Source organism: Streptomyces sp. NPDC002896 (genome assembly GCF_040295225.1).
GTDB lineage: Bacteria > Actinomycetota > Actinomycetes > Streptomycetales > Streptomycetaceae > Streptomyces.
In genome coordinates this window covers 114,141-171,649 of record NZ_JBEOVA010000018.1, presented here as the reverse complement: position 1 = coordinate 171,649, position 57,509 = coordinate 114,141, and the positions used below count along the sequence as shown (strand labels likewise).

51 protein-coding genes and 1 pseudogene (2 of these 52 cut by a window edge) are annotated in these 57,509 nt (G+C 69.8%); 40 read left to right on the top strand and 12 right to left on the bottom strand.

The genetic code is table 11. The annotated features are described in order from the left end of the window. Positions 1–613 carry the 5' portion of a glycoside hydrolase family 43 protein gene (locus ABT009_RS29945; protein WP_351301682.1) on the bottom strand. 1,013 nt of this gene lie to the left of the window's left edge, so the window shows 613 of its 1,626 coding nt (coding positions 1–613); it begins with the start codon at positions 611–613; its stop codon lies beyond the left edge, outside the window. Between the two features lie 138 nt (positions 614–751). Here ABT009_RS29945 and ABT009_RS29940 point away from each other — a divergent pair, with 138 nt between their 5' ends. The 3 genes from ABT009_RS29940 (at position 752) to ABT009_RS29930 (ending at position 4,028) form a co-directional block, all read left to right on the top strand. Then, positions 752–2,110, top strand: coding sequence for an ABC transporter substrate-binding protein (locus ABT009_RS29940; protein ID WP_351301679.1), 1,359 nt, complete (start codon positions 752–754; stop codon positions 2,108–2,110). A 59-nt stretch (positions 2,111–2,169) separates the two neighbouring features. Then, on the top strand, positions 2,170–3,129 hold the full coding sequence (locus ABT009_RS29935) for a carbohydrate ABC transporter permease (protein ID WP_351301676.1): 960 nt from the start codon (positions 2,170–2,172) through the stop codon (positions 3,127–3,129). 86 nt (positions 3,130–3,215) lie between these two features. Further along, positions 3,216–4,028, top strand: a complete 813-nt coding sequence (locus tag ABT009_RS29930; protein ID WP_351301706.1) for a carbohydrate ABC transporter permease — start codon at positions 3,216–3,218, stop codon at positions 4,026–4,028. 70 nt (positions 4,029–4,098) lie between these two features. On the opposite strand, the gene ABT009_RS29925 is transcribed toward ABT009_RS29930, so the two are convergent. The 3 genes from ABT009_RS29925 to ABT009_RS29915 all read right to left on the bottom strand — a co-directional run bounded on the left by ABT009_RS29925 (position 4,099) and on the right by ABT009_RS29915 (position 6,352). Then, a complete protein-coding gene (locus ABT009_RS29925) occupies positions 4,099–5,100 on the bottom strand; it encodes an ABC transporter substrate-binding protein (RefSeq protein WP_351301673.1) in 1,002 nt (333 codons plus the stop codon). A 154-nt stretch (positions 5,101–5,254) separates the two neighbouring features. Next, the gene (locus ABT009_RS29920; RefSeq protein WP_351301703.1) at positions 5,255–5,392 is read right to left on the bottom strand and encodes a substrate-binding domain-containing protein; all 138 of its coding nucleotides are present in this window, start codon (positions 5,390–5,392) and stop codon (positions 5,255–5,257) included. A 36-nt stretch (positions 5,393–5,428) separates the two neighbouring features. Next, complete coding sequence (locus ABT009_RS29915) at positions 5,429–6,352, bottom strand: helix-turn-helix transcriptional regulator (protein ID WP_351301671.1); 924 nt, start codon at positions 6,350–6,352, stop codon at positions 5,429–5,431. Positions 6,353–6,464: 112 nt separating this feature from the next. Between ABT009_RS29915 and ABT009_RS29910 the strand changes: the two genes are divergently transcribed. From ABT009_RS29910 to ABT009_RS29890, 5 genes are all read left to right on the top strand, one after another. After that, on the top strand, positions 6,465–6,602 hold the full coding sequence (locus ABT009_RS29910) for a carboxymuconolactone decarboxylase family protein (protein WP_502989985.1): 138 nt from the start codon (positions 6,465–6,467) through the stop codon (positions 6,600–6,602). Between the two features lie 84 nt (positions 6,603–6,686). Next, positions 6,687–7,100, top strand: coding sequence for a (R)-mandelonitrile lyase (locus ABT009_RS29905; RefSeq protein ID WP_351301668.1), 414 nt, complete (start codon positions 6,687–6,689; stop codon positions 7,098–7,100). A 51-nt stretch (positions 7,101–7,151) separates the two neighbouring features. Continuing rightward, positions 7,152–8,120, top strand: coding sequence for an aldo/keto reductase (locus ABT009_RS29900; protein ID WP_351301665.1), 969 nt, complete (start codon positions 7,152–7,154; stop codon positions 8,118–8,120). A 24-nt stretch (positions 8,121–8,144) separates the two neighbouring features. Further along, entirely contained in the window at positions 8,145–9,179 is a 1,035-nt protein-coding gene (locus ABT009_RS29895; protein ID WP_351301662.1) for a zinc-dependent alcohol dehydrogenase family protein, read from the top strand. Positions 9,180–9,205: 26 nt separating this feature from the next. Next, complete coding sequence (locus tag ABT009_RS29890) at positions 9,206–10,093, top strand: aldo/keto reductase (protein ID WP_351301660.1); 888 nt, start codon at positions 9,206–9,208, stop codon at positions 10,091–10,093. Here ABT009_RS29890 and ABT009_RS29885 read toward each other — a convergent pair. Further along, positions 10,076–10,975 carry a helix-turn-helix domain-containing protein gene (locus ABT009_RS29885; protein ID WP_351301657.1) on the bottom strand — a complete coding sequence of 300 codons (900 nt, stop codon included), beginning with the start codon at positions 10,973–10,975 and terminating at the stop codon, positions 10,076–10,078. The genes ABT009_RS29890 and ABT009_RS29885 overlap by 18 nt on opposite strands. A 390-nt stretch (positions 10,976–11,365) precedes the next feature. Between ABT009_RS29885 and ABT009_RS29880 the strand changes: the two genes are divergently transcribed. From ABT009_RS29880 to ABT009_RS29855, 6 genes are all read left to right on the top strand, one after another. Next, on the top strand, positions 11,366–11,752 hold the full coding sequence (locus ABT009_RS29880; protein ID WP_351301654.1) for a DUF2255 family protein: 387 nt from the start codon (positions 11,366–11,368) through the stop codon (positions 11,750–11,752). Positions 11,753–11,783: 31 nt separating this feature from the next. Further along, positions 11,784–12,830: an NAD(P)-dependent alcohol dehydrogenase gene (locus tag ABT009_RS29875; RefSeq protein WP_351301652.1), complete on the top strand. Its 1,047-nt coding sequence runs from the start codon at positions 11,784–11,786 to the stop codon at positions 12,828–12,830. 124 nt (positions 12,831–12,954) lie between these two features. Then, positions 12,955–14,004, top strand: a complete 1,050-nt coding sequence (locus ABT009_RS29870; protein WP_351301649.1) for an NAD(P)-dependent alcohol dehydrogenase — start codon at positions 12,955–12,957, stop codon at positions 14,002–14,004. Then, complete coding sequence (locus ABT009_RS29865; protein ID WP_351301647.1) at positions 14,001–14,666, top strand: SDR family NAD(P)-dependent oxidoreductase; 666 nt, start codon at positions 14,001–14,003, stop codon at positions 14,664–14,666. Before ABT009_RS29870 ends, ABT009_RS29865 begins: the two co-directional genes overlap by 4 nt. Before the next feature lie 19 nt (positions 14,667–14,685). Beyond that, positions 14,686–16,272: a Na+/H+ antiporter gene (locus tag ABT009_RS29860; protein WP_351301644.1), complete on the top strand. Its 1,587-nt coding sequence runs from the start codon at positions 14,686–14,688 to the stop codon at positions 16,270–16,272. 23 nt (positions 16,273–16,295) lie between these two features. Then, on the top strand, positions 16,296–16,679 hold the full coding sequence (locus ABT009_RS29855; protein WP_351301641.1) for a nuclear transport factor 2 family protein: 384 nt from the start codon (positions 16,296–16,298) through the stop codon (positions 16,677–16,679). Between the two features lie 7 nt (positions 16,680–16,686). On the opposite strand, the gene ABT009_RS29850 is transcribed toward ABT009_RS29855, so the two are convergent. Then, the gene (locus ABT009_RS29850) at positions 16,687–17,127 is read right to left on the bottom strand and encodes a TetR-like C-terminal domain-containing protein (RefSeq protein ID WP_351301638.1); all 441 of its coding nucleotides are present in this window, start codon (positions 17,125–17,127) and stop codon (positions 16,687–16,689) included. Positions 17,128–17,298: 171 nt separating this feature from the next. After that, positions 17,299–18,192, bottom strand: a complete 894-nt coding sequence (locus ABT009_RS29845; RefSeq protein ID WP_351301635.1) for a Gfo/Idh/MocA family protein — start codon at positions 18,190–18,192, stop codon at positions 17,299–17,301. Positions 18,193–18,436: 244 nt separating this feature from the next. Here ABT009_RS29845 and ABT009_RS29840 point away from each other — a divergent pair, with 244 nt between their 5' ends. Both ABT009_RS29840 and ABT009_RS29835 read left to right on the top strand, forming a co-directional pair. Next, complete coding sequence (locus tag ABT009_RS29840; protein WP_351301633.1) at positions 18,437–18,865, top strand: hypothetical protein; 429 nt, start codon at positions 18,437–18,439, stop codon at positions 18,863–18,865. A gap of 39 nt (positions 18,866–18,904) precedes the next feature. Next, a complete protein-coding gene (locus ABT009_RS29835; protein WP_351301630.1) occupies positions 18,905–19,720 on the top strand; it encodes a DUF427 domain-containing protein in 816 nt (271 codons plus the stop codon). 185 nt (positions 19,721–19,905) lie between these two features. Here the strand turns inward: ABT009_RS29835 and ABT009_RS29830 are convergent, their stop codons facing one another. Further along, a complete protein-coding gene (locus ABT009_RS29830; RefSeq protein ID WP_351301627.1) occupies positions 19,906–21,078 on the bottom strand; it encodes an LLM class flavin-dependent oxidoreductase in 1,173 nt (390 codons plus the stop codon). A gap of 641 nt (positions 21,079–21,719) precedes the next feature. Here ABT009_RS29830 and ABT009_RS29825 point away from each other — a divergent pair. The 6 genes from ABT009_RS29825 to ABT009_RS29800 all read left to right on the top strand — a co-directional run bounded on the left by ABT009_RS29825 (position 21,720) and on the right by ABT009_RS29800 (position 28,891). Then, on the top strand, positions 21,720–22,754 hold the full coding sequence (locus ABT009_RS29825) for an aldo/keto reductase (protein ID WP_351301625.1): 1,035 nt from the start codon (positions 21,720–21,722) through the stop codon (positions 22,752–22,754). Between the two features lie 488 nt (positions 22,755–23,242). Beyond that, complete coding sequence (locus ABT009_RS29820) at positions 23,243–24,196, top strand: ABC transporter permease (RefSeq protein WP_351301622.1); 954 nt, start codon at positions 23,243–23,245, stop codon at positions 24,194–24,196. Further along, the gene (locus ABT009_RS29815; protein ID WP_351301619.1) at positions 24,193–25,095 is read left to right on the top strand and encodes an ABC transporter permease; all 903 of its coding nucleotides are present in this window, start codon (positions 24,193–24,195) and stop codon (positions 25,093–25,095) included. The genes ABT009_RS29820 and ABT009_RS29815 overlap by 4 nt, the downstream gene beginning before the upstream one ends. A 122-nt stretch (positions 25,096–25,217) precedes the next feature. Continuing rightward, the gene (locus ABT009_RS29810) at positions 25,218–26,801 is read left to right on the top strand and encodes an ABC transporter substrate-binding protein (RefSeq protein WP_351301616.1); all 1,584 of its coding nucleotides are present in this window, start codon (positions 25,218–25,220) and stop codon (positions 26,799–26,801) included. A gap of 61 nt (positions 26,802–26,862) precedes the next feature. Beyond that, on the top strand, positions 26,863–27,912 hold the full coding sequence (locus ABT009_RS29805) for an ABC transporter ATP-binding protein (RefSeq protein ID WP_351301613.1): 1,050 nt from the start codon (positions 26,863–26,865) through the stop codon (positions 27,910–27,912). After that, positions 27,902–28,891, top strand: a complete 990-nt coding sequence (locus ABT009_RS29800) for an ABC transporter ATP-binding protein (RefSeq protein ID WP_351301611.1) — start codon at positions 27,902–27,904, stop codon at positions 28,889–28,891. Before ABT009_RS29805 ends, ABT009_RS29800 begins: the two co-directional genes overlap by 11 nt. Before the next feature lie 21 nt (positions 28,892–28,912). On the opposite strand, the gene ABT009_RS29795 is transcribed toward ABT009_RS29800, so the two are convergent. Beyond that, positions 28,913–29,554, bottom strand: coding sequence for a TetR/AcrR family transcriptional regulator (locus tag ABT009_RS29795; protein WP_351301608.1), 642 nt, complete (start codon positions 29,552–29,554; stop codon positions 28,913–28,915). Positions 29,555–29,641: 87 nt separating this feature from the next. Between ABT009_RS29795 and ABT009_RS29790 the strand changes: the two genes are divergently transcribed. From ABT009_RS29790 to ABT009_RS29780, 3 genes are read left to right on the top strand one after another with little or no spacing between them, the layout of a single operon-like run. Further along, positions 29,642–31,042, top strand: a complete 1,401-nt coding sequence (locus ABT009_RS29790; protein WP_351301605.1) for a hypothetical protein — start codon at positions 29,642–29,644, stop codon at positions 31,040–31,042. Positions 31,043–31,057: 15 nt separating this feature from the next. Continuing rightward, positions 31,058–32,566, top strand: coding sequence for an acyl-CoA reductase (locus ABT009_RS29785; protein WP_351301602.1), 1,509 nt, complete (start codon positions 31,058–31,060; stop codon positions 32,564–32,566). Positions 32,567–32,571: 5 nt separating this feature from the next. Then, positions 32,572–33,582 (top strand): aldo/keto reductase, encoded by a 1,011-nt coding sequence (locus ABT009_RS29780; RefSeq protein ID WP_351301701.1) that lies wholly within the window; start codon positions 32,572–32,574, stop codon positions 33,580–33,582. A gap of 814 nt (positions 33,583–34,396) precedes the next feature. Here the strand turns inward: ABT009_RS29780 and ABT009_RS29775 are convergent. Next, complete coding sequence (locus tag ABT009_RS29775) at positions 34,397–35,971, bottom strand: GMC oxidoreductase (RefSeq protein WP_351301599.1); 1,575 nt, start codon at positions 35,969–35,971, stop codon at positions 34,397–34,399. A 148-nt stretch (positions 35,972–36,119) separates the two neighbouring features. Here ABT009_RS29775 and ABT009_RS29770 point away from each other — a divergent pair, with 148 nt between their 5' ends. Beyond that, entirely contained in the window at positions 36,120–36,728 is a 609-nt protein-coding gene (locus ABT009_RS29770; protein ID WP_351301596.1) for a TetR/AcrR family transcriptional regulator, read from the top strand. A gap of 277 nt (positions 36,729–37,005) precedes the next feature. Here the strand turns inward: ABT009_RS29770 and ABT009_RS29765 are convergent, their stop codons facing one another. Further along, a complete protein-coding gene (locus tag ABT009_RS29765; protein WP_351301593.1) occupies positions 37,006–37,560 on the bottom strand; it encodes a cupin domain-containing protein in 555 nt (184 codons plus the stop codon). 262 nt (positions 37,561–37,822) lie between these two features. Here ABT009_RS29765 and ABT009_RS29760 point away from each other — a divergent pair, with 262 nt between their 5' ends. From ABT009_RS29760 to ABT009_RS29695, 14 genes and pseudogenes are all read left to right on the top strand, one after another. Further along, on the top strand, positions 37,823–38,290 hold the full coding sequence (locus ABT009_RS29760) for an RrF2 family transcriptional regulator (protein ID WP_351301591.1): 468 nt from the start codon (positions 37,823–37,825) through the stop codon (positions 38,288–38,290). Continuing rightward, positions 38,287–39,222 carry a DsbA family protein gene (locus ABT009_RS29755; protein WP_351301588.1) on the top strand — a complete coding sequence of 312 codons (936 nt, stop codon included), beginning with the start codon at positions 38,287–38,289 and terminating at the stop codon, positions 39,220–39,222. Before ABT009_RS29760 ends, ABT009_RS29755 begins: the two co-directional genes overlap by 4 nt. Positions 39,223–39,930: 708 nt before the next feature. Continuing rightward, on the top strand, positions 39,931–41,553 hold the full coding sequence (locus tag ABT009_RS29750; RefSeq protein WP_351301585.1) for an ABC transporter substrate-binding protein: 1,623 nt from the start codon (positions 39,931–39,933) through the stop codon (positions 41,551–41,553). Further along, the gene (locus tag ABT009_RS29745; protein WP_351301582.1) at positions 41,550–42,662 is read left to right on the top strand and encodes an ABC transporter permease; all 1,113 of its coding nucleotides are present in this window, start codon (positions 41,550–41,552) and stop codon (positions 42,660–42,662) included. Before ABT009_RS29750 ends, ABT009_RS29745 begins: the two co-directional genes overlap by 4 nt. Then, positions 42,659–43,522, top strand: a pseudogene (locus tag ABT009_RS29740) (ABC transporter permease); the annotation flags it as partial. The gene ABT009_RS29745 and the pseudogene ABT009_RS29740, both read left to right, overlap by 4 nt. Before the next feature lie 178 nt (positions 43,523–43,700). Beyond that, complete coding sequence (locus ABT009_RS29735; protein ID WP_351301576.1) at positions 43,701–44,867, top strand: ABC transporter ATP-binding protein; 1,167 nt, start codon at positions 43,701–43,703, stop codon at positions 44,865–44,867. Next, complete coding sequence (locus ABT009_RS29730) at positions 44,864–45,973, top strand: ABC transporter ATP-binding protein (protein ID WP_351301573.1); 1,110 nt, start codon at positions 44,864–44,866, stop codon at positions 45,971–45,973. Before ABT009_RS29735 ends, ABT009_RS29730 begins: the two co-directional genes overlap by 4 nt. A gap of 70 nt (positions 45,974–46,043) precedes the next feature. Next, complete coding sequence (locus ABT009_RS29725; protein ID WP_351301570.1) at positions 46,044–47,201, top strand: LLM class flavin-dependent oxidoreductase; 1,158 nt, start codon at positions 46,044–46,046, stop codon at positions 47,199–47,201. After that, positions 47,198–49,696: a molybdopterin-dependent oxidoreductase gene (locus tag ABT009_RS29720; RefSeq protein ID WP_351301567.1), complete on the top strand. Its 2,499-nt coding sequence runs from the start codon at positions 47,198–47,200 to the stop codon at positions 49,694–49,696. Before ABT009_RS29725 ends, ABT009_RS29720 begins: the two co-directional genes overlap by 4 nt. Then, a complete protein-coding gene (locus tag ABT009_RS29715) occupies positions 49,693–51,072 on the top strand; it encodes an acyl-CoA dehydrogenase family protein (RefSeq protein ID WP_351301564.1) in 1,380 nt (459 codons plus the stop codon). Before ABT009_RS29720 ends, ABT009_RS29715 begins: the two co-directional genes overlap by 4 nt. Positions 51,073–51,074: 2 nt before the next feature. Beyond that, the gene (locus tag ABT009_RS29710) at positions 51,075–52,214 is read left to right on the top strand and encodes an LLM class flavin-dependent oxidoreductase (protein WP_351301561.1); all 1,140 of its coding nucleotides are present in this window, start codon (positions 51,075–51,077) and stop codon (positions 52,212–52,214) included. After that, complete coding sequence (locus tag ABT009_RS29705) at positions 52,211–52,999, top strand: alpha/beta hydrolase (RefSeq protein ID WP_351301558.1); 789 nt, start codon at positions 52,211–52,213, stop codon at positions 52,997–52,999. The genes ABT009_RS29710 and ABT009_RS29705 overlap by 4 nt, the downstream gene beginning before the upstream one ends. A gap of 96 nt (positions 53,000–53,095) precedes the next feature. Beyond that, positions 53,096–53,626, top strand: coding sequence for a flavin reductase family protein (locus tag ABT009_RS29700; RefSeq protein ID WP_351301555.1), 531 nt, complete (start codon positions 53,096–53,098; stop codon positions 53,624–53,626). A gap of 160 nt (positions 53,627–53,786) precedes the next feature. Then, positions 53,787–57,161, top strand: a complete 3,375-nt coding sequence (locus tag ABT009_RS29695; RefSeq protein ID WP_351301698.1) for a pyruvate carboxylase — start codon at positions 53,787–53,789, stop codon at positions 57,159–57,161. A gap of 145 nt (positions 57,162–57,306) precedes the next feature. On the opposite strand, the gene ABT009_RS29690 is transcribed toward ABT009_RS29695, so the two are convergent. Next, on the bottom strand, positions 57,307–57,509 hold the 3' portion of the coding sequence (locus tag ABT009_RS29690; protein WP_351301552.1) for a DUF779 domain-containing protein. The gene runs 202 nt beyond the window's last position; the window shows 203 of its 405 coding nt (coding positions 203–405); its start codon lies off the right edge, out of view; the stop codon is at positions 57,307–57,309.

The following is a 57,509-nucleotide window of genomic DNA, read 5'->3' as shown; positions in this document are numbered from 1 at the left end:
CTGTGCCCCCCTCCGCTGCGATCAGGTAGTACACGCCGTCGCGTTTGTAGATGTGCGGTGCCTCCACCCACGCGCCCCGCATGGCGCCATGCCACAGGACATGGGTCGGGCCCACCAACGTCAGGCTGGCCAGGTCCAGTTGGCGCATCCAGAGCTGACCGGGGGCGCCCGCGACCGAAGGAACCGTGTCCCGGCATCCTGTGAACCAGCAGCGCCCGTCGTCGTCGAAGAAGAGCGACGGGTCGATTCCTTCCGCCTCCAGCGGGACCGGATCCGACCACGGGCCGGCTGGGTCATTCGCCGTGGCGACGAAAGTGACGCTCCCCCCGCGTTGCTTCGCAATGGTGGACACCACGTAGAAGGTGCCGTTGTGGTGGCGAATGGTGGGCGCCCAGATGCCGTCCGAGGTGTCAAAGCCTCGCAGGGAAAGCTGTTGCGGCCGATTCAGCACGTGAGTCAACTGGCGCCAGTGCACCAGGTCGCGGCTATGGAAGACAGGAATGCCGGGGTAGTACGCGAACGACGAGGTGACCAGGTAGAAGTCCTCTCCGACCCGGCAGACCGACGGATCCGGGTAGCTGCCGGCCAGGACGGGGTTCGTGAAGGTGGGCACGGGAGGCACTCCGGGGGTGGTGGTCGGGGTTGCAGGTGAAGGGGCTTGACACATGACAACGTTAACATCAGGTTAGTCCTCGACGCACTGACGACCGGCGCCGTGCCGGTACGCACCACACGTCGAAGGAGACGTGACATGACCGCTTCGCCCCTCCGCCCCTCTCGATCACGCTGGAACCGGCAGCTTCGCTCCGCCGGGAGGGTGCCGGCCATCGGCGCTTTGACAGCCGTCCTCGCGGCATCGCTCCTCGCCTGCTCGTCATCGGACACATCTGCGGGCGGCGGCAAGGTCACGCTGGAGTTCTGGACCTACACGCTCAAGGGCGGAGATCCGGCGGCAAAGGCCATCGTGGACAGGTACCACCAGGAGCACCCCGACGTCACCATCAAGCTCTCGGAGGTGGGGGGCACAGCCGAGACCTCCTCCAAGCTGCTAGCTGCGGACAAGGCCGACGACGCGCCGGACGTCGTACAGCTCGAATACCGGGCGCTGCCTTCCCTGGTGGTGGCCGGAGCCGTCAAGGACATCACCAAGGACGTCTCGGGCGCCAAGAACGATGTCGATCCGAACATCTGGGCCCTGACGACTTTCAACAAGCAGGTCTACGGTGTCCCGCAGGACATCGGGCCGATGATGTTCACCTACCGCAAGGACCTGTTCGACAAGTACGGCGTCAAAGTCCCCACCACCTGGGCCGAGTACGCAAACGCTGCTGAGCAGATCCACAAGAAGGACCCGAACGCCTACATTGCCAGCTTCTCCGCTTCCCAGTTCGAGTTCTTCGCCGCGCAAGCAGCCCAGGCCGGTGCGCAATGGTGGAGCAACGATGGGAAGTCGTGGAAAGTCGGCATCGACAGCGAAGAGTCGCTCAAGACTGCGGACTTCTGGCAGGATCTCGTCGACCGGGACCTCGTGAAGGTCGAGCCGCTGCTCACTCCCGAGTGGAACGCCCAGGTCAACGACGGGAAGATCCTCAGTTGGGCTGCGGCAGCGTGGGCGCCGAGCGTGATTTATTCGGTCGCGCCGGAAACGGTAGGAAAGTGGGAATCGGCGCCCCTGCCGCAGTGGACTCCAGGCGAAGCCGCAGTGCCCTTCCAGGGAGGATCCGCCTACCTCGTTCCAGCGAAGTCCAAGCATGCGAAGGAAGCCGCGGAATTCGCTGCATGGCTGGGTGCGTCCGCGGAAGGGTCCAAGCTCCTGCTCGACCTTGACATCTACCCCGGAGGCGACGCCGGCCGAAAGGCGACCCTGACCCACGAGCCCCCCAAACTGATGCCTCAGCAGAAGGACTTCTACCAGGTCGCCGACAAGGTCATCAAGGACACCACCATCCCGGTCACATGGGGCCCCAATGTGAACGTCGCCCAGAGTGCCTTCAGTGATGCGCTGAACACTGCCGCGCTCAAGAAGACCTCATTCCGCAGCGTCTACAAAGCGACGCAGCAGGCCGTGGTCGCCGACCTCAAGAAGTCGGGCTACACCGTCACGGGATAGAAGGCGGGCCAGGAACACCCCGCCCATTCCCGGCTCGTCGAACGAATCCAGGACGTCTCATGCCAGCCAATGCCGTCTCGACATCCGTGCCCGTCAGTGATCCGCCGATCAGGCACCGCACCCGGAACCGAACGTCCCTCACACCGTGGCTGTTTGCCGCACCTGCCCTCGGCCTCTTCGCTCTGTTCCTGGTCGTTCCGATCGGCTACGCGATCTACCTCAGCTTCCGCGGCTACCGCATCGAGGGCGGTGGGGGCTTCGGCCGGCGGGTCGAGACCTTCATCGGATTCGACAACTACCAGGCCGTGTTCACCGATCATGAGTACCTGGCCGGTCTCGGGCGTGTACTCGTGTACGGCGTCATCGCCATCCCCAGCGTCCTGGGCCTCGCGCTGATGTTTGCGCTCCTGCTCGACACCCCGCGGGTCAGGGCACGCAGCTTCGCCCGCACGGCGATTTTCCTCCCCTACGCCGTCCCGGGTGTGATCGCCAGTCTCCTCTGGGGCTTCTTTTACCTCCCCAGCACCAGCCCACTCAACTACATCGCCGAACGACTTCACACCGGTCCGCTCGACTTCTTCAGCTACCCCGCTCTCTACTTCTCCCTGGCGAACATCGCCCTGTGGTCCGGAGTCGGGTTCAACATGGTCATCATCTATACCTCGCTGCGGGCGATCCCGACCTCCATCTACGAGGCGGCCAGAATCGACGGCGCCAGCGAACTGCAGATCGCGGTGAGAATCAAGATTCCGCTTGTGGCCCCGGCCCTTGTCCTCACCGGGCTGTTCTCCGTCATCGGGACCCTCCAGCTGTACAGCGAGCCGGCGACCCTGCGGCCGATCACCACGACCGTTTCCTCCACCTGGGTGCCCCTGATGAAGATCTACCAGGAGGCCTTCATGAACGACAACCTCGGTGGGGCCGCTGCCGCCTCCGTCGTCCTGGCTCTGGGAATTCTCGTTGTCTCGTTGCTCCTGCTGCGCTTCTTCCAACACCGAGCCTTCGGAGACAATTCGTGACCGCGACCGTTGACGCCCTCCGCCACTCCGAGCGCACAGGGGACCGTCAGTTCCGCAAGAGCAGGCCGAGGACCCGGCAGCCTCGCCTGGCACTGACCGTCCTTGTGCTGGGCGCCCTGTACTGTCTGACTCCCGTGGCCTGGGTCGTCATCGCCGCATCGAAGACGCCCCGCGAACTGTTCACCACATTCTCGTTCGCTCCGGGAACAGGGCTTTTCGACAATCTCGCCAACCTCAGCCGCTACGGCGGAGGCCAGTTCTGGCAGTGGTCGCTCAATTCGGTTCTCTACGCCGGCGTCGGAGCCATAGCGTCAACCATGGTCTCCGCCATGGCCGGGTACGCTCTCGCGAAGTTCCAATTCCGCGGCCGCGAAGCGCTCTTCTCGGTAATTCTCGCCGGTGTGCTCGTTCCCGGGATCGTCCTGGCAGTCCCGCAGTACCTCCTCATGGCCAGGATCGGGCTTGCGGGCACCTACTGGTCGGTGCTGCTTCCCGTCATCATCAACCCGTTCGGCATCTTCCTGTGCCGCGTCTTCGCAGCCGCCTCGATCCCGGAGAGCACACTCGAAGCGGCACGGCTGGACGGAGCCAGCGAACTGCGCATCTTCGGTTCCATCGTCTTGCCCATGATGACGCAAGGGCTCGTGACCGTCTTCCTGCTGCAGTTCGTGAGCATCTGGAACAACTTCCTGCTGCCGTTCGTCATGCTCTCCGACCAGGACAAATACCCGATCACCCTCGGCTTGTACACGTTCTTGTCAAAGGGTGCCGGTGACACCGACCTTTACCCGCTCGTCATCATGGGCTCCGCCGTCGCCATCATCCCGCTCGTCGTCCTCGTCCTTGTCCTGCAACGATTCTGGCGAGCTGACCTTCTTGCCGGCGGACTGAAAGGGTGACCGGCATGAATCTCGCAGCAGGCGGCCTCGGCGACGGTCGCGCGGCGATTTTCTGCCGTCGCTGTTCAGGTCACATGTCGAGGGTGTTCGGGTCGGGGCCCTGGACGGGTCCGATGTAGTTCTCGAAGATCCCCTTGAGGCGCTCGACGCGGGCACGGTCGTGCATGAACTCCCAGAAGCCCCACGGCGAGGTGTTGTCGTACCAGCGGACGTGCCGGAAGCCGTCGGGCACGGGTACGTCCTCCCGGGCGGGCCACTGGAACACACGTGCCTGCTGCTGGGCGGAGAGCCACCAGCTCAGATAGAGGCGTCCGGCGGCCTTGTGGCGGGAGGCCTTGAACAGCGCTCCGGTCTGGTACCAGGACTGGAAGAAGGTGCGCTCGGGAATGCGGAAGCGCACCGGATTGCCGGGCTGGTCCACCAGCGTGCTGTAGGAGGTGAAGGAGACGGCCTTCTCGCCTGCCCCCACCATCACCACCGGTGTCTGGGTGCCGCGAACCCACAGCACGTCCTGGGTGAGGAGCTGCTCCAGCCAGCTCCAGCCGAACTGCGCCACCAACTGGTCGAACTGGTACAGCACCGCGTCGTCGTCATGCGGGTACGTCAGGACGATCCGGCCCTTCCAGCGGGGGTCGAGGTAGTCCCCGGCCTCGATCGGCGCCTCCTCGTCCGGGACCACCCGCGAGTCGTACACATTGGAGAACGCGAACACGAACATCGGGACGTAGAAGCCGTCCGGGTCCACGAAACGCTCCGGCACGTGCTCCAGGCCCATCGGACGGAACCGCTCCAGGACGCCCTGCTGCTTCCAGTACGTGTAGTCGTGCAGCGACTGCAGATGCACCACGTCCGGAGTGAGACGGTCGTGGAGCAACTCGAAGTCCACGACCGTGTCGTGGTACTTGCTCAGCTGCACGACGGCACTGATGTCGATATCGGGGAACTCCTTCTGGAACGCCTGGGTATACATCAGCGACTGCGACTTGGCGTCACCCCCGGCCCAGACCACAAGCTGCCCGCCCTCGGCACGGGCCTCCTCGTACAGCTTCTGCAGGTTCTGCTGCTCGTCCATCACGAATTCCAGCCGTCTTCGGAATCGGGGTGCAAGCACCTTCGCGTCTCCGTCCAGGTTGGACGCCAGGTCCCGATCCCGCATCTCAGGCGGGCGGTATTGCGGCCTTCCACTGTGGAGGTCAACGTCCAGCGAATAGATCGGCCTTGTCGGCCTACTCCGCAGGTCGGGCCGTGGTCCGGCGCGGCACGAGCGTGGGGGAGAGCCTGACCTGGACCGACGGCCGGCGACGGTCGGCGATCCGCTCCAGGAGGAGACGGGCGGCATTTCTGCCGATCAGGCCGACCGGCACTGGGATAGGCGGCAGCCGCACCAGTTGATGGGTTGGTCAGGACGACGGCGAGGCGGCGTCGTCCTGGGCAGGGGTCCCTTGCATGCCTGCGTGGGCCCAGTCGTGCTCATGCGCGGCCATGTCGAGCAGGACCAGGGCGTCGTGCTCGGGAGTGCCCGGCTCGGCGTAGTACACCACCAGCCGGTGGCCGGGGGTGCCCTCCAGGTCCATGGATTGGTAGCCGAGGGTGAGGTCACCCACGTCGGGGTGGTGGAAAGTCTTGCGGCCGTAGGAGTTGCCCCTGACGTCGTAGCGCTCCCACAGGCGGGCGAACTCCGGGCTCTTGAGCAGGAGTTCACCGGCGAGCTGAGCTAGGTCTGGCGCGTCGGGATCGGTGCCGGCCAGGGCCCGCAGCCGGGCCACGCAGCCGCGGACCTGGTTGTCCCAGTCGTGGAACAGCTCGCGGGCGGTGGGATGGAGGAAGACGTAGCGGGCGATGTTGCGCTGCTTGGTCGGCCAGTCCTCGATACCGGCGAGCAGCCGCAGGCCGCCCGGGTTGTACGCCAGTACGTCGGTGGTGCGGCTGACGACGCGGGCCGGGCTCGGCCGCAGGGCCTCCAGCAGCAGCTTCACACCGGGCCGGACCGTACGGGAAGGTGCGTTCGGCGGCTCGGGCGCGCTGCGGGCGGCGAGGGCAGCCAGGCTGCGCAGGTGCTCGTGCTCGTCCTCCTCCAGCTTGAGCGCGCGGGCCAGGGAGTCGACGACGGACGGGCTGGGGCGGGTCTCCTTGCCGCGCTCCAGGCGGGTGTAGTAGTCGATGCTGATCCCGGCCAGGGTGGCCAGTTCCTCGCGGCGCAGCCCGGGCGTGCGCCGCACCCCGGAGCCGACCGCGAGCCCGGCCTCGGCGGGGGTCACCCGAGCGCGCCGGGCGCGGAGGAAGCGCCCGAGCTCGGTACCGCCGCTGGTCTCCTCACGTGTCATGCATTCCAGTGTGGATGCGCCGTGACCTGCGCGGGAGGCGTCTGGGGGGCCCTGTCATTCCCCCGAACGGCACTCCCCGGCACAACGCGGCCTGCCACCCTGACTGCTCACGGTGGAGGGTTGGAGTCGACGGAACCCCGAGCAGCTGGGCTCCCACCTCCGGCGCGCGCTCGACAACGGGATGACCAGGGACGAGCTGGTCGAGGCCCTCACCCCATGGCGTTCTACGCCGGATGGCCCACCGCCATGAGCGCCGTCACCCAGCTCAAGGACATCGCCGAGGCGCAGACCCGCGCCACCGACTGACCGATCGACCGCAGCAAGGAACAGCACCGTGGAAATCCTCAAGAGGCAGCCCACCAGCAAGGCGCCGGCCGACTGGTTCACCGGTGACGTGTGGTGGGACGTCGTCTACGCCGGTCAGGAGCCGTCCCGCGCCCGACTCAATCTCGTACGGTTCGCGCCCTGTGCCCGCACAGACTGGCACTCCCACACCCTCGGCCAGACCCTGCACATCGTCTCCGGGATCGCCCTGATCGGCGGCCGTGACGGCACGGTCATCGAGGCCCGGCCCGGCGACACGATCTACACCCCGCCGGGGGAGGAGCACTGGCACGGCGCCGCCCCCGACGCCTTCATGGAGCACCTCGCCCTGTGGGAGGGCCGCGGCGACGGCAGCCCGGAGACGGCCTGGCTGGAGAAGGTCACCGACGAGCAGTACACCGCCCCGCGCACCCGCGCTCACTGAACCCTCACCGGAAAGCACGGCTTCACCCCCCACACCGGAAGGCACGACTTCATGCGGACCACCACCCTCGGACCCGACGGCCCCGAGGTCGGCGTCATCGGCCTGGGCTGCATGGGCATGAGCTTCGGCTACGACCTGGCCACCCCTCGCGACGACGAGACCCTGATCTCGGTGATCCACCAGGCGCTCGACCTGGGGATGACCCTGCTGGACACCGCCGACGTCTACGGTCCGTTCACCAACGAGGAGTTGCTCGGCCGGGCCCTGGCCGGCGGGCACCGGGACCGGGCCGTGCTGGCGACCAAGGCCGGCGCCCTCACCTACGACGAACAGGGCAACCCCGTACGCGGCGACAACGGCCGCCCCGATCACATCCGCCGCTCCCTCGACGACAGCCTCAAGCGGCTGGGCACCGACCACGTCGACCTGTACTACCTCCACCGCGTCGACCCGGACGTGCCTGTCGAGGAAAGCGTCGGTGCCCTGGCTGAGGCCGTGGCCGCGGGTAAGGCGCGCGCGATCGGCCTGTCCGAGGTCACCGTCGAGCAGATCAAGCGGGCCCAGTCCGTTCACCCCGTCACGGCCGTGCAGTCGGAGCTCTCGCTGTGGACGCGGGACTGGATGCGGGAGGTGCTGCCGTACTGCCAGGAGCAGGGCATCGCCTTCGTGCCGTACTCGCCCCTCGGCAAGGGCTTCCTCACCGGCCGGTTCGCGTCTTTCGAAGACCTGCCGCAGGACGACTTCCGCCGTGGCCTGGCCCGCTTCCAGCAGGACGCGCTGCGGCAGAACCTCGCCCTCGCCGACAAGGTCAAGGAGATCGCCGAGCAGATCGGTGCCACCCCGGCCCAGGTGGCGCTGGCCTGGGTGCTGGCCCAGGGTGAGTACGTCGTCCCCATCCCCGGCACCAAGACGCCGAAGTACCTGCTGGACAACGCCGGTGCGGCCGACGTCGAGCTGAGGGCCGAGGACCTCGCCGCTCTGGACGCGCTGCCCACGCCCACTGGCGGCCGTTACTACTGATCACCCCCCACCGGAGGAAATCTCATGCGAGCAACGCTGATGTACGGCGCCGGTGACGTCCGCGTCGAGGACGTCCCCGACCCGAAGATCCAGCAGCCCGCCGACGCCGTCGTGCGCGTACTGCGATCCTGTATCTGCGGTAGCGACCTGTGGCCCTATGGCTCCATGCCGTCGGCGGAGCACGGTGAGCGCATGGGCCACGAGTTCCTCGGCATGGTGGAGGACATCGGCTCTGAGGTGTCCGGGCTGAAGCGCGGTGACCTGGTGGTGGCGCCGTTCGTCTGGTCCGACAACACCTGCGACTTCTGCCGTGAGGGCCTGCACACCTCCTGCCGCCACGGCGGGCTGTGGGCGGCGAACGGCATCGACGGCGGCCAGGGCGAGGCGGTGCGCGTGCCGCAGGCCCAGGGGACCCTGGTCAAGCTGCCCGTCACCGAAGATTCCGCCCTGCTGCCCTCGCTGCTGACCCTGTCGGACGTGCTCTGCACGGGCCACCACTGTGCGGTGACCGCCGGTGTCAACGCCCGCACGACCGTCACGGTCGTCGGGGACGGCGCGGTCGGCCTGTCCGCCGTGCTGGCCGCCAAGCGACTCGGCGCCGAGCGGATCATCCTGATGGGCCGGCACAAGGACCGCACCGACCTGGGCCGCGACTTCGGCGCCACCGATGTCGTCCCCGAGCGCGGCGAGGAAGGCATCGAGCGTGTACGGGAGTTGACCGGCGGTGACGGTACCCACACGGTGCTGGAGTGCGTCGGGACCTTGCCCGCGCTGCAGATGTCGATCGGCGCGGTGCGCGCGGGCGGCACGATCAGCCGGGTCGGTGCGCCGCAGTACGGCGAAGTCCCGCTCGGTTTCCCGGAGTTCATGAACAACATCACCCTCACCGGCGGGGTCGCCCCGGCCCGCGCCTACATCGAGGAACTCCTGCCCGACGTCTTGGAGGGCCGGATCGAGCCGGGCCGCGTCTTCGACCGCACCGTCGGCCTGGACGACGTTCCGGCCGGTTACCGCGCCATGGCCGACCGCGAGGCGCTGAAGGTCCTCGTCCAGCCGTGAATCGAGTTGTCCCACAAGGAATTTCCATGAGCGGAACGAGCACTGTGCTGAAGCTGAACAACAGTGTCGAGATGCCTGCCCTGGGTCTCGGCGTCTACCAGAGCCCTCCGGAGGAGACCGCCGCCGCGGTCGAGACCGCTCTCCGGGACGGCTACCGCCTGATCGACACCGCTGCCGCGTACCGCAACGAGGAGCAGGTCGGCGAGGGCCTCAAGCGTTCCGGCGTGGACCGCGATGAGGTCTTCGTCACGACCAAGCTGTGGCTGAGCGACTACGGCTACGACTCCGCCCTGCGCGCTTTCGACGCGAGCTTGGACAGGCTGGGCCTGGAGTATCTCGACCTCTACCTTCTTCATCAGCCGGTGCCGCTGGAGCCCGAGCCCTGGGTGGCCGCTTACAAGGCCGCCGAGAAGCTGCTGGCCGACGGCCGGGTCCGGGCGATCGGCGTCTCCAACCACACTCCCGGACTGCTGCGCACCCTGATGGACCGCACGGACGTCGTCCCGGCGGTCAACCAGGTCGAGCTGCACCCGTACTTCATCCAGCGGGAGCTGCGCGAGCTGCACGACCGGCTCGGCATCGTCACCCAGTCCTGGTCGCCGATCGGCGGCATCACCCAGTACTGGCCGCACGCCCCCAACGGAGGCCGAAGCGTCCTTCAGGAGCCGGCCGTCACCGAACTTGCCGCGAAATACGGCAAGACGGCGGCCCAGGTCGTCCTGCGCTGGCACCTCCAGCACGGACTGTGCGCGATCCCGAAGTCGGTCAAGGCGCACCGCATCGCGGAGAACTTCGCTGTCTTCGACTTCGCGCTGACCCCCGAGGAGGTGGCCGCCGTCGACGCCCTGGACACGGGGCTGCGCAGCGGACCGGACCCGGAGACCATCCGGTTGGATTCATTCGGGCGTCGCTGACGGTTGCCCCTGTCGGGCATCGGCGGCTGCCATGTCGAGCAGGACGAGTTTGTCGTGGTCGGGGGTGCCGGGCTCGGCGAAGTACGCCACGAACCGTTGCCCCGGGGTGCCTTCGAGTTGCATGGACTGGTAGCCGGGGGTGAGGTCGCCGACCTCCGGGTGGTGGAAGGTCTTGTGGCCGTGGGTGTGCCACCGCACGTCGTAGCGCTCCCACAGGTCGGTGAACTCCGGGCTCTTCTTCAGTAGCTCGTCGACGAGTTGGGCCAGGTCGGGGGCGTCCGGTTCGATGCCGGCGAGGGCGCGCAGACGGCCGACGCAGGCACGGATCTGCTCGTCCCAGTCGTCGAACAGCTCGGTCGCTGCGGGGTGGAGGAAGACGTAGCGCACCACGTTGCGCTTCTTCGCCGGCCAGTCCGCCATCCCGGCGAACAGCCGAAGGCCGCTCGGGTTGCAGGCGAGGATGTCCATGGTGCGGCTGATCACGTACGCAGGGAGGGGGCGCAGGCTCGCCAGCAGCAGTTCGACTCCGGGTCGTACGGTCCGGTCGGGCGGGGAGGCCGGCTCCGGAGCGGAGCTGCCTGCGGCCCGGGCGGCGAGGTCGCGCAGGTGCTCGTGTTCGGCCGGGTGCAGTTGCAGGGCCTTGGCGAGGGCGTCGACGACGGAGGGGCTGGGGTTGGTCTCCTTGCCGCGCTCCAGGCGGACGTAGTAGTCGACGCTGACCCCGGCCAGCGTGGCGAGCTCCTCCCGGCGTAGCCCAGGGGTGCGCCGCAGCCCGGGGCCGGTCGGCAGCCCGGCCTGCTCGGGGGTCACCTGCGCGCGGTGTGCGCGCAGAAAGGTCCCCAGTCCGCTGCCGCCGTTGCCGTTCTGCCGCTCGCGTGCCATGCGCCCAGTGTGGCAGGCCGGGCGTGATGGGGCCATGAGCTGCGCTGATGCGCGGTGAGGGGCCCTGTCACACCCCCGAATGCCACTCCCCGGCATAACGCGGCCTGCCACTTCGCTCGCCGAGCCCGCAGGCTGGATCCCAGGTCGACAGAGCCGTCCGTGGCAGCCGAGCCGCCTCGTTCCACCGAACCATTTTCCGTACGCAGGAGATCTCCCCGTGTCCTCCTTCCTCACCTCAGCCCGGCACGGCGCCGTTGCGGCCGCGCACAGGGCGCCTGCTGATCGCCGCGCTGCTGGTCCTCGCGACCACGGTCACGAGCCTGCTGCTGAGGCCCGCTCCCGGGCCACCACGCCCGCGTCCTCGAAAGACCCCGAGAAAGAGACCCAACCATGACCACCACGAACGCCTGGGCGGACGACGAACTCGACAGGATCGAACACGCGGAGGAGCTGCGGATCGCGTCCGTGCGGCGCAGCGGCGAGCTGGGCAGCCGGCGGACGATCTGGGTGGTCCGCGTCGGCGACGGCATCTACGTCCGTTCCGTGAACGGCCCCGGCTCCGACTGGTACCGCGGCACCCGGGCCCGCCAGGAGGGCCGTATCCAGGCCGGCGGTGTGATGAAGGACGTGACGATCGTCGACGCCGACGAGGAGATCAACGACGCCGTCGACGCCGCCTACCGCGCCAAGTACGGCCACTACGCCGACCACATCATCAAGGCCATCACCAGCCCCGAGGCGAGCTCCACGACGATGCGCCTGTTGCCTCGGGCCTGAGAACCAAGCAATCCCACGTACTGGAGACACTGTGCACACCGTCAACGCCTACGCCGCCACGTCCGCGACCGAACCGCTCAGCCCGACGACGATCGAGCGACGCGAGGTCGGCCCGCGCGACGTCCTGATCGAGATCAAGTACTGCGGCATCTGCCACTCCGACATCCACCACGCGCGCAGCGAGTGGGGCGAGCAGACCTACCCGGTGGTGCCCGGCCACGAGATCGCCGGCATCGTCACCGCGGTGGGCTCCGAGGTCACCAAGTTCGACGTCGGCGACCGGGCCGGCGTCGGCTGCCTGGTCGACTCCTGCCGCGAGTGCGTCAACTGCCGTGCGGGCCGGGAGCAGTACTGCGTCCAGGGCGGTGGCACCCTGACCTTCGGTTCCGTCGACAAGGATGGCCGGCTGACCCAGGGCGGCTACTCCACCCACATCACCGTGGACCAGGACTTCGTCCTGAAGCTGCCCCGGAACGTCGACCTCGCCCAGGTCGCGCCGCTGCTGTGCGCGGGCATCACGACGTACTCGCCGCTGCGGCACTGGGGCGCAGGCCCGGGCAAGAAGGTCGCCGTCATCGGCCTTGGCGGGCTCGGCCACATGGCGGTCAAGTTCGCCCATGCGATGGGGGCCGAGGTCACCGTGCTGTCGCAGTCGCTGAAGAAGATGGACGACGGCCTGCGCCTGGGCGCCGACCACTACTACGCGACCAGCGACCCCGAGACCTTCGAGAAGCTGGCCGGCACCTTCGACCTGATCGTCAACACGGTCAGCGCCAAGCTCGACCTCGACGCCTACCTCGGTCTGCTGGCCGTGGACGGCGCCCTGGTCAACGTCGGCGCCCCGGCCGAGCCGCTGTCGCTGCACGTGTTCTCCCTGCTGATGAAGGGACGATCCTTCGCCGGTTCGCTGATCGGCGGCCTTCCGGAGACCCAGGAGATGCTGGACTTCTGCGACGAGCACGGCATCGGCGCCGAGGTCGAGGTCATTCCGGCAGAGAAGATCAATGAGGCGTACGACCGAGTCCTGGCCTCCGACGTGCGGTACCGCTTCGTGATCGACACGACGACGCTGGCCTGACCCACGGCCACGTCCTGAGAGCACCCCCGTGCGCGGGCGGTTCCTCCCGGAACGCCCCCGCACGGGGTTCCGCGGCCCGATTGTCGCCCTACCGACCGACAGCCTCACGAACCGGAGACGGAACATGCTGACCGCAAGCGCCTACGCCGCCACGTCCCCCACCGAGCCCCTCGCCCCGACCACGGTCGAGCGTCGTGACCTCGGCCCTCGTGACGTGCTCATCGACATCAAGTACTGCGGGATCTGCCACACCGACATCCACTGGGTGCGCGGCGACTGGGGCGAGAAAGACTACCCGGTCGTCCCGGGCCACGAGATCGCGGGTGTGGTCGCGGAGGTCGGCCCGGAGGTGACGACGTACGCCGTCGGCGACCGGGTCGGCGTCGGCTGCATGGTCAACTCCTGCGGGGAGTGCGGTCCGTGCCGCCAGGGCGAGGAACAGTACTGCACCAACGGCACGATCCTCACGTACGGCTCGATCGACCGGGACGGCACCCTCACCCAGGGCGGCTACGCCACCCACGTCGTCGTCGACCAGGACTTCGTCCTGCGCATCCCCGAGGGCATCGGCCTGGACGAGGCGGCCCCGCTGCTGTGCGCCGGCGTCACGACGTACTCGCCGCTGAAGCGCTGGGGCGCAGGACCCGGCAAGAAGGTCGGTGTCATCGGCCTCGGCGGGCTGGGGCATGTGGCCGTCAAGATCGCGAAGGCGATGGGCGCCGAAGTCACCGTGCTCTCGCGCTCCCTCGCCAAGAAGGACGACGGGCTCCGCCTGGGCGCCGACCACTACTACGCGACCAGCGACCCGGCGACCTTCGAACAGCTGGCGGGCACCTTCGACCTGATCGTCAACACGGTCAGCGCCGAACTCGACGTCGACGCCTACCTGAACCTGCTCACGGTGAACGGCACCCTCGCCATCGTCGGCGCCACCCCGAAGTTCTCCCTCAACCGCTCCAGCCTGGTACGCAACCAGCGCGCCTTCGCCGGCTCCCAGATCGGCGGCATCCGCACCACCCAGGAGATGCTCGACTTCTGCGCCGCACACGGTGTGGGCGCCGAAGTGGAGATCACCCCGGCCGGGAAGATCAACGAGGCGTACGACCGCGTCCTCGCCTCCGACGTGCGCTACCGCTTCGTGATCGACACCTCCACCCTCGGGACCACATCATGACCACGATCGCCGTCATCGGAGCCGGACCAGGTCTCGGCGCCGCGGTCGCCCGCCGATTCGGCCGCGAGGGCCACGACGTCGCGCTGATCGCCCGTGACCAGGCCCGGCTGGACACCCTGGCCGCCGACCTCGCGGGTGACGGCGTCACGGCGCGTGGCTTCACCGCCGACGTACGCGACCCGAAAGCGCTGCAGGCCGCCCTGGACGCGGCGCACGCGACCCTGGGCCCGATCGAGATCCTTCAGTACAGCCCGGTCCCGCACCGGGGCTTCATGCGGCCGGTCCTGGAGACCACCGCAGCGGACCTCGCCGGCCCCGTCGAGTTCTCCGTCTACGGCCCGGTCGCCGCCGTACAGCAGGCACTGCCCGACATGCGGGCGCTCGGCCGCGGCACGGTCCTGTTCGTCAACGGCGGCACCGCCGTGGTCCCGCACCCCGACCGTGCGGGCACCTCGATCGCCTTCGCCGCCGAGAGCGCCTACGCCCGGCTGCTGCACGATGCCCTCGCGGACGAGGGCATCCACGTCGCGCAGCTGATCATCCCCGGCGCGATCATCCCCGGCCACCACCGCAAGGACCCGGCCGTCCTGGCGGACACCCTGTGGGGCATCCACCGGGACCGGTACGGCTTCCGGCACTTCGCCGACGACCTCGACTCCTGAACGGCCCGGGAGACACACCATGCTCGGTCTCGAACTCGTCGTGGTCCTCGGCGTGGCGGTGCTCCTGGGCAACGCCCTCGGTGACCGCTTCCGGATCGCCCCGCCCGTCGTGTTGCTCGTCTTCGGCGCGCTGCTCGGCTTTGTGCCCGCGCTGCGCGAGGTGGAGCTGCCGCCGGAGGCCGTCCTGCTCATCTTCCTGCCGGTGCTGCTGTACTGGGAGAGCCTGACCACCTCCTTGCGGGAGATCCGCCGGGACCTGCGCGGCATCATCCTGATGAGCACCCTGCTGGTCATCGGCACCGCCGGTGCGGTGGCGGTCGTGGCGCATGAGCTGGGCCTGGACTGGGGTCCGGCCTGGCTGCTGGGCGCGGCTGTGGCCCCCACCGACGCCACGGCCGTCGGCGTTCTCGCCAAGGCCCTGCCCCGCCGCAACGTCACCCTGCTGCGCGCCGAGAGCCTCATCAACGACGGCACCGCGCTGGTGGTCTACGGGTTGGCCGTCGGCATCACGGTCGGCGAGGAGCACTTCACCGTCCCGCACGTCACCTGGCTGTTCGCCGTCTCCTACGTCGGCGGAGCCGCGGCCGGAGCAGTGATCGCGTGGCTTGTGATCAGGGTGCGCCGCCTCTTCCACGACCCGCTGCTGGGCAACGTGGCCATGATCCTCACCCCGTTCACCGCCTACCTGCTCGCCGAGCTGATCCACGCCTCCGGCGTGCTCGCGGCCGTCGTGGCGGGGCTGATCATGAGCCAGGCCGGGCCACGCGTGGCAGGGGCCGCGATGCGCCGCCAGGCGGAGGAGTCCTGGTCGCTGGCCACCTTCCTGCTCAACGGCTCTCTGTTCGTCCTCGTCGGCCTGGAGGCGCAGGCGGCCGTCCGCAGCCTGCACGGCACCGACCTCACCCACGCCCTCATCGCCGTCGGGGCGGTCTCCGCCGTGGTCGTCGCGGCGCGCTTCGCCTTCAACTTCACCGTCCCGTACCTGATCCGCCTGCTCGACCGCCGCCCGCAGCAGCGCCTGCGCCGTATGAACTACCGCGCCCGGGTGGTCACTTCGATCGCGGGCTTCAGGGGCGCGGTCTCGCTGGCGGTGGCCCTGTCGGTGCCGACGACGCTCGACTCGGGCGCCCCGTTCCCCGACCGCGACACGATCGTCTTCGTCACGTCCGGGGTCATCGTCACCACGCTGGTCGTGCAGGGGCTGCTGCTGCCGGCCGTGGTGCGCTGGGCCAAACTGCCCCGCGACACCTCCGTCGAGGAGGAGCGCTTCCTCGCCGAGACGACCGCCATCGAGGAGGCCCTCAAGGCCCTCCCGGAAGTCGCCGGCGAACTGGGCACCGACCTGGCCGTCGCCGAACGCATGCGCCAGGAGTACGAGACCCACCTGCTCGTCGTCCATGCCGGCGGCGGCGAGACCGACGACGAGGACATCCTGCGCCACGACCGGCACTACACCGCCCTGCGCCTGGCCCTCCTCGCCCACAAACGCGCCACCGTGCTCCGCCTCCGCGACGAACACGAGATCGACGACACCGTGCTGCGTCAGGTCCAGCGGCAGCTCGACATCGAGGAAGTACGGCTGTCCCGACGCGAAGCCGCCGAATGACCACCACCACGGGAGGAGCCACCATGCACGCATCACCCGACGAGAGCGCTCGCGAGGAGGTCATCGCGGCTTACCGCGCTCACCTCCATGCGATGACCGACGGCGACACCGACGTTCTCGACGACCTCCTCGACGACAAGTTCACCCTCACCCACATCACCGGGTACGAGCAGCCGAAGGCCGAGTGGCTGTCCCAGATGAGAGCCGGCCGGTTCGTCTACCACGGCGTCGTCGAGAAGAACGTGACCATCGACGTCGAGGGCGACACGGCCCGCCTTGTCGGCCGCATCGTCACCGACGCGACGGTCTACGGCACGCACGCCGACTGGCGGCTGCAACTGACCATGGACTACGCCCGAGAGGGCGACACCTGGACCGCGCTGCGCTCAGTCGCGACGACCTGGTGATACGGGCCTACAGCCCGACCAACTCGGCCACCTGGCGCATCTGGAAGTCGAAGTAGGCATCCCGCGCCTCGACGACCTCGTCGAACTGGCCGAACACCTCGAAGCTGACGGCGCCGAACAGGTGGGTCCGGCCGAGGAAGCCGCGGGCCATCAGTGCCTCGGGCAGGTCGGGGAGGTGCTCCTCCCGGATGCGGGTGAAGTCGGCGCGCACGTCGTCCGGGAGTCCGGCCGGGCCGGTGTCGGACAGCGCGCCGCTACGGACGCCGTCGATGAGGATCTGCAACAGCGCCCGTGGGGTCCGGGTGGCGGCGGGGAGGGTGTCCGGCGGGGCGGTGTAGCCGGGGACAGGGCTGCCGAAGATCAGCGCGTACTCGGCCGGGTTGGCCAGGGCCCAGCTGGACGCTCGTCGACGATCGACGCGATCTCCCCTCTTCCGCAGGAGTCCCAACCATGTCCGTCCCTGTCACTCCGGCCCGGCAGCCGGTCGGAGGCGTCTCGGGGCCTCCAGTCTCGGACGGGGAGATCACTATGCGACCACCACACCGTGCGTACCATGCCTGACCTGCAGATATCCCTTGTCGATCGCGGCGGGCCACGTCTCCGGCGAGATTCGTCGCTGTCACCGCGTCCTGATGCCGGTGGTCAACTGTGCTTCGGCTGCAGCGAGTATCTCCGTCACTCGTAGTCCGAGAGCGGCGTCGCAGGGGTGTGGTCGGCCGGTGCGGGCTGCGGCGAGGAGGGCGTCAGCGGCTCGGGTGAGAGCGTGGACCGGTCCTTCGGAGGATGCGGGCAGGATGGTTGCGCCCGCCTTTCCGCGCAGCTCGACGGTGGCACCGGCAGCGGCGGGTGGGGCGGTGAGGCTGAGGGTCAGGGTGCTCGACGCCCCGCTGATGTGTTCGAGGACGAGGTGGACGGTGTCCTTCGGGCCGCGTGCGGTGGCCGCCACCTGCTTGACGTCGCCGAGAACCGGCAGCAGTACGGACAGGGCGTGAGGGCCGACGTCCCACAGGGCGCCCTTTTCCCGTCGCCATGGCGACGCCGCGAACGGGCTGTCGCTGGTGAACACCGAGCCGAGCCACTCAGCGCGTGCGGTGAACCAGCCGTCCACAGCGGCCTGTTCGGTGATCCAGTCTTCCGTGGCGGTCTGGAAACGGGTGGTGAAGAAGACGACCGAAGCGACGTCGGCCTGTCCGGCCGCCTCGACGACGGCCCGCCCCTCCTCAACGCTTGTAGCGAGGGGCTTGTCGAGCAGCAGATGACAGTGCGCCCGCGCGGCGCGCACCGCGAGTTGGGCCTGTACGGAGGGTGGCAGCGCGATGGCGACCGCGTCCACCTCGGCGAGCAGGGCGTCGACGTCCTCGTATGCGCGTGTGCCGTGACTGTCGGCCAGGGCCCTGGCCGCGTCCGCGCGCCTGCCCCACACCCCCACGAAGTCCAGCTCACGATGCCCGCTCAACGCGGGGGCATGGACCGCCTCGGCCCACGGTCCTGTACCGAGCAGTCCGATGCGCATGCCGCCGCCTCTTCTCGTTCACGATTCCGTGCGGCAACCGATGCCGGCCCGCCCGACCACTAGTGTGCAGTGAGACTTTCACACCCGGCCCCGACGGTGCATGACCACCCATCGTGCCGGGGACCCAAGTGCGTCGGTCGAGCCACGGTCGAAGCGGAAGCTGGGGTTCGTTTAGCGCAGCCGGCGCGACTCCGGACCGTAGCCGAGAATCGGGCCGCGGCCAGGAGACGAGCTCGGAGGCGCTGTGCAGACGGGCCGCCCTACTAACGGCCGCCGTAGCGCGCCGCCGCGGGCCGTGGTCGTCGAGGCGAGTTCGCAGGCGGCCGCCAGCCGCCGCGCTTCCGCCTCCCGCTGCGGCGCCCTCGGCGCCAGCCGGCCGGGCGCCCTCCAGGCGTTCACCGGCACCCTGCTGACAAACTGGACGGAGCGCCGGCTGCGGCTCGGGCGGTACCGCGCGGTGGCCGGCGGCTCGGTGACGGGCCGTTCCTCGGCGGTGTTCGTCCCCCCGAGCCTCAACACGGTCGTGGACCCGCTGCCGGCGTTCGCCGACCCGGACGGCTCCGACTTCGAACCCGTGTCAGTGTGGGAGCGGGCCGGCAGCAACGTCGACGAGTACCTCCGGGTGTTCGGTCGCCCCGAGCAGGTCGCCGCATGGCGGGAGAGCCGCGCCTAACTGAAGTCACCGCGTGAGCCAGCCGAAGGAGAACCGGTCATGACCACGATCCCCACCACCCGCGCCGTCAGGACCACCCCCGAAGGCCTCCTGTGGGATCCCAGTGAGCGCTGGGTGCGCGGCCGCAAGGGCGAGGTGACGGTCGTCGACAGTCGGCACCCCGTCCTCGTCTGGGAGCCCGGATCGCCCGTCCCGCTCTACGCCTTCCCGCGCGAGGAGGTCCGCGAGGACCTGCTCCGCCCGGCGAAGAACCCGCCGACGGGTACCCACACCGGGTCGCAGATCTTCTACGACCTCGAAGTCGACGGCGACCTGCTGGAGAACGCGGCCTGGACCTTCCCCTCCGAGGACCTGGCCGGCCACATCGCCTTCGAGTGGTTCCGGCGCGTCGGCCGGGGGCTCGACCACTGGTACGAGGAGGAGGAAGAGATCTTCATCCACCCCCGCGACCCGCACAAGCGGGTGGACGCCGTTCCCAGCAGCCGTCACGTCGTGGTCGAGATCGACGGCACGGTCGTCGCGGACACCCACCGCCCGGTCCTGCTCTTCGAGACCGGCCTGCCGACGCGGTACTACATCCCGCGCGAGGACGTCCGCCTCGACCTGCTCGAACCCACCGGCCACAGCACCGGCTGCCCGTACAAGGGAACCGCCGCGTACTGGTCGTGGCGGAGCGAGGCCGATGTTCCGCCGAACGTCGTCTGGAGCTACGCGGACCCGCTCCCCGCGGTGGGCGCCATCAAGGGACTCCTCGCCTTCTACAACGAGGCGGTCGACATCACCGTCGACGGCGAACGCCTGGAGCGGCCCGTCACCCCGTTCACTCAGACGCTCTCGGCGCAATCACCGACGTGACGCCGTGGCCTCCGACGTCGTTCGTTGCGACAGTCGCGGCCCCGGGGGAGGCCCCCAGTCCGTGATGGAGGCACGGCCCGGGGTACTACCTGCGCAGGTTCGCTGAACAAGCTGTGGAGGGCGCCGGAGGTGCCGCGGCTCCGACGGCCGGCCTGTCGGAGCCGCGTACGACGGTGCCATGCTCGTCACCCGGCCGGTTCGCGCAGCCTGGGAAGCAGTTGGTCGCCGATGCGACCGATCTCCTGCTTATAGGGGGTGTCGGACAGGACGAAGTGGGTGATGCCGAGCTTGCGGTAGTTGTGCAGCGCCGTGGCGACGTCGTCGGCGGAGCCGACGAGCCACGTGGTTCCCGCTCCGCCGCCGCCGAACCTGCCGGGGGTGGTGTAGAGGCAGGTGTCGAGCACCTCGCCGCGCTCGGCAAGATCGAAGAGGCGCTGCTGCCCGACTGCGGTCTTGCGGTTTCCCGTCCAGGTGGTCGTGCCGGCGCTTGCGGCCATCTTCGCGACCTTCGCCTCGGCGTCGCGCCATGCTTCCTCGGTGGTGTCGCGCACGAGTGTCGTGATCCGCAGCCCGAACTCAAGGGGCTTGTGCCTGCGGTCCACCTGCTCGCTCAACGTCTTGAGCCGGTCGATGCGTTGGGCGAGCCCGTCGAGTGGCTCACCCCAGAAGAGCTGAACATCGGCCTCTGCTGCCGACACCCGCTCTGCGGCTTCAGATGCGCCGCCGAAATAGAGCGTCGGATGCGGCCGCTCATCGGTGCCGTACGGGCGTGGCGCGACGGTGGACCCGGTGACCTGGAAATGCTCGCCCTTGAACGTGACGTCCTCTTCGGTCCAGAGGCGCCGCACGAGATGCAAGAACTCCTGTGTGCGGGCGTACCGTTGCGCTGGGTCGATACGTGTGTCGCCGTACGCGGCCAGGTTGTCCAGTCCGCTGACGATGTTGACGAGGACGCGTCCACGACTGAGTTGGTCGAGCGTCGCCGCCGCGCCGGCGAAATGAGCCGGCTGCCAATAGCCAGGACGAATCGCGATCAGGGGCTTGAACGTCGTGGTCCGGGCCGCCAGAGCCGTGGCTACGGTGAAGGTGTCCGGGCGTCCCCATCCGGTGCCGAGCAGGGCGCCGCCCCAGCCGTGGTCTTCTGCCGTACGGGCGAGGTCCGTCGAATACTCGATGGATCCCCAGCCAGAGGTCGTGTCGTCGCCACGGTGGCCCGGTTCGACGGTGTTGGGGATGTACCAGAGAAATTCCAGGCTCATCATGCTTCCGATCGCTGGTTGGCCGGTGTCGGCGGGATGCCGGTTTGTGTCGGTTATGGGGGAGTGAGGCGTGCGTGCGCGGGCGATGAATGTCGGCACGCGTGCCGTCGCGCCCGGGCTGCGGGCGTTACCGCACGACGAAGGCGTCAGAGGGCGGGAGAGACCGACCTTGCCGAGGCCTCGCGCTGCGGCATTGGCGTTTCTCCTGCCGCGGCCTCGAGTTCGAGGCTCTCCTGAAGGCGGTCGTCCCGGTCGATGGGTGAGAGCTTCGTCAGACAGGGGTTACGCGCGCTCGCGCAGCTCGGCAACGTGCGCGGTTCACTGCTCGATGAAGAGGGAGCCGGACTGACGTCCGTCGACTTACGTTTCGCTAGCCCGCCGGGTCACTGCCCAGTCGCGTGCTGCGTCCGGAACCAGTCCCTGACGGCATGGCGGTCGTCGACGATCAACGCACCCTGCCCGATCTGCGGCGACGTATCGAGTGCGGTTGGGAGATCAACAGCGTGCGCTGGACACGCGGACGAGGTCGACACAACGCTCCTTTGTCAGGAGCAGAACCTCCAGGACCTCACGCATGTGATCGAGTCTCTGCGTGATCGTTCAGAATGTCAATGAGCTCATTCCGCGTGCCCGGAACGCGACTTGACGGCTCTCGCCCCGGCCGCCCGGCGTCGCTCCCGCCCTTGACCTCTGATGACCTCTGACACACCCTCTGACGTTCTGAACGGAAACTGATTCAAATGGCTGCCTCCGGACCCTTCGAGACTTACCACGCGGCGGACGACCGCTACGAGAAGCTGGAGTACCGCCGTACCGGGAACTCGGGACTCGACCTGCCCGCGTTCTCCTTCGGTCTCTGGCAGAAGTTCGGGACCGACCATCCCTACGAGACCCAGCGTGAGATCGTGCTGCACGCCTTCGACCTCGGGATCACCCACTTCGACAACGCCAACCGCTACGGTCCGCCGCCCCGCGCCGCCGAGAAGTTCTTCGGCACGGTGCTGCGTAGGGACCTCGCGCCCTACCGGGACGAGCTGATCCTGTCGACCAAGGCCGGCAACCCGATCGGCTCCAGCCCCTACCTCAAGGGCGGCTCCCGCAAGTCGCTGCTGGCCTCGCTCGACCACAGCCTGCGAGACCTCGGCACCGATTACGTCGACATCTTCTACAGCCACAGCCCCGACCTCTCCACGCCGCTGGAGGAGACCGTCGGAGCGCTGGTCACCGCGGTCCAGTCCGGCAAGGCGCTGTACGCGGGCATCTCCAACTACACCACCGAGCGTGCCCACGAAGCGGCCGAGTTGCTCCGCCAGGCAGGGGTCCCGCTGCTGGTCCACCAGCCGAGGTACTCGATCTTCGATCGTCGCCCGGAACTCAACGGTCTGCTCAAGCTCGCCGCCGAAGACGGCTTCGGCCTCATCGTCTACAGCCCCCTCGCTCAGGGGCTGCTGACCAACAAGTACCTCGACGGCACGATCCCCCAGGGTGCCCGAGCCCAGAACAGCACCTTCCTGTCACCGGCCGACATCGATGACACCTACCGCGAACGAGCAACGGCGCTCAACGAGATCGCCCAGCAGCGCGGACAGTCACTGGCGCAGCTCGCGCTGCAATGGGTGCTGCGTCAGCCACAGGTGACCAGTGCGCTCATCGGCGCGAGCTCGACCTGGCAGTTGGACCACAACCTCAAGGCGTTGGACTTCCCGCCGTTCACCGAAGAGGAGCTTGCGCTCATCGACCAGCACGGCATCCACGGGACCGGCGTCCGAGTCTGAGACGGCGGCGCGGCCGGTTGCCGCTTGCAGCGGTATTGGCGCTATACGAGGAGGAGAGTAGGGTTCTCTTTTGTGGGGGTCGGCGTTTACGTCTGCCCTCGCGGGGATGACGTGCCAGGACGGGCCCGTATCCCGGCGGCTGCCGCGATCGTCGGTGACCCCACGAGCGTGGCAGCAGGCACCCCGGTAGTGGTGTTGCGCGCCCTGGATGGGCCGCTCACCGCTGCCGTGCTCACCGGCCGCCGCAGCTGCGGGGGTGCGGCAACCGGTCTCCGCCGGGGCGCGCCCACGGGGCGGCAGTCGGCATGCTCCGCCGGTGATCCCTTCCGGTCGCAACACCGCGTACTGCTCAGCACGGTCATGGATATGGCCGGACGTGCCGCCACCGCCCCGGGAGAGCGGTGCGCAGAACCAATGCCCTAGGAAGAGCGGAGGGGTGCGCAGGCACCCGGCCGCTCGGCCCGCTTCGCCTGAGGAAAGCGAGTCGCATGGTGCTTCCCGTTGTGAGACGTGTGGGTCGAAGCCTCCTGGTCGTACTGCTGGTCACGATGGGGGTGACGCTGCTGCTGAGCCTCGCTCCGGGCTCGGTGGCGGAGGTCGTTCTCGGGCCGGACGCGACGCCCGAGACCGTCAAGGCGATGGAAACCCAGCTCGGGCTCGACCAGCCGCTGTGGGCGCAGTACTGGGACTGGCTCACCGCGGCGGTCCAAGGCGACCTGGGGAACTCGCCGGTGACGGGGCAGCCCGTCAGCACTGCGATCGTGGAGAGGCTGCCGGTCACCCTGCAGTTGGCGGCGATGGCTCTGGTGCTCGCTCTCGCTGTCGCGGTGCTGTTGGCCGTCGCCTCGGCCGTGCGCCCCGGAAGCCCGGTGGACCGGCTGATCAACGCGGTGTCGTCGGTCTTCCTCTCGGTGCCCGCGTTCATCGCCGGCCCGGTGCTGATCTATGTCTTCGCCCTCCAGCTCGGCTGGTTCCCCGTGACGGGATGGGCGCCGGCCGGTGACGGCATCGGGGCCAACCTGCGCGGCGCCGTGCTGCCGACGGTGGCCATCGCCCTGACGGAGATCGCGGCGTTCCACCGGCTGCTGCGCACCGACCTGATCGGGACGCTGGGGGAGGACTTCGTCGGAGCGGCGCGGGCCAAAGGCATGAGCGGCAGGTACGTGATGTTCCGGCACGCCCTGCGCCCGTCCTCCTTCTCGCTGGTCACGCTCGCGGGCATCAACCTGGGACGGCTGATCGGCGGGACGGTCATCGTCGAGACGCTCTTCACTCTGCCCGGTCTCGGGCAGCTGCTGGCGTCCTCGATCACGTCCCGGGACGTGGTGACGGTGCAGGGAATCGTCGTGTTCATCGCGGTGGTCTACGTCGTGGTCAACATGCTGGTCGACCTGAGCTACGGGCTCATCGACCCGCGCGTCAGAAAGGCGGCCAAGGCATGACGCAGTCGGATGTGAAGTCCGCACCCGAGGCCGCCGCTTCCTGGGGCGACGGCGCACGCGAGCCGGTGGTACCGCGGGTCAGCGAGCCGCGCTCGGTGGTGGTGTACCTGTCGTACGGCTGGCTGTTCGCCGTGGTCGCGGTGGCGCTGCTGGCCGGCATGCTGCCCTTGGCGTCCTATGCGGTCCCGGTCGGCCCACCGCGGCAGGCCCCGCAGCTCGGCTCGTTGGACTTGCTCCTGGGCACCGACAGCCAGGGCCGGTCCATCCTGTCCCGGTGTGCGTACGGGGCGCAGGTCTCCCTCGTGGTGGGCGCCGCCGCCGGACTGGTCGGCGCGGGCATCGGAACCGCCCTGGGCATGCCTGCCGGCTATTTCGGCAAGCGCGCCGACTCCTTGGTGCGGCTGGTGGCCGACGCGATGCTCGCCTTCCCGCCGCTGATCCTCCTGCTGGCCCTCTCGTCGATTCTGACCCCGAGCGTGCGCACCCTGCTGGTGGGCCTGACGCTGCTGATCGTCCCCTCGTACATCCGTCTGGGCCGGGCCAACACCCTTGCATGGGCGGCCAGGGACTTCGTTTTGGCCGCGCGCAACATGGGCGCGGGGCACCGGCGCGTGCTGACCCGGGAGATCATGCCCAACGTCCTGCCCACGCTGGGCGCGTACCTCCCGGTCGTGATGGCCGCGCTGATCGTGGCCGAGGGCTCACTGAGCTTCCTCGGCCTGGGGATCCCACCGCCTCGCCCCAGCTGGGGCGGGATGATCGCCGAAGGCAAGGACTCCATCGCGGAATCGCCGCACATGGTGTTCGTCCCGTCCCTTGTCATCTTCCTGACCGTCTTCGCGCTGAACCAGGCCGGCGACCACCTGCGCCACCGGTTCGACCGCACGCTGCGCGGCTGACCGGCGGCCCCCCGGGGCCGCAGCCCGGCACGCGCTCCACGACAAACCCGCCCCTCCCTCTCCGTGATGCGGGAGAGCGAGAACCGTCAGGTCCCCATCCCACCGCTCAGGAAGGGTCGACGATGATCCGACGACATGGACGCTTCGCTCACCTCGCCGCGGCCTGCGGCACCACCCTGCTCCTCCTGTCGACGGCGTGCGGCGGAGGATCCGGCTCCGGCACCTCGTCAGGCTCCACCGCCTCCGCGGGCAAGCCCGTCTCCGGCGGCACCGCGCGCGTCCTGCAACTCAGCGAGCCACGAAGCCTGGACCCCGCCCTCATAGGCAACTCATGGGTGACAGGCGGCTTCGTGGGCAACGCCCTGTACGGCACGCTGATGATCAATGACACGCGGACCGGCAAGGTCCAGTACAAGATGGCCGAGGCCTTCACCACCGAGGACGGCGGAAAGACCTTCGAGCTGAAGCTGCGTGACGGGCTGAAATTCTCCGACGGGACTCCGCTGGACGCCGCGGCGGTGAAGTTCAACTGGGACCGCACCAAGGACCCGGCCATCGGGTCGTCCACCATCCAGGAGGCGTCGCTGATGGCCTCGACGAAGGTGGTGGACGCCACCACGCTCAAGGTCACCATGACCCAGCCGGTCCCGAGCTACGCGCAGGCGGTGCTCTCCACCACGCTGAACTGGATCGCATCCCCGAAGGCGCTGAAGGCGGGCCGGCAGGCGTTCGACGCCAAGCCGGTCGGCGCGGGCCCCTACACCCTCAAGAAGTGGACGCGGCAAGCCTCCATCGAACTGGCCAAGAACCCCGGCTACTACGACGCAGCCAAGCCCTACCTCGACGGCTTCACCATTCGCCCGGCCCTGGACACCAAGCAGCGGATCGACACCCTGATGAGCAGCGGCGCCGACGTGGCGATCGAGACGAACTGGAAGAACCTCGCCAAGTCGGCTGACGCGGGATACCCCACCGCCACCGCACCGCTCAACGGCGGCATGTATATGGCCATGAACACCCGCAGGGCGCCGTTCGACGACGTCCGGGCGCGCAAGGCCGTCGCCACGGCATTCGACTTCGAGACGATGAAGCAGGCCGTCTACAACGGCGAGGGCAAGGCCGCGGACACGCTCTTCGAGAAGACCTCGCCGTTCTACTCGGACATCAAGCTGACGCAGACGAACCGGGAAGCCGCGCAGAAGCTCTTCGACGAACTCGCGGCCGACGGAAAGCCGGTGTCCTTCACCTTCAAGACCTTCCCCTCCACGGAGAACAGGGCCATGGCGGAGAGCCTGCAGACCCAGCTGAGCCGGTTCAAGAACGTCGAGGTCAAGGTCAAGGTGATCGACTACGCGGACAACCTCGCCCTGCACGCCACGCACGACTTCGACATGCTGGTCAGCTCCGCCAACTTCATCGACCCGGAGACCCGGCTGTACAGCGCCTTCCACGGCGGCTCCCGCGCCAACATGTCCGGCATCGACGACGACGCGCTGAACGCCGCCCTGCAGAAGGGACGTACTGCCACCTCCACAGAGGAGCGGAAGGCCGCGTACAAGGCGGTGCAGGAGCGACTGGCCGAAGTCGCCCCGGGGGTCTTCATCGGCCGCTCCGCGCCGAGCGCCGTGACAGGCAAGAACGTCCACGGCATCGTCCTGTACGGCGAGGGCTCGCTGCTGCCCGAGGAGCTGTGGATCGCGAAGTAGCCATGCCCGCCCGGTGACTTCCGGACCCCCGTTCCACCATCCGCTCGGTAGAGGGAGCAGCATGTCGGACGAGAGGCCGCCACAGGCCGTGAGTACCCAGCCCCTGCTGCGGGTGAGCCATCTGCACACCCACATCGGCACCCCGCGGGGGACCGTGCGCGCGGTGGACGATGTGTCCCTGGACGTCGAACGGGCCCAGGCCCTGGGCGTGGTGGGGGAGTCCGGGTCCGGTAAGTCGGTCATGGCCCGGGCTCTCATGGGCCTGCTGCCGCCGCGGTCCGCAAGCTCGGGAGAGGTGTTCTTCCAGGGGCGCGACCTGCTGTCCCTCTCCCGCAAGGAGCGGTCGGAGGTGTGGGGGAAGCAGATCGCCATGGTCTTCCAGGACCCTGGCCGCTCCCTCAACCCGGTCGTGCGGGTCGAACGCCAGCTGACCGAGGGGATGCGCCGGCAGCTGGGCGTCGGCCGGTCCGAGGCCCGCGACCGGGCGGTCGGCCTCCTGCGGGAGGTCGGTGTGCCCGACCCGGAGCGGCGGCTGCGGAACTACCCGCACGAACTGTCCGGCGGCATGCGCCAGCGGGTGATGATCGCCATCGCCCTGGCCTGCGAACCCGACCTGCTGATAGCCGACGAGCCGACCACCGCACTCGATGTGACGGTCCAACGGCAGATCCTGGACCTGCTGCGCCGGGTGCAGCGGGAGCGGAGCATGTCCCTGATCCTGATCAGCCATGACCTCGCGGTCGTCGCCGGACGCACCGACCGGGTGGCCGTCATGTACGCAGGCCGGCTTGCCGAGACCGGCTCCACCCGCGAGGTCTTCGACGCACCCCGGCACCGGTACACCCGGGCGCTGCTGGAGGCCACCCCCACTCTCGACCACAAGCGGCACACCCCCCTGCGCCTGATCCCCGGCTCGCTCCCGGATCCGACGAAGCCACCGGAGGGCTGCCGCTTCGCGGCGCGCTGCACGTACGCCGCCGAGGAATGCCACGACCTCGCCCCGAACCTGGAACCGGTCGGCCCCGACCACCATGTCGCCTGCGCCAAGCCGGCGGAAGGACCCGCGGCACCCACGACGCTCGCTTCTGGAGGCGATCCCCTTGGCCGGTAGCGGCACCGCACACCTGCGCGGCGACAAGGCGCTGCTCAGCGTGGAGGACCTGGTCGTCGAGTACCCCGGCAAGGCGGGGACCGTGCAGGCGGTCTCCAAGGTCAGCTTCGATGTGCTGCCCGGGGAGACGCTCGGGATCGTGGGCGAGTCCGGGTGCGGCAAGTCCACGACCGGGCGGGCGGTACTGCGGCTTGACCGAGTGACCGCCGGGCGCATCAGGTTCGCGGGCGAGTGGATCGAGCAGGCCGACGAGCGCCGTATGCGCGCGCTGCGCCGCCAGATGCAGATGATCTTCCAGGACCCGGTGGCCTCGCTGAACCCGCGCCGCCCGGTCAAGGACATCGTCGTCGAGGGCCTGGCGATCGCGGGCATCCCGGCGGACGAGCAGGCCACGGCGTCGGCCACCGTCCTGACCCAGGTAGGCCTGGACGGCGAACGGTTCGCCGACATGCTGCCCCGGCAGCTCTCCGGCGGCCAGGCCCAACGCGTCGCGATCGCCCGCGCCCTTGCCCTGGGCCCACGTCTCCTGATCTGCGACGAACCGGTGTCCGCCCTGGACGTGTCGGTTCAAGCGCAGATCCTCAACCTCATCGAGGCGCTCAAAGCCGAGTACGACCTGACCGTCGTGTTCATCGCCCACGACCTCGGGGTCGTGCGCTCCATCAGCGACAACGTCATGGTCATGTACCTGGGCAAGGTCTGCGAGTTCGGCGACTCCGCCGAGATCTACGACAGCCCAGCCCACCCCTATACCCGGGCTCTGCTCGACTCGGTTCCGCTGACCGACCCCGACAAGGGCTTCGCCGGCCCCGCTCTCGAAGGCGACGTGCCCTCACCCCTGTCGCCTCCCCAAGGCTGCCGGTTCCGAACCCGCTGCCCACTGGCCCAGGACCGCTGCGCCACCGAAGAGCCACAGATCCACGAGGTCCGCCCCGGCCAGTACGCGGCATGCCACTTCCCTCTCCCGCCTACTGCCTAGCACGTGGCAGAGGCGGACCGCCTAACGCGGCAGCACGCCGCGCAGGAACAGCGCAACGGCGTGCTGCACGTGCCGCTCCTCCACCTCGGGCGCGCGGGTGACGCCGAACGCCGCCAGTCGGGCGGGAACCGCCGCGACGAGCGCAAGGAACTGCTCGGCGGCGATCTCGATGTCGTCCACGACGACGGCCCCCGAGTCCGCGTGCCGGCGCAGCAGATCCATGACCGCCCGCATCCGCGGCGACCAGGCCAACGTCTGCGCGCTCCGCGCGAACTCGGGAAAGCGCGCCGACTCCGTCATCGCCATCCGGCTGATACGCACGATGTCCGGGTCGACCGCACGGGCCAGCGTCGCCCGGGCGATCGCGGTCAGCCCTGCGGCCAGATCGTCGCCCTCGATCTCGGGCAGCGGCTCGTCACCGTGCCGGCGGGCCAGCGCCCACGACGTGACATCCGCGAACAGCGCCCGCTTGTCGGGATACCGGGCGTAGAGCGTGCGCTTGGTGACATCCGCAGCGCGCGCCACGGCCTCCATCGTCGTTGCGTCGAAGCCGCACTCGAGGAACGTCTCGAACGCGGCCTTCCGCAGCCGCTCCGCGAGCCGGGCCGCTTCGGCCTGGGACGGACGGCCGACGCGGGTGCGTGTCGTACGAGGTGCGCTCATCGGCAGGAGTATAGGGACCATTGACTTAAGTATACGGCAACGTATATTTATCGAGCGACGCCATCCCGCATACAGAGGGGGCAATCGATGGGCACCACCGAACAGCTCACGTCCCTGGATCCCGACAACGTGGCCGCATGGACGCAGCAGCCCTTCGACGTGCTGCTCTCCCTGCGCAAAGCCGACGTCGAGGAGGCCCAGCGCGAAGCGCTCGTCCGGCGCTTCGAAACGCTCCGCCCGGCCGTCGAAGCACTGGACAAACTGGCGGCCCGCCAGGGCGTCGACCGCATCGAGACGGTCCCCGACGTCGTGCCGCTCCTGTTCGACCATCGCGTCTACAAGAGCTATCCGCTGAGCCTCATCGAGAAGCGGCAGTTCACCCGCCTGACGAAGTGGCTGCGGCGACTGACCCTGCACGACATCACCAAGGTGCCCCTCGACGGCGTGAATTCAGTCGACGCGTGGCTCACCCGGCTGGACGAGCACGGAATGATCATCGGTCATTCCACCGGCACGACGGGCAAGTTGAGCTTCATTCCGCGGTCGCGCACGGAGTGGCCCGCGTGGAGCAACGCGTACTTCGAGGCCATGCATGCCGCGATCGGCATCGACATCCGGAAGGTGAAGATCCCCACCTTCTCGGCCGGTTACCGCTCAGGCCACCAGATGATGACGAAGATGGGCCGGCTCTTCGCCGAAGGTTCCGCCGGGGGCGAAGCAGGCCGTCACATGCTGTACGACTACCCGCTCTCGTCCGACCTGCTCTCCCTCGCCGGTCGGCTCCAGGCGGCGGAAGAGCGCGGCGAGCTCGCCACGCTCGAGATCGATACTCAGCTGCTCGAGGAGCGCAGGCAGCTCATCGAGGCGAGCCGCCACCGCGACGACGATCTCCAGCGTTGGTTCGCCAGCCTCGCCGAGGAGTTCCGCGGCAAGCGTGTACGCGTCGGCGGCACCTCCGCCGACCTGGTGCGGCTCGCGCTGAAGGGGCGCGAGAACGGAGTCGTCTGCGACTTCGCGCCCGATTCCCTCCTCATGGCCGGCGGCGGCATGAAGGGCTACAAGGACGCCCCCGACGACTGGCGGCGGCTGCTCACCGAGTTCTTCGGCATCGATCGCATCGCCAGCCTGTACGGCATGTCCGAGTGCATGGGCACAGCGCCGAAGTGCACCGAGGACTACTACCACTTCCTGCCGCACACCATCCCGATCGTGCTCGACGAGGACGCCGTGCCCTACCAGAGGAAGGGGGTGCAGACCGGGCGGCTGGCGCTGTTCGATCTGCTGGCCGAGACCTACTGGGGCGGATTCATCTCCGGCGACCGCGTGACCATCCACTGGGACGAGGACTGCGCCTGCGGCTGGAAGGGCCCGCGTATCAGCGACGACATCGTCCGGTTCGCCGAGATGGCTGGCGGCGACGACAAGATCACCTGCGCCGGGACCGCCAAGGCGTACAGCGACTTCATGGACTACGTCAGCGGGACCTGAGGAGCCGAGCCCACCGTGACCACAAAGACCAACGTGACCACTGAAGCAGCGGCGACCGCGGAAACAGACGCGGCGCCGGCTCTCGACATACCGATCGTCATTCGGGGACGCGTCATCGAACCCGGCGACGACGCCCTGGAGTTCGGAGGCCGGGCCGGCGCCCGGTTCCGGCAGGCGGACCCCCGCAAGTACGCCGGCGACCTCGTCCTCAGGGATCCCGGCGACCTGCGTGACCTGCAGGCGACACCGATCGACGAGATCATCGACTTCCTCGCCGAGTTGGGGCCGCGCCTGGACATCGACAAGAACCCGCTGATGCAGACGGCGTTCCGGCTCGCACTGGACGCCGGCGAGATGACCGCGCCCGTCCTGCGGCCGGTGTACGAGCAGTTCCCCGCCATGTTCCACCGCGACCGGCTCAGCGGCCAGGTCGACAGGATGGTGGGCAAGGCCTACCTCGACGGCTGGGTCGAACAGGGCCGCCCCGGCACCTCGACGATCCGCATCCGCGCCGTCGGCACCCGCCACCTGCACATCATCGCCGGGAACGTGCCGGTCACCGCCGGTCTGACGGTGATCCGCGCGGCACTGACGAAGGCGGACTGCCTGATCAAGACGCCCTCCAACGACCCGTTCACCGCACCGGCGATCCTGCGCACGATGGTCGAACTCGACCCGGACCACCCGGTCACCAAGCACTTCGCCGTCGCGTACTGGAAGGGCGGCGACGAGGAGATCGAGCGACAGGTCATCCGGCCCTCGCGGATCGAGAAGCTCACCGCGTGGGGCGGCATGGCCTCGATGACGCACATCCAGAAATACCTCGTCCCCGGCATCGAACTCATCGCCATGAACCCGAAGCTGTCGATCTCGATCGTCGGCCACGAGGCACTCGAAGACACCGCCGCCATGCGTCAAGCGGCTCTCGGCGTCGCACTCATGGCCGGACGCATGAACCAGACCGCGTGCTCCAGCACACGTGTCGTGTACGTCGAATGCGACGACGGTGAAGAGGACCTAGAGCGTCTGGAGGCCTTCGGTACGGCGGTACACCAGGCCTTCCTCGCCCTCCCCCCGCACGAGTCCACCGCGCCCAAGCGCCCCGATCCGGACCTCGAGGACGAGATGCGGGCCCTGGCGCTCGACGACGAGTTCTACCGGGTGATCGGGGACACGGCCAGTGCAGGCGTCGTGGTCTCCCGGACCGCGGACGAACCGGTGGAGTTCGCCGACCGCCTGGCCAATCGCGTGGTCAACCTCGTCCCGGTGCCGGACATCAGCCGCGTACCGCGCTGGGTCAGCGAGGAGACGCAGACGGTCGGCATCTACCCCGAAGCACTGCGCGAGCGACTGCGCGACGACCTTGCACTCCACGGCGTGCAACGCACGCTGCCGCTGGGCACGTCGTTCCACCAGCAGTCCCAGGCCGACCGCGAGCAGACGTTCGGCATGCCGCACGACGGCACCGAGCCCATGCGCCGCATGGTGCGCTGGGTCATCGACCAGTCCGCGGAGGCGGTGTGAGCGGCATGCGGATGCGGCGCCTCGGCCGCAGCGGCCTGTACGTCTCCGAACTCGCGCTTGGCGCGATGACGTTCGGCATGAAGGGGTGGGGGTGCGACGAGGCGACCGCTACCGCGCTCGTACACCGCTACCTCGACGCGGGCGGGAACTTCATCGACACCGCCGACGCCTACGGGACCTCCGAGGAGATCTGCGGAAGGGCCCTGCGCGGAAAGCGCGCGCAGGTCGTCCTCGGCACCAAGGTCGGCCTGCCGGTCGGCCGTGGACCGCATGACCGCGGGACAGGACGCAAGCACATCAGAGCGGCGTGCGAGTCCAGCCTGCGGCGGCTGAACACCGACCACATCGACGTGTACTGGGTGCACGTCGACGACACGGCGACCCCGTTGGAAGAGACGATCTCGGCACTGGGTGAACTCGTGCGCGCCGGAAAGGTACTCCATATCGGCGCGTCGAACCTGCGCTCCTACCGGCTGATGAAGGCGCTGGGAATCTGTGACCGGCTGGGCGTGGACCGGTTCGTCGCCTTCCAGGGGCAGTACAACCTCATCGTGCGAGGCCTGGAGCGCGAGCACTTCCAGCTTCTGGACGAAGAGGGCCTGGGCTTCGTCGGCTGGAGCCCGCTGGCAGCCGGGATGCTGACCGGCAAGGTCAAACCCGGCCGCCAGGCGGACACCCGGCTGGGACAGCGCGAGGTCGCCATCGACGCGTTGTTCAAGAACGACCGCGGATTCCGGGTGGCCGCCGTCGTGGAAAAGGCCGCGTCCGAAATCGGCTGCACACCCGCGCAGCTGGCGCTCGCGTGGCAGCGGACCAGGCCCGTTACCTCCGTCATCATCGGAGCCCGCACCATGGCGCAACTGGACGACAACCTGGCGTCACTGGACATCGACATTCCACCCGAGACCGCGGCCGGCCTCGAACGCGAGACCCGGCTCCCCGACGAGTATCCCGGGGCGTTCATCGACATCTTCCAGGGATGGCTCCGCGGCGACCGGCAATCGCTGACTGCCTGATCTGCCCAGGAGGGATCAGCCAGCGATCGCTCCAGATCAGCAGGCGACAAACGAACGTACTCGCAGTGGATTCCCATGGATGCGAACGCTAGCGACAGGGTCTGACAAGCCAGCCTGCACCGCACCCGAGCCCCGGGGATGCGCTTGAGCTGCCACTTCCGAGGGTGAAGCAGCCCTTGACCAGGCTCTGAATTCGCCTGCCGCACAACGGTGGTTCCGCGTCGCCCCGGCCGCCGGTGCGCGCAGGGTCAGGCCGGCACGGGGATACCAACCTGACCCTGCGCGCCAAGCCCGCATACCTCCCCCAGAGGGCGGGCCTGTCGACCCTCATGACGGGGTCAACTTCTACTGCGTCCTATGGGCCACGGGTGTCACCCGAGAACGCGGATGGCCTCGAAGTCAACACCCTTATGTGGAGCCGTCCTTAGGCCCGACACAATTCGGCCACGAACTGTACGCAAGGTTGCCTCCGCCACGAAAGCTCTTGCTGACCACGGCGTCTACTGGCGCAGCACGGCACGAGGATCGACCCGCGGGACCAGTTGTGCGGTCCGGAACCAGCCCCCGTCCGGCAAGTCTCCGGGCCGTCTCCCATGCTGAGGTGTCGCGCTCGAGGTCTTGGGCGAGCGGCGCATGAGGCCGCTTCCAGTGGGTGCCCCTGTCCCACGAGCAGGCGGTCGCCGCTCCGGGGCCAGCCCTTCGATGAGCCTGGCCCCCTACGCAGCGGCCCCACCTTCGCGCAGCTCGCCTCCAGGTCCGCGTCGGGCCGGCCCCTCTTGGAGCGTGGGTGCCAGGGCGACGGGTTCGGTGCCGGTCAGAAGACGACGTCCACGTCCTGGGCGATGATCTCGTCCATCGCCCGCTCGGCGACGGCTGCGATGGTCATGGACGGGTTGCACGCCGCGGTGTTCCCCGGCATCAAGGCCCCGTCGAGCACGTACAGCCCGCGGTGCCCGAGGACTCGGCCGGCAAGGTCGCAGACCGTGCCCATGGAGGCGCCTCCGAGCGGGTGCCAGGTGCTGGGTACGAGGGTTGTCGTGTCGAGTTCGGCGGCGGCTGCGCCGGCGATGCGCGTGACCCTCGTGTGGATACGCTCGGCCAACGCGGCGTCGGCGTTGGCCGGCCAGTGCAGCACGGCATCGTCCTTGACCGAGTCGTAGACGAAGTGGCCCCGTCCTTGGCTCACGCCGTAGCCGACCAGCATCGTGGTACGCAGGTTGGGCAGCGGCGGAAGCGAGGCCTGAATGACGGTGTTGGCCCGCGTCGGGTCGTTCCATTCCTTGCTGCCGTAGACGACCGGCCCGCCTTGCGGTGAGCCGAAGTCGTCCGCGAAGTTCGTCCAGGTGTAGATGCGGTCCCCGTTGGAACCCCAGTTCGTGCCCAGACCATCCGGCATGTCCGGGATGCCGCCACCGGCCGCCGCGCGCATCAGCAGCTTTGTGGTGTTGGCCGTCCCGGCGGCCATGACCAGTGCGTTGGCCGTGATGACCTTCTTCTCGAGCACCGTGCCGTCGGTGCTGATGCGGTCGACGAGGATCTGCCAGCGACCGTCCTTGGCCAGCGCGACGTCCGTGACGTTGTGCAGCGTCGCGACCGTGCAGCGGCCGGTGGCTTCCGCGCTCGCGATGTAGGTGACGTCGACCGAGTGCTTGCCACCATTGTTCACCCCCAGACTGCAGTCGCCGTTGGTGTAGGACGGCTTCATCTCGCCCTTCAGCTCCCGCAACGCGTAGGTCCAGTCGATCGGCATCGGAATCTTCGACACCGCGTAGCCGGCCTGTTCGGCGTTGCGGGCGAACACGCGCGACGCCTTGTAGGTCCTGCTGTTGATCAGCTCATCGGGTGCGGTCCCCAGTTGGAGCATGCCGGCGACGCGCGGGTAGTACACGTGGTCCATGCGGGAGTAGTCGAGCTGCTCCGGGAAGTTGGCGTTGAACACGCCCTCATCGGGCTGAAGAGTCATGCCTTGATAGATCAGGGAACCACCGCCGACTCCGGCGGCGCACATGATGTCCATCCCGATGCCGGGCACCCGCTCCAGCAGGCCGGTGTACCGCTCGAAGGGCAACGACACGATCCCGAACAGCGAGGGAGCCGAGCCTAGCCAGAAGATTCGCTTGTCCGGTGAGGTGGGGTGGGGAAACGTCTCCGCGTTGGGACCGGTGGGCCATCGGATCCCGCGCTCCAAGACGAGCACGGGCACCCCGGCCTGCGCGAGCCGCAGCGCCGTGACACCGCCGCCGAACCCGGAGCCGATGACGACGACTCGGTGCTCCTCCCTCGTCAACGGGACGCGGCTCGCCGCTGCCGAGGCCGGCGTCGGAAGGAGGGAGAGACCCGCGGCGGCGGTCGCCCCCTTGATGACGGTCCGTCGGCTCAGAGCAGTCATTCGTGGGTCCTCCGTGGCAAGAGGTGCTGGTGCGTTGCGGCGCGGTCGCAGCCGGGAGTTTACGGAGGTGAACCGAGACAAGGAACGATGTGCAGATCTCATTTACCGCCAGTAACATCCGCTTGATGGAGTCAGCGAGGACGTCGACTTGAGCCCCCACCGCACTGACGCTCGGCGCAATCGCGAGAAGATCCTGAGAGTTGCCGACGAGGCGTTCGCTCAGGGTTCCGAGGTCGTGTCCCTGGAGGAGATCGCACGTCGTGTGCGCCTCGGGCGGGCGACCGTCTACCGCCACTTTCCTGACCGGCGAGCACTCGGCCTCGCCGTCGCAACGCAACAACTCAGGATGCTGAGGCGAATCCTCAAGCAGGAGGAGACGGAGCGCCGCTCGTTCCGCGACTTGCTGGCCATGGTGCTGGCTTCGCAGGTCTCCAAGCGCCCACTGGTCCGCCTCTTCCGGGAGTTGCCGGTGCGCTACCAGGAGCGGTACGCCGATGAGCTGGTCGCGGTTCTCACCCCGGCGTTCCGGCGGGCCCAGGCCGACGGACAGCTCCGCGAGGACGTCGAACCCACAGATCTCCTGCTGGTCTTCGAGATGATCGAATCCGCAATCGCGGCAGGGACCGCACGAGCCCACCCCGGCGACCCCACGCAACGGATCATCACCGTCATCCTCGACGGCTTCGTCGCAGAGCCGGCCCCTCTGTCGCCGGGCTGTTGCACCACTGCCCCAGCAAGCAGGCCAACGCCCTCCTGATCCGTGTGCTGGAGGAACAGGGCCAGCGGGACCTGGTGTGCCATCCGCCCAGCAGGCGAGCGAGGTCCGTTTCTGGGAGACGCTGTCGAAGCCCGACGCAAGACGCCTATCCCCGGCCCCGGCGTACTGCGGCCCATTTGGGACATCGGAAACCGATCGTCCGCCGGCGGTCCCGCAGTCAACATCGCCGGACTGTGGGTTGAGGACATGCCCTGCCTGGAACCATGCTCGCCGATACCGGGCGACTGATCGGGCGCCCGTAATGGGGGGAGCGCTCTCAACCCCTGCCCGGCTCCTTGCCGAGGACATAGAGCTCGGGCAGGTTGACCACGATCGCTTCCTGGGTGCTGCGGGCGATCACCACCACGGCCTCCTCGTCGGAACTCGGGTTCTCCTCGCGGTGGGGGACGAACGGCGGGACGAAGATGTAGTCGCCGGGTGCCGTGCGGATCCGGACCTCCTCGGACGTGCCCGATGAGTCGTCGAGGAACACGAACTCCGGGTGGCCCTTCACGACGTGGATCGCCGTTTCGGAGGCTCCGTGGTGGTGGTTGGAGGACGCGGTGTCGGGGGCGACATGGGTCTGACCCATCCAGATGTGCTCGGAGCCCACATTCCGCCCGCTGATCGCGGCGAAGCGGCGCATGCCGCCGGTCTGGGCCGTGTCACCGTCGAGCCCGTCGGCGCGGATGTGATGCAAGCGGGCGTGCAGCGGCAGTTTGCTGTCGTCACCGGTGTGGTCGTGGCCGTTGTCCGGAAGGTGCGGGTGGAAGGCATCGTGCTGGGCGGGGGTGTCTTCACCGGACGGCGTGGGCGGGGTGTGCGGGGCCATGGGAGGGAGTCCTGCTCGTCGGGGCGGGCCGATGAGGCCGGGCCGGAATGGGGCGGGCGCCCGCCGGTGTTGGGCCGGGCAGAGGCTGCGGGAAGGCCGCAGCCGGGGCTCGGCAGCCGAGGGCGTGCGCAAGATCCTTGAGCTGACCGTAGAGAGCCCGGGAAATGGATGTCAAGATGTGTCCATTGCCGTCGGCCTCGCCGTTCCGCGGTCTGTGCAGGTCGGCCGACGCTGGAACCGACGCTTCGGGAAGACGGTGCACATGCAGATATCTGCCAGAGCGGACTACGCGGTGCGGGCGCTCGTCGAACTCGCCGCCGACAGTACGCGCCCGCTGACGTGCGAGAGCATCGCCTCGGCGCAGGACATTCCGTTCCGCTTCCTCAAATCCGTGTTCCGCGACCTGCGGTCGGCCGGTCTGGTGCGCAGCCAGCGCGGCTGCGAGGGGGGTTACTGGCTCGGGCGTGACGCCGGCACGATCACGGTCGCCGAGGTGATGACGGCCGTTGACGGCGAGTTCTTCACCGTGCGCGGCGAACGCCCCGAGGTCCTTGGCTATCCAGGTGCCGCGTCCGGCCTGCCGGGCCTGTGGCGCGGGGTCGAGTCCGCCGCACGGGCGCTGCTCGCGCGGACGACCATCGGCGATCTCGCGGAACAGGGAGCGAGCAAGGAGACCGAGGACGATGAGGCTGACAGGGCGCGCGACGCCGCTGCGGCCGTCACGGCATGAGTACGCGGGCTGCGGAAACGGGCGAGGCGGGGACGGGCTCCGCTGCCCGACCGCTCGTACACGTCACTGAGTTCACCGACCCTGCGTGCCCGTGGGCCTGGGGCTCCGAACCGGCCTTCCGGCTGCTGCGGCACGGCTTGGCACCTCACCTGCGGTGGCGGCGGGTGTTCGGCATCCTCTTCGACGAGGACGACGACCCCGCCCCCGACCCCGATGCCGAGGCACGCTGGTACGAGGGATTCATCAAGGGCGTCGCCGAGCACACGCACGCACCGTACGCCGCCCGTCTGCACTGGCTGAGCCGCACCAGCTGGCCCGCGTCGATCGCGGCCAAGGCCGCCGAGGCGCAGGGTGAGCGGGTGGCGGAGCGTGTACTGCGGCGGCTGCGGGAGACGACCTTCGTGCTGGGCACGCCGGCGGACACTCCGGCCGGTGTGGAGGAGGCCGTACGCGGCGTTCCTGGGCTCGACGTCCGGAAACTGCTCGACGACCGGACGACGGCCGACGCGCGTGCGGCGGTGCGGGATGACTGGGCGGAGACCCGCAGGCCCCTGGCCGAGGTGTGCGACCTGCAAGGGCCGGGACCGCACCCCGGGCGCGCCAAAGAGGTGGGCGACGGGCGCCGCTACGCCCTGCCGACGCTGCTGTTCGACGGCCCGGGCGGACGGGTCTGCGTACCGGGGTGGCGGCCTCTCCAGGAGTACCTCGACGCGGCCGCCGCGGCGGCCGGGAGACCGCTTCCCCCTCCCCGGCCTATGTCCCCTGACGCGGCGCTGAGCCACTGGCGCAGCCTCACCCAGCCCGAACTCCAGCTGCTGACCACGACCTTGGAGCCGCCGCGCGGTGCGACCGTGGTGGAGACGGCGAACGGGCTGTTGTGGCTGCACCCGGAGGAGGCCGAGACCCACCCCGCTACACGCCGGAAATGCTGACCTCGGGGCTATCGGCTTTGAGCCTCGCCCTGACGTCCGCACCTGCGTGAGTCGGTCGGCAGTCGCGACTTCAAACCCAGTCGGCGACGGGTAATTTGAACGAAAGCGCAGGTCGCCGGGGTCTCGGACAATGAGATACCTGAAGGTGTCCATTGACAGTGCGGGTGTGCAGCCGTGAGGATACGGACATGCTTTCGCTGCACCCTGGCGTGGTTTGCCGCTACGTGGATTATCTGCGCACCTCCAGCGCGCTCTGTCGCTGACCCGGTCGGTCGGCGCCCTTCGCACCTCCGGATCTCGGGATCCCGCCCAGCGCTGCCTCGTTGCACAGCGTCGCAGCCAGGGAAGGGCCTCGTGGTCTGAGGGACGCATCGCGGTTTGAAGACGCATCAGCGCTTTTGCATCAGATGATCTGTGCCTGGGCAGCGCCCCTCTGACGCGGAGTGTGGTGCGGTCCGTCCCCGCCGTCACTCAGGCGCTCCTCGCTGCTCTCCTCCGCCGATGGGCTGAGCCAGACCGTCCTGCCGGACTGCCCCGTCTGCCACCGCCGACCACTGTGGGAGCGGCTCTGAGGAGCAGCACCCTCATTCGCCCGGCTCCGCCTCCACTTGCCCCTCACCTCCTCCGCCCGCGCCCCACCGACAGGGCGTCCCAACGGCCCGTCCGAGTACCCGTCTCACGCGGCGCGGCCCAGAAAGGTGCGCTTCCATGCCGAAGTTCCGCTTGCCGTCCACCAAAGAACCGTCCGGCCGATCGCCGTTCGCGGGCGCCGACGCGGACAGTCCGCGCCACGACCGGCTTCCGGCCCTGAAGGCCCTGGACCGGCGTTCCTTCCTCGGGCTGTCGTTCGGGGCCGGAGCCGCCCTCGCCCTGACCGCCTGCGGTGGACAGTCCACCTCGACCGCCGGAAGCGGCGGAGGAACGCTCAAGTGGGGCTGGCAGCTGCCCACTTCATGGGACCCGGTCACCTCGTCGGCCGGATGGGACGTGCACGCCCTCTCCCTCGTCTACGCGGCGCTGACGAAGCTCGACCCCAAGGGCGTCGCCGTGCCCGCCCTGGCCAAGTCGTGGAAGTACAACGACGACGGCACCGTCGTGACCTTCACCCTCCGCCCGGGACTGACGTTCGGCGACGGCAGTCCCATTGACGCCACGGCGGTGAAGAAGAGCCTCGAGCGTGGCCGTGACTACGAGAAGTCCCTCGTGGCCGCCCAGCTGATCGGCGTCAAGAAGGTGACCGCGCTCGATGAGCACACCGTCGAACTGCGGCTGAAAGAACCCGACTTCCAGGTCCCCGCTCTTCTCGCCGGCAAGACCGGCATGATCGTCAACCCGAAGGTCTTCGAGAAGAACGCCGCGAGCCTGGCCACCAAGCCCGCCGGCGCCGGGCCGTACACCCTCGTCTCGTACGTCGAGAACTCCAAGGCCGTCCTGCGCCGCAACGCCGCCTACTGGGACACAGACCAGATCAAGACCGAGAACTTCGAGCTCTATCCGCTCCCGGAGCCCTCGACCGTCGTCGCGGCGCTGCAGTCCGGGCAGTACAACGTCGCACAGATACCCGGCAGCCAGGTCAAGGCCGCCAAGGCCGCCGGCCTGGAGGTCCAGGTCATCCCGTCGATGGTCGTGGCCGTCCTTGATGTGCACATCGGCAAGAAGCCCTTCACCGACCCGGACGTGGCCCTCGCCCTGAAGTATGCGATCGACCGCGAAGAGCTCCTGAAGACCGCTGCCTTCGGCTACGGCGAGGTCACCCGCCAGCCCTTCCCCAGCGGCTACGCGGGCCACGACGATGCGCTCGACAAGCTGTTCCCGTACGACCCGGAGAAGGCCAAGGAGCTGCTGGCCAAGGCCGGTTATGCGGACGGGCTGAAGATCACGCTGTCGGCCCAGAAGGCCGAAAGTGTACCGGAGCTGATCCAGGCTCAGCTGAAGAAGGTCGGCATCGCCGCCACCATCGAGACCATTCCCTCGGACCAGGCGACACAGATCGTCTACATCCAGCGCAGCAAGGCCCTGTACGTCGACCAGTTCGCCGGACGCGACTCCGCCACCCAGGCCTTCCAGGTGCTCTTCGGCAAGGAAGGGCTGATGAACCCGGGTCGCACCACCTCACCCGAGCTCGAGAAGGCTCTCGACGTCGTCCGCCACACGCCGCTCGAGTCGTCGGAGTACCCGAAGGTGCTGCAGAAGGCGACGGGCATCGCCGTGCGCACGATGCCGAACGTGTTCCTCTACACCGTGCCGCGGATCCTGGCCCGCAATCCCAAGGTCTCCGAGATCCCGGCCTACACCGTCGTCCAGCGGTTCGAGGGGGTCACCGTCTCATGAGCGCTCCCGCTCTGACCGACCCGGGCCGCGGACGCGCAGGCGACGGGGCGGGTCCGTCCTCCGCCGGGCCGGCAGCACGGCCGCACGCACTGGAGTGGCTGTCCCGGCGCCTCGCCTCGGCGCCCCGCCCGCTCGGCCGGGTCCTCGTCGTCACCGCCACGGTGTTCATCCTCGCCTCCCTGCTGACCTTCGCGCTGGGCGCCCTGTCCGACGCCAACCCGGCCGCCGCCGTCCTCGGTGACCTCGCCACACCGGCCGACATCGCGCGCATGGAAGCGCAGTTCGGCCTCGACCGCCCGCTGTACGTGCAGTACGTGACCTGGCTCGGGAGCGCCCTCAGCGGTGATCTCGGCGTGTCGTGGTTCACCAGCGTGCCCGTGGCGGACAGCATCGCCCAGGCCCTGCCCGTCGACCTGTCCATCGCCGGTCTCGCTCTGCTGCTCGCGGTGGTGATGGGCGGGAGCGCCGGTATCGCCGCGGCTCTTCACAGCGGCGGCCGCATCGACCGGGCCGTCACGCTCGTCTGCTCGGTGCTGTCGACTCTGCCGCCGTTCCTGATCGGCATCGTGCTCATCGTCGTCTTCGCCGTGCAGTTCGGTGCGCTGCCCACCGGCGGCTACGAACCGCTGAACGCCGGAGCCGGGCAGTGGCTGCGGTACGCGATCCTGCCCGCCTTCGCACTGAGCCTGGACGCAGCCGCCTCCATCGCCCGTCAGCTGCGTACCTCCCTGGTGGGGGCCCTGCGCGAGAACTACGTCATCGGCGCCGAGATGCGCGGATTCTCCGCTCGGCGGGTGCTGTTCGGGCATGTGCTGCGCAATGCCGCGGGACCCGCGCTGACGGTCCTCGGCATGAGCGTGCCGGTGATCCTCGGCGGCGCCGTCGTCACGGAGAAGATCTTCAACCTCCCCGGCATCGCGCAGCTGTCGCTCCAGGCAGCGGAGCGGCACGACATCCCCGTCGTCCAGGGCACCCTCCTCGTCACCGTGGCCGTCGTACTCGTCGCGAACATCGCGGTCAACGCGGGGCTCGCCGCGCTCAACCCGGCCGCCCGCAGGAACAGCGGCGGAGGCACCCGGACCGCGTCGGCCGAGGGAGGCGGCGCATGAGGGTTCTCCGTCTCACCTGGCGCCAGCGCTCGGCCCGTGTCGCGTTGGCCGTCCTGTCCGTCGTCGCGCTGCTCGCCGTCGCCGGCGGTGCCATCGCGCCGGACGATCCGCTGGCCCAGCATCCCGCGGACATGCTGCAAGGGCCCAGCGCAGCTCATCTGCTCGGCACGGACTATCTCGGCCGGGACGTCCTCAGCAGGCTGATCGCCGGTACCGGTCTGTCGATCGCCGGTGCACTGGAGGCGGTCGCCGCCGCAATGCTGCTGGGCGTCATCCCCGGCGTCGCGTCCGTGTGGCTGGGCCGGACCGTGGAGTGGAGCACACAGCGGGCGGCCGACACATTGATGATCATGCCGTTCACGGTCTTCGCGATCGCCGTGGTCGGGGCGCTGGGCAACGGCATGCACCAGGCGATGCTGGCACTCGGTGTGCTGTTCGCACCGCTGTACTTCCGCGTCACCCGGGCGGCCGCGCTCGGCCTCAAGCAGGCCCAGTACGTGGAGGCCGCCGAGCTGATGGGCGCCTCGCGCTGGTGGATCCTGCGCACCCATGTCTGGGGCAAGATCCTCCCGACGGTCGCGGTGACCACGGCCCAGACGGTCGGGCAGGCCCTGCTCGTCGTCTCGTCGCTGACCTTCCTCGGTCTCGGCGTCCAGCCGCCCGCGCCGACCTGGGGCGGGATGCTCGCCTCCGACCTCGGCTATCTGGCCCAGCAGCCCTGGGCGCCGCTCATCCCGGGTGTCGCGATCATGATCACTGTCGGGGCGCTCAACCTCCTCGCGGACGCGATTCGCGACAGCGGAGCTCCCGCGGTCGGTGAGCTGGGGAAGCCGCCGCGCGCCGAGGCCACCGCCCCAGCCGACGCTGTGGTGACCGACGACGACGCCGGGGAACCGCTCAAGCCCCGGGAAGCACAGGGCCGTTCCGCCGGCAGTGCGACGTCATCGGGAGATCTCGACCTGCCGTCGAACGACCACGGCGGCACGGCGGCGACCGTCGAGCGGACCCACATCGAACAGGCAGAGGAGGCCGAGCACCGTGTCACGACCGGCTGAAGCCACGAGGGAGCCACTGCGCGCAGAGAGCGCTCCCAGCAACAGCTCGCATGCCCGCCCGTCCGCCTCCCCGGCCCCCGTACTCACCGTCGAAGGGCTCGACGTCACCATCGGCCGGACCGTACGCGCCGTACGTGACGTGTCCTTCAGCCTGGCGCGCGGCGAAGCGGTCGGCCTGGTGGGGGAGTCGGGCAGTGGCAAGAGCCTCACCTGCCGCTCTGTGCTGGGCGTGCTGCCGCCCGGATGCCGGGTCTCTGCCGGACGGATCACGCTCTCCGCGGACGCAGACGGAGGCACGGACGCGGGTACCGCCACGGACGCGTCGGCCGAGTCCGCCGAACTGACCGCGCTCTCCCGCAGGGAGTGGAACGCGGTACGCGGCCGCCGCATCGGCGCGGTCTTCCAGGACCCCGCCTCGTACCTCAACCCGTCGCTCACCGTCGGCCGCCAGCTCGCCGAACAACTGCGCGTGGGACGCGGCCTGTCGCGGTCGGCGGCGCACGCCCGTGCCGTGGAATTGTTCGCCGCCGTGGGACTGCACCGCCCCGCGGAGCTCTACCACCAGTACCCGCACGAGCTGTCCGGCGGCATGCTGCAGCGCGTCCTCATCGCTATCGCCGTCTCCTGCGAACCGGAACTCCTCATCGCCGACGAGGCGACCACCGCGCTCGACGTCGTCATCCAGGCGGAGATCCTCGAACTGCTCCAGAACCTCCGCAAGGTACAGGGACTCGCTCTGCTGCTGGTCACGCACGACCTCGCCGTGGTCGCCGAGAGCTGCGACCGCGTCGTCGTGATGTATGCGGGAGAGATCGTCGAGGACGGCCCGACCGCCGAGGTCCTCGCCGCGCCCGCCCACCCGTACACCGAAGCGCTGCTGCGGGTGGCGTCCATCGGCGACTGGGGACGCCGCGAACTCGACATCATCCCCGGCCGACCGCCCGAGACGGGAGCGGACCTGCCGGGCTGCCGCTTCGCCGACCGCTGCGCCCACGCGACGAAGGAGTGCACCGCCGGGCCCGTCGCCCTGCGCACGCTCGAGGGCGGTCGCAGGGCCCGCTGCCTGCGCCCTGCCGGCCCGTCCGGCGAGACACCCTCCGCCGCCGCAGCCGACGCCGGCCTTCCCGTCCCGCAAGGAGCCGCCCTGTGAGCAGCATCCTGGCGCCCGACCGAAGCGCGCAGACCCCAGAGTCTGGCGAGCCGGCGGCCCTGCTGGAGATCACTGGGCTCGGTGTGTCCTACGGCCGCCGGGCTGTCGTACGAGGATCCGCCCGGCGTACGCGTGTGCTGGCCGACGTCGGCCTCACCGTCCGGGCGGGGGAGATCGTCGGCATCATCGGCGAGACCGGTTCCGGCAAGACCACGCTCGCACGCGCCACGGTCGGACTGGTCCGCCCCGACGCGGGCAGCATCCGCTTCGACGGCCGCGACCTGACTGCCCTGGACCGCCGTGAGCTGCGGGACTTCCGCCGTTCGGGACGGATCCAGTACATGTTCCAGGACCCGCTGCGGTCCCAGGACCCGGACCTGATGGTCCGCCAGATCGTTGCCGAGCCGCTCGCGGCCGTCGGTGCGCTGACCCGGCAGGAGCGAGCAGCGCGTGCCGACGAAGCCCTGACCCTTGTCGGCCTGGACGCTGCGGAGCTCGGGGAACGTATCCCCGGGCAGATCTCCGGCGGACAGCGGCAGCGCGTCTCGCTGGCGCGGGCGATCGTCACCCGGCCGCAACTGCTGCTCAGCGACGAACCCGTCAGCGCTCTGGACGCCTCCAACCGCAACCTCGTCCTGGGCCTCCTCGACCGCCTCCGCCGCGACCTGGGTCTCGCCGTCGTCGTGATCTCTCACGACCTCAGCTCGCTCGCCGGGATCGCCGACCGGGTGGCCGTCCTCTACCGCGGCCGGCTCGTCGAACAGGGCCCCATCAGCGAGGTGCTGGAGCACCCACGGCATCCGTACACGGCGCTGCTCACGGCCTCCGCCCCCAGCGTGCGCTCGGAACACCGGCTGCTGCCCGCACAGTTGCGAGTCCCGGCTGGGCGAGACCCGTGGCCGGACGACGTGGGCTGCGTCTTCGCGCCGCGCTGCCGGTTCGCCGACGACGCGTGCGGTACGGAGCCGCGTACGGCGGCCGTAGGCGCACCGGAAGTGTCGCGGGCCCCTGAGGCGCCCGCCGCAACGGCCGGTGCCCTGACCCTGGCCGCCGTGCACACGGTCGCCTGCCACCACGCCGACTCCTGGCGCGACCGCCTCGGCTGAGCCGCCCAACAGCACCCGGCGCGTCGGCGCCCCGCCCCCATCCCTTCGACCACCCCGGAGTCACGCCGCCATGACCATCGAGTTCATAGGCTTCGCCGCCACCCAGGAGACCAGCGAGAGCGGTCCGGCCACGCCCACCGCCACCCTCGCCGACGGCTCCCCGCAGCCGGGCGCGGGCCACGCCCCTGGCCCCGTCGTCCAGCCCGACTACGTACGCGAGGTCGCCCGCGTCCACGAGGCGTCCGGCTTCGACCGTGTCCTGGTCGCCCACTCCTCGGCGAGCCCCGACGGCTTCACCGTCGCCGACCAGGTCCTCACCCACACCCGGCGCCTGGGCGTCCTGCTCGCGCACCGCCCCGGCTTCGTCGCCCCGACGCTGGCCGCACGCAAGTTCGCCACCCTCGACGCCTTCCATCCCGGACGGGTCGCCCTGCACGTCATCACGGGCGGCGACGACGCCGACCAGGCGCGCGACGGCGACTTCACCGACAAACCGACCCGCTACCGCCGCACCGACGACTTCCTGGACGTGGTCCGCAAGGAGTGGACCGCCACCGAACCCTTCGACCACGGCGGCGAGTTCTACCAGGTCGAAGGCGGGTTCTCCGCCGTGCGCCCCGCCGCACCCATCCCTGTGTACTTCGGCGGCGCCTCCGCCGACGCCATCCGTGTAGGTGGCAAGCACGCCGACGTCTACGCCTTCTGGGGCGAGCCGCTGGCCGGCATCGCCCAGCGCATCCGCGAGGTGCGGGCCGCCGCCGCACCGTACGGCCGCGACCCGCGGTTCAGCGTCAGCCTGCGGCCCATTCCCGCCGCGACCGAGACCGAGGCATGGGAGCGCGCCCGGGAGATCCTGCGGCTGACCAAGGAGCGCTTCGGCGAGCTGCGCAAGTCCTTCAACATCGACCACAGCGAGCAGCGCGGCTCCCAGCGCCTCCTGGAGTACGCGGCAAAGGGCGAGGTGCACGACAAGCGCCTGTGGACCGAGATCGCCAAGACCACTGGTGCGGCGGGCAACTCCACTGCTCTGGTGGGCAGTTACGAGCAGGTCGCCGATTCTCTGCTGGACTATGTGGCCCTCGGCGTCACCACCCTGCTCATCCGCGGTTTCTCCCCGCTTGCCGACGCCCGGGACTACGGCACCCTCATCGACCTGGTCCGCTCCGGAGCCGTACGCGACGCGCGGACCGCCCCGGCCGCCCTGGAAGACCCCGTGGTGCCCGCATGACACCCCCCGTACCCATCGTTCGTGCGGACGCCCTGCCGCCCGTGACCTCGCATGTGCCCACCACCTCGCACTGGGGCGCGTACAGCGTGCGACCCGACACGGACGGACGGCTCGACATCCGGCCGCATCCCGCCGACCCCGCGCCCTCACCGCTGCTCGGCAACATCGACGGGGCGCTGCGCCACGCCACGCGCGTGCGCAGGCCCGCGGTGCGGCGCGGCTGGCTCGAGACCGGGCCCGGACCGAGCCGGGCACGCGGCCGCGAGCCGTTCGTCGAGGTCGGCTGGGACGAGGCGCTCGACCTCGTCGCGGCCGAGCTCGCCCGCGTACGCGACGAACACGGCCCCCAGGCGGTGTTCGGCGGCTCCTACGGCTGGGCGTCGGCCGGCCGCTTCCACCACGCGCAGAGCCAACTCCACCGCTTCCTCAGCCAGCTCGGTGGCTACACCGCGTCCCGAAACTCCTACAGCCTCGGCACCTCGCTCGTCCTGCTTCCCCACCTGCTGGGGCGGGCGGGCACCGAAGCGGTACTGCGCGCGGCCTCCAGCTGGCCGACGCTGGCGCAGCACACCGAGCTGATCGTCGCGTTCGGCGGCATCCCCGCGAAGAACGTGTACGTGACCCCTGGCGGCGTCACCCGGCACCGCACCCCCGGGCATCTCGCCGGCCTCGCTTCCGCGGGCACCCACATCGCGCTGATCAGCCCGCTGCGGGCCGACCTGCCCGAGGGGCTGGACAGCACGTGGTACCCGGTGGTTCCCGCCACTGACACCGCTCTCATGCTCGGCCTCGCACACACCCTGCTCACCGAGGGCCTGCACGACCGTGCCTTCCTCGACCGCTGCACCACCGGCTTCGACACGTTCGCCCGCTACCTCGACGGCCGCAAGGACGGCACGGCGAAGTGCGCCGACTGGGCCGCCCGCATCTGCGGTATCGACGCCGACGACATCCGCCGGCTCGCACGCCGCATGGCCGCATCGCGCACCCTGGTCACCGTCACCTGGTCACTGCAGCGCATCCAGCACGGGGAGCAGCCCGTCTGGGCGGGGCTGGCCCTCGCCGCGATGCTCGGCCAGATCGGGCTGCCGGGCGGCGGCTTCGGGCACGGCTACGGATCGATGGGCGACGTCGGCGACCACGGCCCCCAACTGCGACTGCCGTATCTGCCCCAAGGACCGAACCCCGTCGACGAGTTCATCCCCTGCGCCCGCATCGCCGACATGCTGCTACACCCGGGCGGGAGCTACGACTACGACGGCGAGCGTCGCACCTACCCCGACATCCGCCTCGTCCACTGGGCCGGCGGCAACCCGTTCCACCATCATCAGGACCTCGGACGGCTGCGCCGTGCCTTCGCGCGACCCGAGACGATCGTCGTCCACGAACCCCACTGGACGGCCACCGCCCGCCACGCCGACATCGTCCTGCCCACGACCACCACCCTCGAACGCGAGGACTTCGGCGGCGGCCGACGCGACACCCATCTGATCGCCATGCACCGCGCCGTCGACCCCGTGGGCGAGGCCCGTGACGACTACGCCATCCTCGCGGGAATCGCCGCCCGCCTTGGCTTCGGAGAACGCTTCACCGAAGGCCGTACGCCGCGCCAGTGGCTGGAGCACCTGTACGGTGAGTGGCGCGAGGAGCTGAGCAGCGCCACCAGTGCGGACGTTCCCGGCTTCGAGGAATTCTGGGCGGCCGGGGAGTACGAACTTCCATCCGGCCCAAGCGACTTCACTCTCTTCGAGGACTTCCGCGGGGACCCGGACGCCTTTCCGCTGGACACCCCGAGCGGCCGTATCGAGATCACCTCGGCCGCGATCGCGGCTCTCGGGCTCACCGACTGCCCGGGGCACCCCGCCTGGCTGGAGCCCGACGAATGGCCCGGCGCCTCCGCTGCCGAGCGCCACCCTCTGCTGCTCATCGCCAACCAGCCCGCCACCCGGCTGCACAGCCAGTACGACATGGGCGCGCACAGCATGGCCTCGAAGGTCGCCGGGCGCGAGCCGGTCGAACTCCACCCCGACGATGCCGCAGCCCGCGGCATCCGCGACGGCGACGTCGTACGCATCTTCAACGACCGCGGCGCCGTCCTCGCCGGAGCCCGGATCGGCGACGGGCTGCGCCCCGGCGTGCTGCGGTTGCCCACCGGTGCGTGGTTCGACCCGGCTCCCGACGGCGACGGTGATGTGCCGCTGTGCGTGCACGGCAATCCCAACGCCCTCACCGCCGACGTGCCCAGCTCCCGGCTCAGCCAGGGCTGCACGGGGCAGCACGCCCTCGTCCAGGCGGAGAAGTACGAGGGCCAGGCGCCGGCCGTGACGGTGCGGCGCCCGCCGCTTCTCCAGGATGGCGCGTCCGTGGCGCGCCACGCCCCTCGTCCCCAAGAGCCGCGCCAAGCAATCCCGATCAACCCGACCACCCCGATCAACCCGACCACCCCGATCACCGCGACCAACGCCGATCACCGCGACCGGCCGGAGACCTCGTGACACGTACTGGCCAGACCAAGGGCTTGACCACCACCGGCACCCTCGACGCGGGCGGAGCCCGTACCGACCGCCCCGACACGGATGAACCCCGCGCCGACCGCCCGGCCGCAGACGGCCCACGTACCGACCGCCCCGACACGGATGAACCCCGTGCCGACAGCCGGGACGCAGACGGCCCTCGTACCGTCCGCCCCGCCCCAGCGTTGCCGCCGCCCCGTCTCGACCGTCTCCCCGACGTCACCCGGGCCCTCGCCGCCCGCGCCGCCGAGCACGACCGCGACGCGTCTTTTCCCACCGAGGGCATCGCCCTGGTGCACAAGGCAGGGCTGCTCACCGCGACCGTCGCACCCCGGTACGGCGGCCCGGGCGAGGGCCTCGCCGACACCGTCCGCATCCTGCGCGCCCTCGGCGCCGGTGACCCGGCCGTCGCCCTGGTCACCGCCATGACGCTGTTCGTCCACGCCGGAGAGGCCCGGACCCCGAGCTGGCCGTCTGCCGCCTACACCGAGTTCCTCACCGAAGCCGCCAGCCGCCCGGCCCTCGTCAACGCACTGCGTGTCGAGCCCGAGCTCGGCAGCCCGGTGCGCGGCGGTCTGCCCGCGACCACGGCCCGCCGCGACGGGGATCACTGGGTGCTGACGGGCCGCAAGATCTACTCGACGGGCGCCGTCGGGCTGAGCCGCATGCTTGTTTACGCCCGCACGGACGAAGACCCGGTACGTGTCGGCTCGTTCGTCGTCCGCGGCGGCAGCCTGGGGCTGTCCATCGAGCCGACATGGGACCACGTCGGGCTACGCGCCAGCCGCAGCGACGACGTGCTGCTGGACGGGGTCCGCGTCCCCCTCGACGAGGTCGTCGGTCTCACCGAGGCCCGCACCGCGGCTCCCGGCGCCCGCCAGGACGTGGCATCCGGAGCGTGGAACGCTCTCGGGCTCACAGCCCTGTACCTCGGTGTCGCCGACGCAGCCCGCGACTGGCTCACCGGCTTCCTCCACGAACGCGTCCCCACCGGGCTCGGCGCGCCGCTGGCCACCCTGCCCCGGTTCCAGACCGCCGTCGGCGAGATCGAGAGCGCTCTCACCGGGGCCGGCGTCCTCGTCGAATCCCTCGCCGCGCGCGTCGACGCAGGCGACCAGGACGCCCTCGACCAGGCAGGCATCGCCAAGGTCCTCGGCACCCGCGCCGCCATCGGCGCCGTCGAACAGGCCCTGCAACTGACCGGCAACCACGGCCTGACCCGAGCCAACCCCCTCCAACGCCACTACCGCGACGTCCTCTGCAGCCGCGTCCACACTCCGCAGGACGACTCCGTCCTCACCGCCGTCGGCCGTGCAGCCCTCGACCGTCGCCTCACCGCAGTGAAAGGCAGCAACTGACCATGACCAGCCCGTCCGTCGAGTTCATCGGCATGATCGGCACCCATGACGCCTCGGAGACCCGGCCCGCCACCGGTCCGGCGATCGACCCGGCGTACACGGCCCGGTTCGCCCGCGCCCACGAGGACGCCGGCTTCGACCGGATCCTCATCGGCTACAGCTCCACCCGGCCCGACGGCCCCCAGGTCGCCGCGTACGTCGCGGCCCGCACCGAACGCCTCGGCCTGCTCATCGCCCACCGGCCCGGTTTCATCGCCCCGACGCTGGCCGCCCGCAGCTTCGCCACCCTCGACCAGTTCACCGAGGGCCGCGTCGCCGTTCACACCATCACCGGCGGCAACGACGCTGAACAGCGCCGGGACGGCGACTACCTGGACAAGGACGAGCGGTACGACCGCACGGACGAATACCTGGGCATCCTGAGGCGCGCCTGGTCCTCCTCCGAGTCCTTCAGCCACGAAGGCCGCCACTACCGCTTCGAGGACTACACGCCCGGGGTGCTGCCACACCGTCCGTCGGGTATCCCGCTCTACTTCGGCGGCTCCTCGGAGGCCGCGTACCGGGTGGGCGGCAAGCACGCCGACACGTTCGCCCTGTGGGGCGAGCCGCTCGCCGAGACCGCCGAGCAGATCGCCTCCGTCCGCGCGGCCGCAGAGGCCGCGGGCCGCACCGAACCGCCCGGCATCAGCGCCTCCTTCCGTCCCATCCTCGCCCCGACCGAGGAACTCGCCTGGGAGCGCGCACACCGCATCCTCGACACCATCAAGGCTGGTGCCGGCCGCCCCTTCTTCCCCAACTCGCCGCACCACACCGGCACGCCGACGCCCCAGAACGCCGGCTCCCAGCGCCTGCTCGCGGCCGCCGCCAAGGCCGACCTCCACGACCGCTGCCTGTGGACGCCCACCGCCACCGCGACCGGCGCGGGCGGCAACACCACCGCCCTCGTCGGTACGCCGGAGACCGTCGCCCAGGCCCTCCTCGACTACATCGACATCGGCGTCACCACGATCCTCATCCGCGGCTTCGATCCGCTCGACGACGCCATCGACTACGGCCGCCACCTGCTGCCGCTCGTCCGCCAGGAACTCGCCCACCGCGCCGCCACCGCCGCGCCCCTCACCCTCGCCGGAAGCGCCCGATGACCGACCTCGCCACCACCCCCGCCCCGTCCGCCGCCACCGCTCACAGCTGGCAGCCACCCGCCGGCATCGCCCCGCGCGGCACCCTCGTCGTCCTCCCCGGGCGCGGCGAACACGGCCTCGTCTACGAGCGGTTCGGCCGCCGCCTGTCCGCCGACGGGTACATCGTCCACGCCCTGGACACCACGCCCGAGCACGACCCCGACGCCGTCCTGACCGCCGCGGCCGAGGCCGCGGGCCCCGACCCCGTCGCGCCCGTCGTCCTGGCCGGCAGCGACACGGGTGCCCTCCAGGCCCTCCAGACCGCGGCGGCCACCGACGCCGACCATCTGACCCTCGACGGCCTTGTCCTTGCCGGCACAGCCCCCACGACAGGTACCGGTCCGGCCGGCGCCGACACGGACACCGCCTCGGACTGGGACGCCGAGCTGAACGCCCGCACGGCGTGCCCGACCCACCGCCAGAAGCTGACGAGTGACCCGGCTTTCGCAAGGGGCCGGCTCACCGGGCCGGTACCGCACCACCTGCTCACCGACGCCCTCCCGGACCTCCCCATCCTGGTCCTGCACGGCGCTGCCGACCCGCTGACGCCCCTGGAGCAGGCCCGTGCCCTGGCTCACCGCCTGCCGCGCGCAACGTTCGGCGTCCTGCACGAGGGCCTGCACGACGTTCTCAACGACGCCTCGCACCGCACCACCGCCGCGGCCGTCGTCCAGTGGCTGGAGCGGCTGCGCGCCGACGCCGAGCTGCGCCCGATCCTGACCATCGAGCCGCTGAAGCAGGGCTGACCCGAAACGGGCGAACAAGCACCACACGCATTACGGACCGGGCCCGCCCCTCCAGAGGCGGGCCCCGGCCCCACACCCAGCCGAAAGGGAAGCGGCATGACCACCACCTCCATCAACCACCTCGCGGAACCGTCCGCGGCGCCCTCACCCGACGAGATACTCCGCCGCATCCTGCGCCGCCACGCGTCAGGCGTCACAGCGATCACCGTCCCCGGCCCCGCGGGCTTCACCGCCACCTCCTTCACGTCCGTATCCCTCCACCCGGCCCTCGTCTCCTTCTGCCTCGGGGCCACCGCGTCGACCGCGGATGCCGTGCAGCGGGCGGACAGGTTCGCCGTCCACATTCTGGGAGTGGACAACACCGCCCTGGCACGGCAGTTCGCACGCAGTGGCATCGATCGCTTCGCGGGCGTGCCGTATCTGCAGGAGAGCGACGGACTTCCGGTACTGACCGGCGTACCGGCCTGGCTCACCGCCCGTACCGCCTCGGTGCAGCGCATCGGAGACCACCTCCTCGTCGTGGGTGAGGTCGAATCGGGTGAGGTCCGCGAGGAGGCCACCGCGCTCGTCTATCACGAGGGCGCTTTCGCCGCCGTTTCCCAGCTGGTTCGGCCGACGTCGGAGTGAGCGTTCGCGGCGTATGACAGGCCCGGCGCCGCAGTATCTTGGACTGACGGGCGGCTACGGTCGCGGACGTTGATCCACGTGAGTGGCGCGCCTCACATGGCACAGAAGGGGCGTCCCCGACACCATGGTGCGCGACACCGGCAGGGTGAAGGGATCCGGAATGTTCCGCAAGGTGCTGGTCGCCAACCGTGGTGAGATCGCGATTCGTGCGTTTCGTGCCGGCTATGAGCTGGGTGCGAGAACCGTCGCCGTCTTCCCGCACGAGGACCGCAACTCGCTGCACAGGCTGAAGGCCGACGAGGCCTATGAGATCGGCCAGCCGGGGCACCCGGTGCGGGCCTACCTCTCGGTCGAGGAGATCGTCCGTGCTGCGCGTCGGGCGGGAGCCGACGCCGTCTACCCGGGCTACGGGTTCCTGTCCGAGAACCCCGACCTGGCGCGCGCGTGCGAGGAGGCGGGCATCACGTTCGTCGGGCCGAGCGGGCAGACGCTCGAGCTGACGGGGAACAAGGCGCGCGCGGTGGCCGCCGCCCGCGCGGCCGGCGTGCCGGTACTCGGCTCCTCGGCGCCCTCGACGGACGTGAACGAACTGGTCCGCGCCGCCGACGAGATCGGCTTCCCCGTGTTCGTCAAGGCGGTCGCGGGCGGCGGCGGGCGCGGCATGCGCCGCGTCGAGGACCCGGCCGCGCTGCGCGAGTCCATTGAGGCGGCGTCCCGCGAGGCCGCTTCCGCGTTCGGCGACCCCACCGTCTTCCTGGAGAAGGCCGTCGTAGATCCCCGCCACATCGAGGTGCAGATCCTCGCCGACGGGCAGGGCAACGTGATCCACCTGTTCGAGCGCGACTGCTCTCTGCAGCGCCGCCACCAGAAGGTGATCGAACTCGCGCCCGCGCCGAACCTTGACCCTGCGCTGCGCGAGCGGATCTGCGCCGACGCCGTGCGCTTCGCCCGGGAGATCGGCTACCGCAACGCGGGCACCGTGGAATTCCTGCTCGACCGCGACGGCAACCACGTCTTCATCGAGATGAACCCGCGTATCCAGGTCGAGCACACGGTGACCGAGGAGGTCACCGACGTCGACCTCGTACAGTCGCAGTTGCGCATCGCCGCCGGCGAGACGCTGGCCGACCTCGGGTTGTCACAGGACACGGTCACGGTGCGTGGCGCCGCACTGCAGTGCCGTATCACCACCGAGGACCCGGCCAACGGCTTCCGCCCGGACACCGGCAGGATCAGCGCCTACCGCTCTCCGGGCGGCTCGGGCATCCGCCTGGACGGCGGCACCACCCATGCCGGTACGGAGATCAGCGCGCACTTCGACTCCATGCTGGTCAAACTCACCTGCCGGGGCCGGGACTTCCCGGCCGCGATCGGCCGTGCCCGGCGTGCCGTGGCCGAGTTCCGCATCCGCGGTGTGGCCACGAACATCCCGTTCCTGCAGGCCGTGCTGGACGACCCGGTCTTCCAGGCCGGCCAGGTCACCACGTCGTTCATCGAACAGCGTCCGCACCTGCTCACCGCCCGCCACTCCGCCGACCGCGGCACGAAGCTGCTCACCTACCTCGCCGACGTCACGGTGAACAAGCCGCACGGTGAGCGGCCCGAGCTGATCGACCCGAGCACGAAGCTGCCACCGCTGCCGTCCGCGGAACCGCCCGCCGGCTCCCGGCAGCGGCTCGCCGAACTCGGCCCGGAGGGTTTTGCCCGGTGGCTGCGCGAGTCGCCGACCATCGGCGTCACCGACACCACGTTCCGGGACGCCCACCAGTCGCTGCTCGCCACCCGCGTCCGTACCAAGGACCTGCTCGCGACCGCCCCGGTCGTGGCGCGGACCCTGCCGCAGCTGCTGTCCCTGGAGTGCTGGGGCGGCGCCACGTACGACGTCGCACTCCGCTTCCTCGCCGAGGACCCCTGGGAGCGCCTGGCCGCCCTGCGCGAGGCCGTGCCCAACATCTGCCTCCAGATGCTGCTGCGCGGCCGCAACACCGTGGGCTACACGCCGTACCCGACCGAGGTGACCGACGCCTTCGTGCACGAGGCCGCGACCACCGGCATCGATATCTTCCGTATCTTCGACGCGCTCAACGACGTCGAGCAGATGCGGCCCGCCATCGAAGCCGTGCGGGAGACCGGAACAGCCGTCGCCGAGGTCGCGCTGTGCTACACCTCCGACCTGTCCGACCCGTCCGAGCGGCTCTACACCCTGGACTACTACCTCCGGCTGGCCGAGCAGATCGTGGCAGCGGGCGCCCATGTCCTGGCCGTCAAGGACATGGCGGGGCTGCTGCGCGCCCCGGCGGCCGCGACACTCGTGTCGGCCCTGCGCCGGGAGTTCGACCTGCCGGTGCACATCCACACCCACGACACCGCGGGCGGCCAGCTCGCCACCTACCTCGCCGCGATCCAGGCGGGTGCGGACGCGGTGGACGGCGCGGTGGCGTCGATGGCGGGCACCACCTCGCAGCCGTCGTTGTCGGCGATCGTGGCGGCGACCGACCACTCCGAGCGGCCGACCGGTCTCGACCTCCAGGCCGTCGGTGATCTGGAGCCCTACTGGGAGAGCGTCCGCAAGATCTACGCACCCTTCGAAGCGGGCCTCGCCTCGCCGACCGGACGCGTCTACCACCATGAGATCCCCGGCGGGCAGCTCTCCAACCTGCGCACCCAGGCGATCGCGCTGGGCCTCGGCGACCGCTTCGAGGAAATCGAGGCGATGTACGCCGCCGCCGACCGTATCCTCGGCCGCCTGGTGAAGGTCACCCCCTCGTCGAAGGTGGTCGGCGACCTCGCGCTCCACCTGGTGGGCGCCGACGTGTCCCCGGAGCACTTCGAGGCGACACCGGACAGGTTCGACATCCCCGACTCCGTCATCGGTTTCCTGCGCGGCGAGCTGGGCAACCCGCCCGGGGGATGGCCGGAGCCGTTCCGCACCAAGGCGCTGGAGGGCCGCGCCGAACCCAAGCCCGTGCAGGAGCTGACGGCGGACGACCGCACGGGGCTGGCCAAGGACCGGCGCGCGACGCTCAACCGGCTGCTGTTCCCCGGCCCGGCGCGCGAGTTCGAGACGCACCGCCAGGCATACGGCGACACCAGCGTGCTGGACAGCAAGGACTTCTTCTACGGCCTGCGTCCCGGGAAGGAGTACGCCGTCGACCTCGAACCCGGTGTCCGGCTGCTCATCGAGCTGGAGGCCGTCGGCGAAGCCGACGAACGCGGCATGCGCACCGTGATGTCCACCCTGAACGGCCAACTCCGGCCGATCCAGGTACGCGACACCGCGGCCGCCTCCGACATCCCGGCGACCGAGAAGGCCGACCGGGCCAACCCCGGCCACGTCGCCGCGCCGTTCGCCGGAGTGGTGACGCTCGCCGTCGCCGAGGGAGACCAGGTGGCGGCCGGGGCCACGGTGGCCACCATCGAGGCGATGAAGATGGAGGCCGCGATCACCGCCCCGAAGGCCGGGACGGTGGCCAGGCTGGCCATCAACCAGATCCAGCAGGTGGAGGGCGGCGACCTCCTCGTCGAGATCGCCTGATCCCGGTCGAGCACCAGCGCGGGGCAGGACACGTGGGTGTCCTGCCCCGCACTCCCCTCCGCCGGCGCCGCTCCTCCGCCGGCGCCGCCGCTGCGGCGGCGCCGGATGCCCGGGCCGGCCGAACCGCGAGGTCAGTCTCGCGAGGTCACTCCGTCACCTCGGCACCGGTCGGGAGCGGCGGCTCCTTATCGATGCGCTCCCACTCCTCGTCCGTGAGCACCCGGGAGCGGATCAGGAAGCGCACACCTTCGGGAGCTTCGAGGGAGAAGCCGCTGCCCCGGCCCGGGACCACGTCGACGGTGAGGTGCGTATGCCGCCAGTACGCGTACTGGTCGGCGCTCATCCAGA

Excerpts from the sequence above, each read along its gene's own strand:
- ABT009_RS29880 (WP_351301654.1), top strand. The coding sequence starts at position 11,366 with ATGACCACCACGAACGCCTGGGCGGACGACGAACTCGACAGGATCGAA.
- ABT009_RS29825 (WP_351301625.1), top strand. The coding sequence starts at position 21,720 with ATGGCTGCCTCCGGACCCTTCGAGACTTACCACGCGGCGGACGACCGC.
- ABT009_RS29745 (WP_351301582.1), top strand. The coding sequence starts at position 41,550 with ATGAGCGCTCCCGCTCTGACCGACCCGGGCCGCGGACGCGCAGGCGAC.
- ABT009_RS29890 (WP_351301660.1), top strand. The coding sequence starts at position 9,206 with ATGAGCGGAACGAGCACTGTGCTGAAGCTGAACAACAGTGTCGAGATG.
- ABT009_RS29710 (WP_351301561.1), top strand. The coding sequence starts at position 51,075 with ATGACCAGCCCGTCCGTCGAGTTCATCGGCATGATCGGCACCCATGAC.
- ABT009_RS29815 (WP_351301619.1), top strand. The coding sequence starts at position 24,193 with ATGACGCAGTCGGATGTGAAGTCCGCACCCGAGGCCGCCGCTTCCTGG.
- ABT009_RS29835 (WP_351301630.1), top strand. The coding sequence starts at position 18,905 with ATGACCACGATCCCCACCACCCGCGCCGTCAGGACCACCCCCGAAGGC.
- ABT009_RS29885 (WP_351301657.1), bottom strand. The coding sequence starts at position 10,975 with ATGGCACGCGAGCGGCAGAACGGCAACGGCGGCAGCGGACTGGGGACC.
- ABT009_RS29760 (WP_351301591.1), top strand. The coding sequence starts at position 37,823 with ATGCAGATATCTGCCAGAGCGGACTACGCGGTGCGGGCGCTCGTCGAA.
- ABT009_RS29900 (WP_351301665.1), top strand. The coding sequence starts at position 7,152 with ATGCGGACCACCACCCTCGGACCCGACGGCCCCGAGGTCGGCGTCATC.
- ABT009_RS29925 (WP_351301673.1), bottom strand. The coding sequence starts at position 5,100 with ATGGACGAGCAGCAGAACCTGCAGAAGCTGTACGAGGAGGCCCGTGCC.
- ABT009_RS29860 (WP_351301644.1), top strand. The coding sequence starts at position 14,686 with ATGCTCGGTCTCGAACTCGTCGTGGTCCTCGGCGTGGCGGTGCTCCTG.
- ABT009_RS29705 (WP_351301558.1), top strand. The coding sequence starts at position 52,211 with ATGACCGACCTCGCCACCACCCCCGCCCCGTCCGCCGCCACCGCTCAC.
- ABT009_RS29895 (WP_351301662.1), top strand. The coding sequence starts at position 8,145 with ATGCGAGCAACGCTGATGTACGGCGCCGGTGACGTCCGCGTCGAGGAC.
- ABT009_RS29805 (WP_351301613.1), top strand. The coding sequence starts at position 26,863 with ATGTCGGACGAGAGGCCGCCACAGGCCGTGAGTACCCAGCCCCTGCTG.
- ABT009_RS29795 (WP_351301608.1), bottom strand. The coding sequence starts at position 29,554 with ATGAGCGCACCTCGTACGACACGCACCCGCGTCGGCCGTCCGTCCCAG.
- ABT009_RS29935 (WP_351301676.1), top strand. The coding sequence starts at position 2,170 with ATGCCAGCCAATGCCGTCTCGACATCCGTGCCCGTCAGTGATCCGCCG.
- ABT009_RS29700 (WP_351301555.1), top strand. The coding sequence starts at position 53,096 with ATGACCACCACCTCCATCAACCACCTCGCGGAACCGTCCGCGGCGCCC.
- ABT009_RS29940 (WP_351301679.1), top strand. The coding sequence starts at position 752 with ATGACCGCTTCGCCCCTCCGCCCCTCTCGATCACGCTGGAACCGGCAG.
- ABT009_RS29855 (WP_351301641.1), top strand. The coding sequence starts at position 16,296 with ATGCACGCATCACCCGACGAGAGCGCTCGCGAGGAGGTCATCGCGGCT.
- ABT009_RS29915 (WP_351301671.1), bottom strand. The coding sequence starts at position 6,352 with ATGACACGTGAGGAGACCAGCGGCGGTACCGAGCTCGGGCGCTTCCTC.
- ABT009_RS29780 (WP_351301701.1), top strand. The coding sequence starts at position 32,572 with ATGCGGATGCGGCGCCTCGGCCGCAGCGGCCTGTACGTCTCCGAACTC.
- ABT009_RS29695 (WP_351301698.1), top strand. The coding sequence starts at position 53,787 with ATGTTCCGCAAGGTGCTGGTCGCCAACCGTGGTGAGATCGCGATTCGT.
- ABT009_RS29870 (WP_351301649.1), top strand. The coding sequence starts at position 12,955 with ATGCTGACCGCAAGCGCCTACGCCGCCACGTCCCCCACCGAGCCCCTC.
- ABT009_RS29765 (WP_351301593.1), bottom strand. The coding sequence starts at position 37,560 with ATGGCCCCGCACACCCCGCCCACGCCGTCCGGTGAAGACACCCCCGCC.
- ABT009_RS29845 (WP_351301635.1), bottom strand. The coding sequence starts at position 18,192 with ATGCGCATCGGACTGCTCGGTACAGGACCGTGGGCCGAGGCGGTCCAT.
- ABT009_RS29750 (WP_351301585.1), top strand. The coding sequence starts at position 39,931 with ATGCCGAAGTTCCGCTTGCCGTCCACCAAAGAACCGTCCGGCCGATCG.
- ABT009_RS29725 (WP_351301570.1), top strand. The coding sequence starts at position 46,044 with ATGACCATCGAGTTCATAGGCTTCGCCGCCACCCAGGAGACCAGCGAG.
- ABT009_RS29755 (WP_351301588.1), top strand. The coding sequence starts at position 38,287 with ATGAGTACGCGGGCTGCGGAAACGGGCGAGGCGGGGACGGGCTCCGCT.
- ABT009_RS29775 (WP_351301599.1), bottom strand. The coding sequence starts at position 35,971 with ATGACTGCTCTGAGCCGACGGACCGTCATCAAGGGGGCGACCGCCGCC.
- ABT009_RS29820 (WP_351301622.1), top strand. The coding sequence starts at position 23,243 with ATGGTGCTTCCCGTTGTGAGACGTGTGGGTCGAAGCCTCCTGGTCGTA.
- ABT009_RS29790 (WP_351301605.1), top strand. The coding sequence starts at position 29,642 with ATGGGCACCACCGAACAGCTCACGTCCCTGGATCCCGACAACGTGGCC.
- ABT009_RS29810 (WP_351301616.1), top strand. The coding sequence starts at position 25,218 with ATGATCCGACGACATGGACGCTTCGCTCACCTCGCCGCGGCCTGCGGC.
- ABT009_RS29865 (WP_351301647.1), top strand. The coding sequence starts at position 14,001 with ATGACCACGATCGCCGTCATCGGAGCCGGACCAGGTCTCGGCGCCGCG.
- ABT009_RS29720 (WP_351301567.1), top strand. The coding sequence starts at position 47,198 with ATGACACCCCCCGTACCCATCGTTCGTGCGGACGCCCTGCCGCCCGTG.